Raw genomic sequence first — 57,671 nt, 5'->3', positions numbered from 1 at the left:
GTGCCACGGGCGGCAGTTCATCGACGCTCACCGGGTCCACGATGAACGCGGGTACATCATGCGTCTGCGCGATGGCATGAGCCAGCGGCGCGCCAAGATTGCTCGCATGGTGATAAACGGGCGTGTGCAAGGCAAAATCAACCAAGGCCTGATTGACCGCAATCACACCCGCAGGCACCGGTGTCAGCATGCCCCCACGTCCCGCGGCTGCAACCAACTGGTCGCCCTCTTGCATCTCGCTTGCGATGAAATCCCCCACGCATGTCGCCCGATATTCCAGTTGTGACGCGATATTCGCGAACTGCGCCATCATCGCTTCGTCATGGTCAAGGTTCTGTTCTGCCACCGGACGGATCTGTGACGATGACACCGCATATAGCGCGCATCGCGTCGTGGTGGTGCCGGGGTTGATGGCGAGAATTAAGTTCCGGGCCACGTCTGTTACCCTGCAAAAGAATAGGCGGTTTTGACCGACGTGTAGAATTCAGCGGCGTAGCGGCCCTGCTCACGTGATCCATAGGACGAGCCTTTGCGTCCGCCGAACGGCACATGATAATCCACGCCTGCCGTCGGCAGATTGACCATCACCATACCCGCCTGTGAGTGCGCTCGGAACGCGCGCGCGTGCTTCAGGCTTGAGGTGCAGATGCCAGAGGCCAGCCCGAATTCCGTGTCATTGGCCAAGGCCAGCGCTTCGTCGAAATCCGTGGCCTTGATCACGCTGGCACAGGGACCGAAGATCTCTTCGCGGCTTGATCGCATATCGTTCGTGGCATCCGCGAATATTGCCGGTTTCTGGTAATACCCGTCCTTGGATCCCTCCAGCGTTTCGCCCCCCAGAACGGTTGCGCCTTCGGCGCGGGCGATATCGACATAGGAGAGGTTGTTTTTCAACTGATTGGCCGATGCCACGGGGCCCATCTGCGTTGCCGGATCAAGGGCATCACCCACCGTGAGCGCGCCCGCTGCCTTGGACAGTTTGTCGACAAACTCGTCATAGATCCCTGCTTGCACGATCAGCCGCGATGACGCTGTGCAGCGCTGACCGGTTGAAAAGAACGCACCATTCACACAGGCAGGAACGGCGATGTCCAGATCGGCATCATCCATCACCACCATGGGGTTTTTGCCACCCATTTCGAGTTGAACTTTCTTCATCCCCTTGGCCGCATCGACCAAAAGCTGACGCCCGACAGGAACCGACCCGGTAAACGAGATGGCATTTACATCCGGGTGCGCCACCAGAGCATTCCCGACAACCGAACCGCGCCCCATCACAAGGTTGAACACACCCGCAGGTGCACCCGCCGCATCTATGATCTGCGCGAGCATATGCGCGCTGCCGGGGGTCAGGTCCGCAGGCTTGAACACCACCGTATTGCCGTAGGCCAGAGCTGGCGCGATTTTCCATGCGGGGATAGCAATCGGGAAATTCCACGGTGTGATCAGCCCCACCACGCCAACCGGTTCGCGGGTCACATTCACGTCAATCCCGGGGCGCACGGATGCAATCGCATCGCCTGCCAGCCGAATGGCCTCACCTGCGAAGAACCGGAAAATCTGCGCCGCGCGGACGGTTTCGCCCACAGCCTCGGCCAGGGTCTTGCCCTCTTCGCGGGCCAGCATGCGCCCGATGTCATCCTTCTGCGCGAGGATGGCGATCCCGATGGCATCCAAGAGATCGGCACGCACCTGCGGGCTGGCATGCGCCCATTTTGGCAAGGCGTCCCGCGCGGCGTCAACCGCATCACCCACCTGCGCCGCATCCGCACGCGCATACTGCCCGATCGTATCCGACAGGTCAGACGGGTTGATGTTGTCCGACTGATCTGTGCCGGAAACCCACGCTCCAGCAATCAGGTTCTTATGTTGTGACATGGGTTTCTCCCGTAGAGTTTTCAGGGCATCAGTCGGCTGTCCGACAGCCTGCAATCAGATTTGTATCTGTGTCATCGCGGCTTCGATGGATGTCTCCAGAACATCGAGTGCTTCGTGCACGATGGCATCCGACGTATTCAGCGGCGGCAGCAGGCGAATGACATTGCCACGGGTCCCGCATGGCAAAATGATAAGCCCACGGTGTTCGGCCTGTGTTACAATCGCAGCGGTTAAAGCGGTATCCGGTTCACGGGTTTCGCGGTTTTTGACTAGTTCGAAGGCGATCATAGCACCCAAGCCGCGCACATCGCCAATCGGCTCCATGCCCTGACGTTTGGCAATTGCCGTCAGCCGATCCTTGATGGTCGCGCCGATCTTTGCCGCATTGGCACACAGACCCTCGTCTTCGATGATGTCCAGCATGGCATTCGCCGCCGCAACGGCGAGCGGATTACCGGCATAGGTGCCGCCGATCCCGCCAACGGGCGGCGCGTCCACCACCTCGGCACGACCGGTCACGGCCGAAAGTGGGAACCCCCCCGCGAGACCCTTGGCCATCGTCACGAGGTCTGCCGCAACACCTGCATGTTCAAAGGCAAACATCTTGCCTGTCCGCGCCATACCGGCCTGCACCTCATCCGCGATCAGCAGGATACCGTGATCATCCGCGATCTGGCGCAGTTTGCGCAGGAAGTCGAAATCAGCGATGTTGAAACCACCCTCACCCTGTACCGCCTCGATAACAATCGCGGCCACGCGCTCGGGATCAATGCTCGACTTGAACAGCAGGTCCAACTGGGCAAGGCTCATTTCGGGCGTGATGCCGTGATATTCATTCGGGAAAGCGGCATGGTAGATTTCGGGCGGCATTGCACCGAAGGATTTCTTGTAAGGGGCGACCTTGCCGCACAATGCCATCCCCAAAAGGGTCCGGCCATGAAACGCACCGGAAAACGCGATGACGCCCGACCGACCGGTAAACGCGCGGGCCATTTTGATGGCGTTCTCGACGGCTTCGGCGCCGGTCGTAACCAGCATCGTCTTTTTCTTGAAATCACCGGGGGTCAGACTGTTCAGCCGTTCGGCCAGGCGGATGTAGCTTTCATATGGGGCGACGTGGAAACAGGTATGCGTAAAGACTTCGCATTGCTTGGCCACGGCCTCCATCAATTTCGGGTGGCGGTGACCTGCATTATTCACGGCTATGCCCGCTGCAAAATCAATAAACCGCTTGCCATCCACGTCCCAAAGCTCAGAATTCTGCGCGCGTTCGGCATAGATTCCCCGCGTGCCGACACCGGTAGCAACAGCGTTTTCACGACGGGTTTTAAGGTCTGCAGTGTACGACATGATTCTCTCCTTGGCTCATGATTCAGCGGTATCATTGCTCAATATATCGAGCAAGTATTTCTTTCCTGTTGAGCGAAAGGCATGGTTCAAGCTAAACTCGACATTGGGAGGCTGATATGCAGGATTTTGATGTTGGTGCGCGTTTAAAGGCCATTCGGCAGCAAAACGGCATGTCCCAACGGCAACTAGCCGAAGCTTCAGGCGTGCCGCATGGTCAGATTTCCATGATAGAGACCAACAAAAGCAGCCCTTCCGTTGCATCCCTGCGCAAGATACTGGGCGGACTGAGCCTCGGGATGTCGGAGTTCTTCGAGCCGGATGTCGTGGAGGACGATAAACCGTTCTACACGCCGAGCGAGTTGCGCGACCTGACATCGCGCCTCTATTCAGAAGCCAACGGGTTTGAGGGCACGATCACCCTGAAACAGGTGGGAAACGCGCGCCTGCACGGCCTTCAGATCCTGCATGAAACCTATGAACCGGGCGCGGATACCGGGTCGGATATGCTGGAGCATCCGGCGAGTGAGGGCGGGATCGTGATTGCCGGTGAAATCGAGGTTACTGTCGGCGGCAGAAAAACCGTATTGAAGGCCGGCGATTCATACCTTTTCAATTCGCGTGAGCCGCACCGGTTTCGCAATATCAGCGACAGGCAGGCGATCGTGGTGTCGGCCTGCACGCCGCCCTACCTGTGATGCAACCAGCCCGGTCCGACGTAGAGCCTCTGACGACATACCTGAAACATCAAATATCACGCGACGCGTTGAAATCATTGATTTCAGGCAGCGTTGCGTGATTTAGGTTTTGCGCATGACGCTTTAGCGGAGAGTGTCACGATAACTCACCGCTTTGGCGTCCAGACCGGACCGCTCGTTGGTGCCTGAAAACGAAAAACTGCGCTGCGTCCGTTGTCAGGTTGGCTTCAACCAACGGCGGCTCCATCCAACAGAGTGTTTGGCGCATCCGCTTGGTTCGATCTTGTCGATAGCATCGGTGATCCAAGCGGTCGTGATGTTATCCTGCGCATCCCTCAAACTGATTTCAGCAAAAGCAGCACTGCCCCGCCAGTCGCAATGGACAGCATCAGGAAACGCCCGATTTCACGACTCATGTAACCGCGCAGACGTTTTCCAATGACATAGCCGACGATCAATCCGGGCAGCATCAGCAGCCCAAGAAGTGCCAGATACACCGAAAAAACCCCTGCAATGCTCAGCGCGATCAAAGATGCGATGTAGGAAAAGGTAAAGACCAGCGCCATTGTCGGGCGTGTCTTTTCAATCGGTTCGTTTTGATAAAGGACCACCAAAGGCCCCCCGGGAATGCCGGTGGCCGTCCCCATCACCCCAACGGCCACACCACAGATCACGAGATTGCCAGATGTCATCGGAAGTGCTTTTGCAAAGACGGTGATTGCGACGGCCACGAGGATCATCAGGGCAAAAACGATGCCCAGAATATCGACCGGCAATAGCATGATGACGGCTGCGCCAATCAAAGTGCCGACGAAAATAGTCGGAAGCAGCAATGTCACCTCTTTGCGCACGACGTGGTTTCTGCCGTCGCTCAACATCAACAATGACAGAAACACATTCACGAACAGCATCGGGCCGGGCACAAACTCCAGACTGATCAACGCCAGCAGCGGGGCCGCGATCATGCCAAACCCCATGCCGGTTGACGTCTGAACGAGCGATGCAAGGACGACAACGCCATTGGCAACCAAAAGCGATGAGAGCGGCTGCGTCAGTTCCAAATCTTCTCATCCTTGTGATGCGTGTGCAGGCAGGTTGCCCGCCGAAAAGCAGGGCGCATTATACCCGCTGCGCAATCAACTGAACACCTTTCGCGATTTTCTCAAGCGGAATCGAGGAATAGCCAAGTCTGAAATACTCGGACGGTTGGTTGTCACCCTGAAAAAACGGCGCGCCGGGCTCTATCACAACACCGTCTGCCAGCAAATCTTGAGCAAGCGTTTGGGTATCGGTGCCGTCAGGCGCTTTGACCCAGAGGCTTGTCCCGCCAAACTGCGCGGAGCCCGCCACTTCGAGGTCTGTCCTGGCCAGGGCTTCGACAACCGCTTTGCGGCGTTTGGCAAACTCCCGTCGCATGTCGCGGATCAGCAAGTCGTAGTAGCCTTGTGCAAGGAAGTAGGCGGCTGTGCGTTGAAGATGTCCGGGCGGATGCCGCAGCATCATCGAGCGCAGCTCGCGCGCCTCGGCGATCACCTGTTCAGGCCCCACAAGATACCCCAACCGAAGACCCGGAAACAGGGCTTTGGAAAAACTGCCCGCATAAAGAACGCGCTGGTTCTTATCTATGGCTTTGAGCGCAGGGCTGGGCGGTTCGATAAAGCTCATCTCGAACTCGTAATCATCCTCCACGATTATGAAATCGCGGGCTTGAGCCAATTCAAGCAGCCGTTCACGCCGCGCCAAGGGCATGGTTGCACCTGTGGGCGCATGGTGACTGGGTGTCACAAAGACCGCTTGGACGCCCATCGGTATATTGTCCGGTGGCAGGCCCTCCTGATCCACTTCGACGGTGGTAACGTCGGCTCCGCACCAACTCAGAGCCTGCCGTGTGTCCGGATAACAGGGGTCTTCGCAAACCGCTTTCAGGGGGGCACGGGTCAACAGTTCTATCGCCAGCCAGATGGCATTCTGAGCGCCAACGGTGATCAGAACCTGCTCTTTTTTTGCGGTTATTCCCCGCCGGGGCAGCATCCTGGACAGGATGTAGTCGACCAGCAAAGGGTCGTCCGTCGCCTCATTGCTGGCCATCAGATCAAAATCGCGCGTTCCTATGGCCTGCCTGACGCATTCGCGCCACGCCGTATGTCTGAAAATCTTGCCATCCATTTCTCCGAAGACAAAAGGGTAAGGCATGTTCCGCCAATCCTTCGGCTTGATCACCCGGCGGCGCGTTCGCAGGTTTTCAGACAGGACTTTCTGCCAAAGTGTACTGTTTTCGATATGCGCCGTTGCATCACCAACCGGCAGACGCGGTATCGCATCGGTATCGGCGACCGAATACCCGCTGCGGCTGCGGGCCTCCAGATATCCCTGATCGACCAGTTCCTGAAAAGCCAGTGTGACGGTCATGCGCGCAACGCCAAGGTGATGTGCAAGTTTGCGCGATGACGGCATCAATGACCCCGGCATTGCCCGTTTCGACAGGATCGAGGCGACGACGGCCTCTCTTATCTGGGTCTGCAGAGGCCTTTTTGAAGCGCGGTCCAAAAAGAAAACCTCAGCTGCGATCCTCGGTTTAGCCATGATTCAAAGTGCTTACCAAACTGGTCTAAGTCAATAGAAATACTGGCCCTAACGCAAGGTTAACGAATCCTTCTAGTGAGCCGTCAGCTTGGGGGTGGATGCGAGCATTTGCTGCAAGCAGAGCGCGACTGCGCAAGCAACTTTGGAGGACTCTATGACATTTCTTTCACGGATCACGTCCGGCACAGCGATTGCCCTGACGGCGACCATCATGAGCATCGGCGCGGCTGATGCCAAAAACTTCAAGATCGCCGTGGGCGACAGCGGCGGCAGCAGCCAGGAAGCCACCGGTTTGGCTTTCATCGAAGCCCTTGAGGAGCTTTCGGGCGGCGAGCACACTGCAACGCTGTTTCTGAACGGACAGTTGGGGTCCGAGCAAGACACAGTCAACGACGCGGCCATCGGCTCGCTCGACATGTCGATCCTGGCGATCAACAACGTGACACCGTTCTCGCCAACTGTTGGCGTCTTCTCGCTTCCATACGTGATCCTGAGCCTCGAAGATGCTGAAAAGCTGACCCAGGGCCCGATCGGTCAGGAACTGACAGAAAACACAATCGAAGACGCAGGCGTTCGTATCGTGGCCTGGACCTACACGGGTTTCCGCCGCCTGACCAATTCCAAAAAGCCGGTCACATCCGTTGCCGATCTGCAAGGTCTCGTCATTCGCGTTCCCAAGAACGAAATCATGATCGACACCTACAAGGCCTGGGGCATCAGCCCAACGCCGATGGCATGGTCGGAAACCTTTGCGGGCCTGCAAACCGGCGTTGTCGACGGTCAGGACAACCCCTACACCACCATCAACGCGATGAAGTTCTACGAAGTACAAAAGTACGTCACGAACATCCGCTACATCTTCTCCATCGAACCTCTGATCGTGTCCGAGCAGGTGTTTCAGGAGCTTTCCGCTGAAGATCAGGAAATCATTCTGGAAGCAGGCAAGCGCGCGACGGCCGCGTCTGCACAGTTCCTGCGCGACAAGGAAGCAGAGATCAAGGAACTGCTGGTCGAAAAAGGCATGCAGATCGACGACCCGGTCAACAATGAGCAGGAGTTCATTGATCTGGCGACAGCAGCTGTCTGGCCGAAGTTCTACGACAGCATCGGCGGCATCGAAAAGATGAACGCTGTTCTGGCTGAAATCGGCCGCGAGCCGGTCTCCGAATAAGTCGAACCGCAAACGAACGACAAGCGCTTTCGGGCGCTTGTCTCACCCGGGTGGGAGGGGCAAATGACCAAATTCTGGTACATCATCGACAACATCGAAAGCTACATCTGCCGAACCTTGCTGGCGATATTCGTCTGCCTGTTGTTCTTGCAGGTGATCGTACGCACACTGTTCGATTTTTCATTCTCCTGGGTCGAAGAACTGTCGATCTACATGTTCGTCTGGTTCGTCTTCTTCGGCGCAAGCTACGCCGCCAAGATGGGCGCGCATAACCGCGTCACGTTCCAGTTCAGGTTCCTGCCGCCTCGCGCGATCAAATATATCGAGGCCTTTGCCGATCTCTTCTGGATCTTCTTCAACGTCTATTTCGTCTATCTGGCGATCGACTTCATCTTCAACAAGATGAACCGTTTCCAGTCATCGCAGACCATGGGGTTCCATCTCAGCTGGGTCTACATCGTGCTGCCGATCGCCTTCTCGCTGATGACCATCCGGGTCATTCAGGTGAATTACAAAAAGATCGTTCTGGGCGAGGACCTGCGTGATCCTGACGCCATCGATCTTGAGGAAGTGCGCGCCGAACTCGGTGATGCCGCAGAAAAACCCAGCCCAGACGGGGAGAAAAAATAATGGAAAGCCAAATCATCTTGATCCTCTTCGGCGGCTTCCTGCTGCTGCTCGTCCTCGGTGCGCCGATCACGGTGGCACTCGGTGTCTCCACACTCATCTCGTTCCTCTATCTCGACGAGAACCCGATCAAATTCGTGCAGATCGCCTTTACCTCCGTGGGCTCCTTCCCGCTGATGGCCCTGCCCGCCTTCATTCTGGCCGGGGCACTGATGGAGGCCTCTGGTCTGTCACGACGACTGATCAACGTGGCCGAGAGCTTTGCCGGTCCGTTCACCGGCGGCATGTCTGCAGCCACGGTTTTCGCCTGCCTGTTCTTTGGCGCGATCTCCGGTTCGGGTCCTGCAACGACCGCCGCTGTTGGCATGTTGATGATCCCGGCGATGATCCAGCGCGGATACGGGCGCAGCTATTCTTCAGCGATCACCGCCTCCTCTGGCGGTCTGGGCATCGTGATCCCGCCCTCGATCCCGCTGATCATTTTCGGCATCGCGGCCCTTGGCATGCCCGCACCACCCGAAGCGGTTGAGAAATTCGGCAACTTCCAGACGGTTTCGATCCCGAAACTGTTTATCGCGGGGTTCATGCCTGCCTTCCTGATCGCCGGCAGCCTGCTGCTGATGAACTATATCCTTGCGAAAAAGCACGGCTACAAAGGCTCCGCCGAAGGCTGGTCCGCGCGTCAGATCTGGTGCGAGATGTATCGCGGCTTCTGGGCGCTCATGGCTCCGGTTGTCATCCTCGGCGGCATTTACTCCGGGTTCTTCACGCCAACCGAAGCTGCCATCGTGGCCATCTTCTACACACTGGCCGTGGGTACGTTCATCTATCGCGAGCTGAGCTGGCAGAAGCTGTTCACGGCGCTGGAAACAACCACATGGCTGACGGGGCGCGTGTTGCTGATCATGTTCACAGCCACAGTCTTCGGTCGACTGCTGGTGGAGAACCAGATCCCAGCCGTGATTGCTGACGGTATGCTTTCGGTGACGGATAATATCTATATCATCTGGGCATTGGTCATCCTCTTCCTGCTGTTTGTCGGCATGTTCATGGAAACGCTGGCCACCATCCTGATCCTGGTGCCGGTCATGCTGCCTGTAGCCTACAGTGTGGGGATTGATCCGATCCACTTCGGCGTCGTGATGGTGTGCTGCCTCGGCATCGGGTTCCAGACCCCGCCACTGGGCGAAAACCTCTTCATCGCCTCGGGTATCTCGAACATCTCGATCGAGAAAATCTCCGTGGCAGCATTGCCCTTCGCCTTCGTCAACACAATCGCGATCTTCATCATCGCCTTTGTCCCCGAAATCTCGCTCTGGCTGCCTCGGCTGCTTGGCTACTAGAAACGCGTAAGGTTGGAGCATCCCATGAAACAGACAATCACACATATCCTGTGCGCGACGGACCTGTCCAAGCATTCGGCCTATACCATGTGTCATGCGGCAAGCATTGCTGCATCGACCGGAGCCAAGCTGCACCTTGTCCATGCAGTACAACCCTTGAGTGATGAGACCAGAACCGCCTTGCAGATGTACATGCAAACCACCGGTTCAAGCGAAACGGCCGAAAAGGCCCGCCACGATCATGCCAAGGCGATCATGGCGGAACGTCAAAGGGCCTTCTGGGACCATGTGAGCGAAGAGGACAAGGGTATCCGTGCCCAGGTCGCCTCAATCGAGCTTATCGACGGATACCCCGCAGAGGTGATTTTGCGCCGGGCAAGTGAGCTCAATTGCGATCTCATCGTCCTGGGTGCGCATGAACACGGCTTCTCGCACACTTTCCTGGGCACCGTCGCGAAACGGGTTTTGCGACGGTCCAACATACCAACACTTGTGGTCCCCTACCGGGGCACCGCTGCGCATAACTAGTTAACTCAAAATCTGGAGACTACCATGACCAAAACACTGACAGCTCAGGACTTGTCCGACACCTTTGACGCCTTCAATCGCCATGACGTTGATGGCGTCATGACACATTTCGCCGATGATTGCGTGTTCTACACCGTGGGCGGGGATGAAGCCTATGGCGCCAAAGTCGAAGGCGCAGAAGCGATTGCCAAAGCATTCTCTGCCGTCTGGGCGGGCATGAAGGACGCCCATTGGGATCATCACAGCCACTTTGTGCATGGGGATCGCGCCGTATCCGAATGGACGTTCTCCGGAACTGGCGCGGACGGCATGCGCATCGAAGCACAGGGCGCTGACCTCTTTACCCTGCGCGACGGCAAGATCATCGTGAAACAGGCCCTGCGCAAATCCCGCCCGCCCTTCAAGGCTTAACGTTCATCTCTTTGATGGAGCACTAAAATGCCACATAGACCAAAGCACTGGCCCAAGGCCAGCTACGATCCCAAATACGATCCTATCGTCGACGCGGGTCCCGGTCACAACCGGGACCACGCACCGACCTATTGGATTGGTACGGCGGGGACGCCACCTGAAGATGACGGGCCGGTGTCGGGTGACATCGATGCGGATGTCGTCGTTGTCGGCTCTGGCTATACAGGTCTGTCTACCGCAATCCACCTGGCGAAGGACCACGGCATCAAGGCGCATGTCCTTGAAGCCAACACAGTCGCCTGGGGCTGTTCCACCCGCAATGGCGGGCAGGCACAGATTTCTTCCGGTCGTCTCAAGCGGTCGGAGTGGATCAAGCGGTGGGGCGTGGATGTCGCCAAAGGCATGCACGCCGAGGTCTGTGAAGCCTTCGAACTGTTCAATGATCTGATCGGGTCAGATGACATTGATTGCGACCCGCAAACCGGGGGCCATTTCTATATTGCCCACCGCGAAAAGGTCATGGCGAAGCTGGAAAAGGAATGTGCCGTCCTGAACGACACGTTTGGCTATGGCTCTCGCATTCTGTCGCGCGACGAACTACACGAAAAATACGTGCGGGATCAGGAAGCACACGGTGCCCTTTGGGAACCGGACGGGACCTCGATCCACGCGGCAAAACTGGCCTTCAGCTACGTGCGTCTTGCGCGCAAACTCGGCGCCAAGATCCACACGGCCAGCCCGGTCATGGGGTGGAAGACCGTGAACGGTGTGCATCACCTCACCACGCCCGGTGGCACGGTGCGCGCACGTGCCGTGGCCTTGGCGACAGCGGGCTACACACCGCCGGGGCTGAACGAAAAGACCAAGCACCGGCTCATGCCGATCCTGTCAAACTCCATCGTGACGCGTCCGCTGAGCGATGAGGAAAAGGCGGGATGCGGTTTTCAGGTGAAATCTCCGCTGACTGACACGCGCACCTTGCGGCACTACTACCGCTATCTGCCCGACGGACGGGTCCAGATCGGCAGCCGCAGTGCGATTACAGGTCGAGACGCAGAGAACCCCAGACATCTGGAGCTTCTGCAGAAAGGTCTCTATCGCAAGTTCCCCGTGCTCGAAGGCATTGAACTGGATTACTCCTGGTGGGGATGGGTGGATGTCAGCCATGACATGATGCCACGCATTTTCCAGCCAAACCCGAAGCAAACAATCTTTTATGCGATGGGCTACGGCGGCAACGGGGTGATGTATTCCGCACAGGCCGGCAAGCGCATGGCGCAAATGGTTGCGGGCGAAGGCAAGGACCTCAAACTTCCGATCTTCACCTCGCAACTGCCAAGCCACGGTGTTCTGACACCCTTCCGCAGGTTGGGCCAGCGCATGGCCTACCCCTACTACTACCTTCGCGATGAAATTCTCTGATCTCCCAACGAAAGGACTAAACCGATGAAAATGACAACCGAAGAGGCCTTTGTTAAGGTTCTGCAAATGCACGGTATCGACAATGCCTTTGGCATTATCGGTTCCGCCATGATGCCGATCTCCGATCTGTTCCCTGCTGCAGGGATCAAGTTCTGGGATTGTGCGCACGAAACATCCGGCGGCATGATCGCAGATGGCTACACGCGCGCCTCCGGCAAGATGTCCATGGCCATTGCACAAAACGGCCCCGGCATCACCAACTTCGTAACGCCGATCAAAACGGCCTACTGGAACCACACACCGCTGCTGCTGGTCACGCCACAGGCGGCCAACAAGACCATCGGTCAGGGCGGTTTCCAGGAAATCGAGCAGATGAAACTGTTCGAAGACATGGTCTGCTATCAGGAAGAAGTCCGCGATCCGTCCCGGATGGCCGAAGTTCTGAACCGTGTGATCGAAAAAGCATGGCGCGGTTCCGCTCCGGCGCAGATCAACATTCCACGTGACTACTGGACGCAAGTGATCGACATCGAGCTGCCCCAGATCATCCGTCTGGAGCGCCCGCAAGGTGGCGAGCAAGCGGTCAAGGATGCGGCCAAACTGCTGTCCGAGGCCGAGTTCCCTGTGATCCTCAACGGCGCGGGCGTTGTCCTGTCCGGCGGTATCGACGCCTCCGCCAAACTGGCCGAAGCGCTGGATGCACCGGTGGCCTGCAACTACCAGCACAACGACGCCTTCCCCGGCTCGCACCCGCTGGGCGTTGGCCCGCTGGGCTACAACGGCTCCAAAGCGGCGATGGAAATCATCCAGAAGGCCGATGTTGTTCTGGCCCTCGGCAACCGTCTGAACCCGTTCTCCACACTGCCCGGATACGGCATTGATTACTGGCCCAAAGAGGCCAAGATCATTCAGGTGGACATCAACTCTGACCGCATCGGTCTGACCAAGAAGGTCGACGTGGCCATTCAGGGTGACGCCAAGCGCGTCGCCGAGCAGCTTCTGGAGAACCTCTCCGATGGTGCGGGCGACAAAGGCCGCAAAGAGCGTAAGGAACTGGTTGCACTGACCAAATCCCGCTGGGCGCAGGAACTGTCGTCGATGGATCACGAAGACGATGCGGACGAAGGCATTGACTGGAACGAGCGGGCCCGCAAGGCCAAGCCCGGTCACATGTCCCCCCGTCAGGCGTGGCGCGCAATCATGTCGGCCCTGCCGAAAGACGCGATCATCTCTTCCGACATCGGCAACAACTGCGCGATCGGCAACGCCTATCCATCGTTCGAGAAGGGCCGCAAGTATCTTGCACCGGGTCTGTTTGGCCCCTGCGGTTACGGTCTGCCTGCGATCCTCGGCGCCAAGATCGGTTGCCCCGACGTGCCTGTGGTCGGCTTTGCGGGTGACGGTGCCTTCGGGATCTCGATGAACGAGATGACCGCCTGTGGCCGTGGCGACTGGCCTGCAATCACCATGGTGATCTTCCGCAACTACCAATGGGGTGCGGAAAAACGTAACACCACGCTTTGGTTCGAAGACAACTTCGTTGGAACCGAACTGAACGAAGGTGTGAACTACGCCGAGATCGCCAACGGTTGCGGCCTGAAGGGCGTTCAGTGCACCGGCATGGAAGAACTGACCGACGCGCTGAACACCGCTGTCCGGGAACAGATGAAAGATGGCGTGACCACCTTCATCGAAGTCGTCCTGAACCAGGAACTGGGCGAGCCTTTCCGTCGTGACGCGATGAAAAAGCCCGTCTCCGTTGCCGGGATCAACCGCGACGACATGCGCGAACAGCAGTTCGTCTGAGTGCCAAGAACCGGAGAGAGGCAGTGCCGTGTTGCCTCTCTCAACCTGATATCCAACACTGTTCCCTTCACTTCCGCGCCAGCTTGTGACCCGCGCGCTCAAGGAGTTCTCGTCTGATGACTACCACTTCGGCTTCCACCCCGACTTTCATCAGCCGGATTCCGGGGTTCTTTGCAGATAACGGCCCGGGGTTTTCTGTCTCGGTGGTCATTGCCGTATGCGCGCAATTCCTGTCGGAGCATTACGGCGCACCGGCAATGCTCATGGCCCTGCTGCTTGGGATCGCCTTTCACTTTCTCGCAGAAGAAGGGCGCTGCGTTCAGGGCATCGCCTTTACATCAAAAACCGTGCTGCGCATCGGCGTCGCCCTGCTCGGCGCGCGGATCAGCGTTGAACTGCTGATCGGGCTTGGTCCGAAACTCATCGGGCTGGTGGTCGGCGGCGTCATCCTGACAATTCTCTTCGGCCTGCTGGGTGCAAAATTGCTCGGCCGCGGGTGGCGCTTTGCGCTCCTGACCGGAGGATCGGTGGCGATCTGTGGCGCATCCGCAGCGATGGCGATTGCGGCCGTTCTGCCCAAGAACGAGCACTCGGAACGCAATCTGATCTTCACGGTTCTCAGTGTGACCATCCTGTCCACCGTCGCAATGATTGCCTATCCCATCATCACCGCATGGCTTGAGCTTGATGATTTGGCTGCAGGGGTTTTCCTCGGTGGCACAATCCACGACGTCGCTCAGGTGGTCGGTGCGGGGTTCTCCGTCAGCAATGAAACCGGCGAAACAGCGACCCTTGTCAAACTGATCCGCGTGACCATGCTCGCGCCTGTCGTGCTGGTCTTCGCGCTCATCATCCGCGCCTATGCCGAGGATGATCCACAAGAGGGCGGAAAGCGCCCACCGTTGATGCCATTCTTCGTGATCATGTTTCTGGTTCTGGCCGCGATAAACTCATTTGGCCTCATCCCTGCTTTTGTGCAGGGATTCCTCGCTGATCTGTCAAAATGGGCGCTTTTGGTTTCCATCGCAGCCGTTGGTATGAAAACCTCGCTGAAAACGATCTTCGATGTGGGCGGGCAGGCGATCATTCTCATTGTGGCGCAAACCATCTTCATCGCCGCCTTCATCCTCTATGGCATTACCCATTTCGCCAGCTGACCCGGAAAAGGAAACAAACATGCGCGTAATTGATTTCAAAGACGACGTCACAATCGCCAAACGCCGCCTTGCGGACCTGCCCGACCGCGTGGTTGAGGGCGATCCGCATCATGAAACGCAAATGCGTTTCAAAAGCCCCGACGGGACCATGCTTGCCGGAACATGGACAAGCACGCCCGGCAAATGGATCGCCTTTGCGGATCGCGATGAGTTTTGTGTGCTGCTGTCGGGGCACATCAAGCTGATCGGTGAGGACGGCGTGGAACAGGAGTTCCGCGCAGGTGACAGTTTCCTGATCCCCAACGGATTTCGCGGCTACTGGCATGTCCTTGAAACGACAACGAAGCACTTTGTGATCCGAGACTACACCGCTGATTGAAGCCCGCCCGAAACGCACAGAACCCCCAATTTGTTGGAGCACCAGATGACCCCACTTGAGCAGATGATGGACAAGGCTGTCCGGCTAAACCGCAAAATTGTTCTGAGCGAAGGAGAGGATCCGCGCGTGATCACTGCGGCCATCCAAGCACGCAGACGTCGAATTGCACAGGTGGCCTTGATCGGAAACCGCGACCGCATCGCCTCTCTACTGAATCAGGCGGGGGGCAGTGATCTGGACGGGATCGAGATCCATGAACCGGCAACAAGCCCACATCTGCCCGAGATGACGGAGACCTACTTCAAACTCCGCCAACACAAGGGCGTCACACAGGAAACCGCATCTCAGGCGGTTCTGAACCCGCATGTCTTTGCCGCTCTGATGGTCAAACTAGGGCATGCGCACGGAACGCTTGGGGGTGCCAGCACGGCAACAGCCGAAATTGTGCGCACGGCCATTCAGGTCATCGGCACCGCACCAAATGCCAAGATGATTTCGAGCTTCTTTCTGATGCTGCTGAGCGAGGATCATCATCCCAAACAGGGGATTGTCGTCTTTTCCGATGCCGGTCTGGTGATCGAGCCAAACGCAGAGGAAATGGCCCAGATTGCTGTCGCGTCGGCCAACTCCTACGGACAACTGACAGGCGAAACTCCCAAGGTCGCAATGTTGTCATTCTCGACCAAAGGCAGTGCCGGCGGCGAAAAGGTATCGAAGGTCGTTGAGGCGACCGCGCTGCTGCGATCAATGGATCCTGATCTGATCGTGGATGGAGAATTACAGTTCGATGCTGCCTTTGTGCCGGATGTTGCGGCGACCAAGGCCCCGGACTCCGAATTGAAGGGCGATGCGAATGTCTTCATCTTCCCGAATCTGGATGCCGGGAATATAGCCTACAAAGTTGCGCAGCGGATCGGACGCGCGCGCGCGCTTGGACCGATCTTGCAGGGTCTTGCTCAACCTGCGAATGACCTGTCCCGGGGCTGCACTGCCGAAGATATCGTGGATATGATTGCCGTCACGGCCGTGCAAGGTGGCGCGTAGGCACTGCCTGCACGCAAGCCGTTCTGATGCGCGGGCCAATCGCGGCTATACATCCCAGCAGCCGCGATAAACGCTGCCGATCCGAGGATCGACCGCATGGATGCGCAGATACGGTGCCGTGCTCTGGCCCCGCCACGCCCGGCAGTAGCGGCTGAACAAAGGCCCCAGCGTCCCGCAAGGCGGTCTTCGGCTGGACTGTCGGCGACAGCGTCTGACGAAACACCTGAAACACCAAGTATCACGTAACGCATTGAAACCCTTGATTTCAGGCAGCGCGACGTGATGCAGGTTTTTCGCATGACGCTTCAGTCAGAAAGCCTCAGGATTGAGCGGAAGGACAAGACGGATAAGAGCCCCCGGCGAACGGGTATCCGTCCGCGCCCCGCGGGGCGTGCGACTGCAGATGGTCGGGCAAGGCAATCTGGGACAGGGTGTTCCGCCATGCCGAGTCTGATTGCAACCCACCGTCATCGCACAGTCGAAACGCCTTGATATGGAGCGGTTGCACCGGCAGGTCCCGATCCAGCGAGATCAACGATCCCTGTGCCAGAGCCGTAACAACCATTGACTGCGGCAACCACGCCACGCCGATGCCGCCGACGGCGAATTCATAGGCCGCAAGCGTAAGTGCTGTTTCGGTCTTGGTTACGACTTGTACCTCATTGTCCAGACGCGGCACGATATGTCGGTCAAAAACCTGCCCCAGAAACACATCCGACGGATAGCTTATGACCGGCAGCCGGTCTGAGGAGATATCGTCACGCAGCCCGGGGGCGCATACAGGAATAAGAACATCGTCTCCGAGTTTCAGCGATTCAAACGCACCTTCCAAGAATGGGGTTGGCGTCTCAGGCACCGTATATGTCAGAACAAAATCAACCTCACCAGAAAGCAGAAGGACAAGGCACTCTTCCTGATTGCACGACCGCACTCTGACCGGCGCATCGCCTCGTGCGGTAAGGGCGCGCACGATGTAGGGCGACACGGTCGTTGTGATCGCATGCTGACACGCAAAGCTCAGCGCGCTGCCCGTCTGGCTGTTTGCAGCATGAAGTTTCTGCCTGACCTGACGCAGCCGCGTGCTCAGGTCGCGCAGTTCCGGTGCAAGCGCTTCAACACCGGCCAAAAGCATGACGGGCCTGCGCCGCCGGTCAAACAATTCCGCGCCGATGCTCTCCTCAATCAATCGCACACGCCTTGTGAAAGCGGATTGCGTGACCAGTCGCTTTTGAGCCGCGCGCGCCAACGACCCGGTGTCAAGCACCGCGAGGATGTCGTCGATCCATTCCAGACGCATCTTCTGCCTCCCGCCCCAAACTTGCGAATTTCGCAAGTTACAGGGGGTAATTTGCATTATCAATTCCGCCAATCAAAGTATAAACCTCGGAAAAAGCAAATTAAGGATTCGATAGAATGCATCTGGCCCGTTTCCCCCGCCGATTTCTTGCGCACTTGCCAACACCGCTTGAGCGTCTTGACCGCCTGACCAAAGAACTGGGCGGGCCGGAAATATGGATCAAACGAGATGACTGCACAGGCATGTCCACGGGCGGCAACAAGACCCGCAAGCTGGAATTCCTGATGGCCGAAGCTGAATTGCAAGGCGCTGATATGATCATCACGCAAGGGGCCACGCAATCCAACCATGCCCGTCAAACCGCAGCTTTCGCCGCCAAGATGGGCATGCAGTGTCACATCGTTCTGGAAGACCGCACCGCGTCGAACAACACCAACTACAACAACAATGGCAACGTCTTGCTGGACCATCTGCACGGTGCCACGACCGAAAAACGCCCGGGCGGTGGGGATTTCAACGCGTTGATCGAAGACATGGCTGAGCAGATGCGCGCGGATGGCAAAAAGGTTTACGCCATCCCCGGCGGCGGATCGAACCCGACGGGGGCATTGGGCTATGTGAACTGCGCCTTCGAACTGCTGAATCAGGTCAACAGCAGCGGGATGAAGATCGATCATATCGTCACGGCGACAGGCAGTGCCGGAACGCAGGCGGGTCTGATTGTCGGGCTAAAGGCAATGAATGCGCAGATTCCCCTTTTGGGCATCGGCGTGCGCGCGCCCAAAGCCAAGCAGGAAGAGAACGTCTTCAACCTTGCGTGCAAGACCGCGGACAAGCTGGGGTGCCCCGGTGTAGTCGAGCGGCACGACGTCGTGGCCAACACGGATTATGTCGGCGAAGGTTACGGCATCCCGACCGAGAGCGGGCTTGAGGCGATCCGGATGTTTGCCGAACTTGAGGCGATCCTTCTGGATCCGGTCTACTCGGCCAAGGGTGCCGCCGGGTTCATCGATTTGATCCGCAAGGGACATTTCAAGAAGGGCGAACGCGTTGTCTTCCTGCATACCGGCGGATCCGTAGCGCTGTTCGGATACGATTCTGCCTTTGATTTTTCCGATCGCTGGTCCTGATTGCGCAGACAGATGCCCGGACTTCGCAGGATAGGCATTCTTGGTGGGATGGGAGTCGAGGCGACGCTCGAATTGATGAAACGAGTGCACGCGGCAACCCCGGCTGAAGATGATCAGGACCATGTGCCGATGTTTGTGGACATGAACCCTCAGGTTCCGTCCCGCATCCGTCATGTCATTGAAAAGACCGGTCCCGACCCGGGTCCGGTTCTGGCGCAAATGGCCGCGCGGCTGGAACTGGCCGGGGCACAGGTGCTCGCGATGCCCTGCAACACGGCCCATCTTTACGCGACGCAGATCGAAGATGCCGTCGGGATCTCATTGCTGAACATGCCGAAACTGGCATGTGCGCAGGCCGCGCAGGGTATGAAACGCGGCGGAATCGTGGGTATTCTTGCTTCGCCGGCGACCAACAGCAGCGGTCTTTTCGGGAATTTTTTGGCCAGGCACGAGGTCCAGTCGGCCTTTCCTGAAAATGAGGACGGCATTCTTGCATCAATCCGCAGGATCAAGAAATCCGGCCCGACGCAAACGGACATTACCCTGTTGGAGCGCGAAGCGGCCTCCCTTGTCCGGCGCGGGGCGGAACGGGTGATCATTGGATGCTCCGAATTCTCGCTGGTGAGTGAGCGTATTCGCTGCCCGGTCCCCATTCTCGATACGCTGGACGTGCTTGTGTCAGAGATTGTCAGCTTTTCAGGTGTTCGCACCAAATCACCGGCCTGATCGACAGGGACTGCAAACATTTTCTTCCCCGTCGCCGAACTGGCATGTTTTTCAGGGCACAGGCAACAGTTTTGAAACCACAGTTCGTCTACTCTTCAATACGTCTGGAATATCGTTTTTAATCCATCTTGTTTTAACCAATCCGGTTGCCAGTATCGGGACTGTTCGGAATGATCGGCGCTGCGCCAATTTTCAAATCACTGTTTTGCACAGTCGCCGTTTTGCTATGCTTTACGTCTGTTGGACTTGGCGGCAGCCTACCAATGCTTGATGCGTCGGCGCGGAAAGACTGGACCGCGGTAGGCGTGGTGATTGCGCAAGGAAATGACGGTGGATCAAGTTGCAGCGGAACCCTCGTTGCGCCGGATCTGATCGTCACGGCAGCGCATTGCACCACCCAGAAAGAAGGGCTTCTCGGCAGCCTGCGTTTCTTTGCCGGTCAAGATGGGACCCGGTTTGTCGCGAGCAGCGGGTCAATCGACGTTATCCGGCATCCGGAATGGGCGGCGGCCACGGGTGCGGCCAGATATCAGTTCGATGTGGCGGTTGTCCGACTGAGCCGTCCGATCCCGCGCAATGTGGTAAGCCCGATGCTGCTGATGCCCCACAAGACACCTTTGCCAGAAAGCGGCGCTTTTCTTGGGTATCAGAATCCGACTGCGCCGCGCCTGCATGGCCGCTTTGGGTGCGCCCTGTTTTCGCGGTCGTCCCAGCGGCTTTTCACGTCTGATTGCCCGGTGATCAGGGGGAACTCGGGTGGTGCAATTGCGGTTCGGCTGGAACAAAACTGGTATCTGGCGGGCACCATCGTCGCGCGCCGAGAACCCGAGGGAACCGCACTGGCGGCGCACCTCGACGACTGGCTACGCGGCCATGTCAGTAATGCTTTGGCAAGAGAAGCGCGGCGCACGAGATAAGTGCAAGGCTTGATGACGCCCCGAGGCGTTGCAGTTGTTCATTTCAGGCACCACTGCGTGATCCCGGTTTTTCGCATTGCGTCCCCATTGATTCGGTTGGCTTACGAACGCCTTCGATTGGTAAGAGGGAAACCAACCGATGGTTTCCCCCCAATTTACTTTTGGTACTTGTCATGCGTCTCATCCACGATCGACTGCGTGGCGCGCACCTCACGGTCGGTCTCTATCAACCATGCGATCATGGCTTTGACAGGCGAGGGTTTTATCGGTGTTTTCTGATTTTCAAATGAATTTTCAGGATTGCGATCCATAATCTGGCTCCTTCTAAAAACGAGGCTCCTCATGCGTGAACCTCATCGCAGGCGGAAATATCCCTGCCAGTTCAATATTGCGTAAATGTAACGGTTCGTCTGTGACCCTCATCACATGGGCACATCAAATATGATGCAGATCCGCCATGACCTGCAGGGCATTGCGGTCAATAACCCGCAGCCCCCCCCCGCGACGCGTCAATGACACCGGCACGTTTCCAAAGGGACAGTGTTTTGGATACCGCCTCCCGCGTCGCGCCGACGAATTCTGCCAGTTCAGCCTGAGACAGGTTCAAAAGGCCAAGGTCATCTGATCCATCTATCGTAAGGTAGAGAATTTTACGCGCGAGCCGGGCGGGCATGGGCAGGAATACCTGCTCGTTCAACTGGCTGCTCATCCAACGCAGCCGCACCCCAGCCAGTTGAATAAGATCTATCCCCAACTCTGGCGACTTGCGAATGGCAGCCAGAACATCCGCGTTTTTCACTCCCCGCACGCGGCTGTGCTCAAGCGCGGTGACCGTAGCTGTACGCGTACCGGGGTCAAACAGCGCAATCTCACCAAACAGCGCCCCGGGGCGCATCACATCCAAGGACAGCTTGCGCCCTTCCCGTGATATTATGCTGAATTCCAGACTTCCCGACACAATGGCGTAAAGCGCGTCACCGGTGTCGCCCTGCTCGAACAGCACTTCACCTTCGCTCAGGTCGACTTCAGTCGAAACGGAATTCAACAGATCAGACAGTTTCTGCGAGGCATGGGCCAAAAATCCGGTTTTCGGCAACTCCGGGCTGTCCATCGTACTCCAATCCTTGATTGCTGCGTCTTTACATAGACGTATCTTTTACCTGTGTGATCAGGCGTCCTGTTTAACGTATGAAACCGCCAACACCGATGTCGAAAGTCGCGCCAAGGCTGCCAAGGGCGTTTCTGACATCTTCATTCGCTGGACCATAGACACGAAACACGCTGGGTTCAAACAGGGCAAAGAACCGTTCGGCGAAATGCTCCTCAAAGTTCTTCAGATGCTCCATCACCGCCGCACTATCCGCGTAGCGTTCAACAACCGAACACCGGCGTCTGTCCTCGGACAGATAATATTCATAAATCAGCGCTCCGGGTTCATTTGCCCGCGTCGCCTCAACCATTTCATCCACAAGTTGTTCGACCGCTTCGATATCGTCATCGCGTACATTCATTTCCAGAAGCCACTGGATATGTCTCGTCATCAAAATTCTCCCGCAAGTAGCACAAATGTTAATGTCCAAAACACGGGATTGTCACGGGGTTTTCGCGCAACCTGTGAATTTTCCCTCTGAAGCGATTCCTTTTTGAACTGCTGCACAGGCGGCGGCCCCACAGACCGCGATGACCATTCGGGCCTGCATCTCTGACGGGCGACCTTACGGCATTGAAAAGATACGTGCGACAGGGCCTGCAAAAGAACCCCTTCACCCCTGCAAAGCGGCACCAACGGTCCCTGTGATGGGCAACGGGATGATCCTGCCTTCTTGTCGCGGTGTCGAAACCTGAACTTCGGTAAACTGCTCGGTACGCCCCCTGGACGCACTTTCCATCAGCACGTTGTGCACCTTACCAACCTGCGCGGAAAGATGTCGCTGGACTTGCGCGTCTCCGGCGGCGCGCAAGCGCGATGCCCGTTCCTTGATGATCTGACCATGGACAGCAGGCATGCGCGCCGCAGGTGTGCCTGGTCGCGCGGAGTAGGGAAAAACATGCAGCCACGTCAGATCGCACTCCTCAACCAGCGCCAGGGAGTTATCGAACATCGCCTCCGTTTCGGTCGGAAAACCCACGATGATATCAGCGCCAAACGTCATATCCGGCCGCAAACGCCGGGCATCCTGCGCAAAGCGAATGGCGTCATCCCGCAAGTGCCGCCTTTTCATCCGCTTGAGGATCATGTCATCGCCGTGCTGCAATGACAGGTGCAAATGCGGCATCAACCGATGCTCGGTGGCAATCGCCTGCATCAGGTTTTCGTCAACCTCGATGCTGTCGATTGAACTAATCCGCAAACGCGGCAAATCCGGGACAAGCCTGAGAATTCGCATGACCAGATCACCAAGCTTTGGCTGGGCCGGTAAATCCGCCCCCCAACTGGTCAGGTCCACGCCCGTGAGCACGACCTCGTTGAACCCCTTATCGACCAAACGCTTGATCTGGTCGACAACAACGCCAGCCGGAACCGACCGCGAATTGCCGCGGCCATAGGGGATGATGCAAAAAGTACAGCGATGGTCGCACCCGTTCTGCACCTGCACATAAGCCCGGCTCCGGGTGCCAAAGCCGTCAATCAGATGACCTGCGGTCTCGGTCACGGACATGATGTCATCAACTTGCACCGCTTCGCTTTCGCCGATGAAATCGGCGGCGAGCGCGCCCCAGGTATCGCCCTGCATCTTTTCGGTGTTACCAATGACCGCATTAACTTCGGGCATCGCGGCAAAGGTTTGCGGCTCTGTCTGGGCGGCGCATCCGGTAACGATCAGGCGTGCTGTCGGGTTTTCACGCCGCAGTTTACGGATCGTACTGCGGGCTTTGCGCACGGCTTCGCCCGTCACCGCACAGGTGTTTACCACCACAGCATCCGACAGACCGGCCTCAGCGGCGAGTTCTTTCATTGCTTCGGTCTCATAGGCGTTCAAACGGCAGCCAAGGGTCGTGAATTTGGGTGCGCTCATGCGATGCTCTCCAGAAAGGACCGCGTGAGCGTTCCGGAAAACACATGCTGCGTCGGGCCGGTCATCCAAACACCATCCTCGCGCCAGTCAATCTCCAACCGCCCGCCATCGAGATCGACCTGAACCTTGCGCCCGGTGAGCCCGCGCCGGGCGGCAGCGACGGCCACCGCGCAACTGGAAGACCCCGATGCCAGCGTCATCCCCACACCACGCTCCCAAACCCGCATACGTATGGTGTCAGGCCCTGTGATTGAGGCAAACTGGACATTTGTCCGCTGCGGGAACAACTCATGGTGTTCCAATTCGGCACCAAGCTTTGCGACGTCTGTCTGCATGACGTCATCGACGAAAAAGGTGCAATGCGGATTGCCCATGCCAGTTGCGGTGGGAGTGCCCTCTATCGGAAGCTCAAGCGTGTCCATCTCGCGCGCAAGAGGCACCTCGGTCCAATCAAGCTGCGGCGCACCCATATTGACCGAGGTCTGACCATTTGCCGCACGGCATGCGGCAAGCACCCCCCGGTCCGTCGATAAGGTCATATCCGAAGCCCCGGTTTGCGCCATGATGTAATCGGCAATGCAGCGCGTCGCATTCCCACAGGCCGACGAAACAGAGCCATCCGCATTGAAGAACGCGAGGTGCACCCCGGTTTTTGTGTTTGTTATCAAGGCAAGTTGGTCAAATCCAACACCGGTGTGCCTGTGTCCGAGAGCCTGCGCAAAACGAGGTGTGATGTCCATCGAACGCCTGCGCGCATCCAAAACGACAAAGTCGTTTCCCAGCCCGTGCATCTTCATGAAGGGCAGACCGCTATCGTCTTTCTCATACATTGCGGCCATATAAGCCGACGCTCCCGAACTATCCAGTAGAACCTTTGAAAAACACTGATTTAAGGGCTTGACCCGCCCGCCCCACCTTTCTAAGAACACCGCCTAGTGGGCCGTTAGCTCAGTTGGTAGAGCAACTGACTTTTAATCAGTGGGTCGCAGGTTCGAATCCTGCACGGCTCACCACTTCAACCGATTGTGTGAGCACTCACGCGAGTCTTCCACAATTGCCAGATTTTTTGCCACAAACGTCAAGGAAATCTTCCACAACAACCTTTTGGGGCTTTCCGGTGCAGTTGGTTGTGATGAAGCCGAAGCAACACTTGTCAGGAACTGATCGGCATATGTTCCAGTTTCGACAGTTAGCGCGCCAAATGGTGGCCCAATGCGCAAGCCTAGACACCAATTAGACAAGGCGCGAGGCGTTCGAAAAACTGAATGACCAGAGATCGCCAGAAGAGCCTTTGAACATAACCCGCTCAGCCTCCGCGTTGCCGTGCACGTGAAAGACTGTCTTGGCCAAATACAGGCCGACAGCGATGGGTTACATAGGGTAGCTCGCCTCGATCGCAGATCATGACACCCGGACAAAGGCGCATTGCGACGCCTGGAAGCGGAAGCCGCCCACCCCATCTACCCTCCGCCCTCTAACATCCAGGCGATCAGTGCCTACCTATTATTCTCGACGTCCCCTTCAACCTCACCAATAAATTCCGTCAGCGATACGCCAAGTTCCCGACAGATTGCATCCATCACAGTCAGGGTGGGTTGTCGCCGACACGTTTCCAGGAACGAGATGTAGCTCATAGATAGATCCGTTCGGAACGCGAGTTCCTCCTGCGAGAGGTTCGCGGCCTTACGTCTCTCGCGGAGAACCCGCGCGTAAGCCTCCATCAAGGCTTGGTTTTTCCGTTCCATCCCAACTCTGTCGGGGAACGGAGAAAATATCTCTAATGACTATAGTAACAATTTACTATAGTCATAGCGGAAACGAGGGATTTCAGGCAGATGATGCGCAGCGAACTTGTCGGGAGCGTCATCATTCAGGCACGGCAACAGAGGCCGTCGCCAGCAGGGTGAGGCCATATGGGGGCAAGACTGCATACGGTTACGCTGACAGGGTTCAAAGGCGGTGTCGGTCGTACAACCGGTGCTGCCGCGCTCGCTCATGGGCTGGCTGCAATTGGGCATAGTGTTGCGCTGATTGACGCCGGTCACGCTGTGCCTTTGCAAGAAGAAGTGTTGTCGAAGAACCGGGGCCGCGGGTCTTCGCCAGACGAGACCCTTCTTCAAAGATGGGCGACCAGGCTGGCGAGCGGGTGCCAGTCTGGCTCTCAGGTTCAGTACATCCGTACTTCAACAGCCGCATATCTTGAATCCGTACTAGGACAGTTACGGCGAGAGGCATGGCACTTTGCAGTTGTCGACACACCCGCCCACCAGACACCTTCGGTATTCCAAGCAATGGGCCAATCATCACTGTTGCTTGTACCAGCTCGTGACGCAGCAGACGCATGCGCGGTAAGTAGAGACCTGCCAGAAGAATTTTTGGATGGCTACCATACGTTGCGATGCCTCGTCGCGGGCTCAAGTAACCCGAGTTCGGTTCGCCAGGCGTTTGCGCCCCTGCCTGTGCTGAAAACAGAACTACCGTACCAACCCGATCTTTGTGCATCAGTGATATCGTCAAGCACTCCCGCAGCTGCACCAATATCAAATGAAGAATGGCATACCGGTTGCTTGAGCTTAGCACGCGAAGCTGTCGAGCTTGTAGAGCGAAGGAATGAATGTTCCACCCGGCCCAATCTCGGGCTAATGGCGACATGAACGGCAGCTGTGGTCGGCTTCTAGTTCTTCGCGGTGTGGTCACAACCGCAAGGCAACAGATGCAATCTTTCCGCATCGACCGCCAAAGCGGCTACGGGCGGATCAATGTGACGCCAGAACTGTGGCTCCGCGATGAGGAGGGCAAAGAGCACCGGTTTCAAGGCGACATGTTCGAAACCGCCCGGCCGGGACATGAGGTAGCAGTCATATCACGACCAGGTTCCGGGAAACCCCTCGCCTTCGCCAACTTCACGACCGGCGTGGTCCACGATGGCGACGCGCTGACGATCAGCACATCTGTCGGCTCGACTATCATCAGCACACTTGGCCTCAGCGTTCTGCTCGCCCTGCCCGGCGCGTTGGTCTGGGCAGCGCTCCTCGACACCATCGGCCTCGGGGATCAAGCCCTCACTGCCACTGGATTCCAAGTCTACGCGATCGTTCTCATTGGGTGCGTCTACGTAGGTTTAAGGATCTGGTCTAAGAGCTACGGCAAGCGAACAAAAGCATTGCGGGACGAGATCGACCGCTTGCTCGCGAGCGAGATAGCTTCTGCCACCCGCACCTGAACAGAAATCTAAAGCCGACCCACCTGGCCCGGCGAACGCACGACGATCTGAGACTGACATGACCAATTGGTACACGGCGGACTTACACTTCGGACATGATAACATCATAAAGCATTGCAACCGTCCATTCGAGTCCGCCTCGCACATGGACACGATGCTGCTTGCTAATCTCTCGGCAAGGGTGGGGCCGGAGGATACGCTATGGGTCGTCGGCGACTTCGCCTTTGGACCGAGGGCAAAGGACGCGAAATGGCTCAACAACCTCTTCAACCGGCTGCCCGGAAGGGAACGGCACCTGGTCGTCGGAAACCACGATGGCCAGGCGACCCAAAGCCTGCCCTGGACGTCAGTCTCTCACACGGCCGAGGTCGCCGATGGTAACGGCGCGCCTTCCGTCCTCAACCACTATCCGATGATCACCTGGCACCGCGCCAGACGCGGCGCGCTCCACCTTTTCGGCCACGTTCATAACCAGTGGATGGGAAGCAAAAATGCGGTGAACGTTGGAACCGACGTCTGGGGCTATGTGCCCGTTACGATCCGAGACATCGCGCAGCGTGCGAAAAGCCTGCCACAGAACAGGCACTGGCAGGACGTCGAACGCGGCGTGGAGCTTTGAGATGATCGAAGAAATGCAAAAGACCAACGTCACTGAGCTGTGTCCCAACCCGGAAACGCTTCTGGAAGAGGCCGAGCAGAAAATTATCCTAATCACACGCCACTCCCAATGAATTAATAGCTCCTACAACCCACTACGTCTCTGTCTATGTTTAGTGAGAAAGACCTTGAAGGGACAAAGCTATGCAAGAGGCTTCAAAAGAACAACTGTTAATAGAGCAGGCCGGTTCCGCTTATATGATTAAATGGCTATTGAAACTCCGTGAATTTCGATCTTTAGGAGACTCCCACAGCTTCCTCAATTGTTTTGCGAATGAAAGTCCGGCCCGACCCTGAAGCATTCTGGAATTCGGTAGAAGAAAAATCAATGTCTTTGGCCGGGTCCAAAACAGCTTGGAAGTATCCAGAACTGATGTCTCTCTTATCAAATGCCTCAGATGCAAGTTTTCTAAGTATATCAAAAATAGCCTGCACACCCACCGTGCGAAAGATATAGGAGCCTTCTTGTGCGTTTTTCCAAAAGACCTCCTCAGCGGCTTTGAGATAGTTCAGCACCATCTTAAATATTACTGCGTCGTTGCCCTCAATGTAAGCGCTTCGAAGTGGCGATTTGTCCTTTGGGCCTTTCAAAAGTACTTCTCTGGTATGAGCATCTCCTTCACGCATCAGATTGGCATCTCGCTTCGGATTACTTGAGTACAACCTCAGGATTCCGTCCACAGCGACGGCGGTAGATATCTTCCACGCTGCGTCAGCTGCAATCTGCTCAAGCCTTGTGTCCCTTTTCGGCGCAACTGTTATACGGCCTCGAAGCGGTGAACCTGAGTCTGTAGCCAGCTTTCGAGCAAAGAAAACGGCGAGCTTGTCCGGTGTCCAATACTCTTCTGGTTCGTCAGAAACGTTGTAACCAAAAAGTTCGTAGGTAAGACTGCGGTCCACTCGTTTTTGAGTTGAGTTAATGGTGGCAAAGATTTGCGCCTGTAAAGCTTTGGGGAGATCGATAAATATCGAGCAAATCAAGTTCATGCTCTGCAAGGCTTCTTGACTAGCCTTCGCGAACGAGAACAGTCGGTGCTGTCCATCAATTACCGCTGCAAGTTTGGCTTCAGATGGAATCGTTAGCTTGTGGCATCCGTTGTCTGTTGTCTGCACGGTCCAGGCGCTTGAAATTCCATCGTTAGTCTCGCCTTCTTCCTTCGCAATGTCTTCATTCTCAGTTTGGTCGAAACCAGTCTCTCGGTCATAGTTCGCTGCTACGATGATTGAGTTTGGAAATGCCGAATCAACACGATTAATGTAAGCAGCAATTTCTGATAATCGTTTGTCTTGTATCACCCGCTGAGTACCTTCGAGTGTGTAACCTACACCATCTGGATTAAGTGACGCACTCATCCTGTCGCTGGCGCAAACACGTAACAGCAATTCAGCTGGAAGTACGGCAACATAAAAACTTCCTAGTCGCTGATCGACCCGAAGAGTGGGTACCGTGAAAGGGAACTCAATATTCATCAGTCTACCTTAAAATCGTTCAGGTTGCCTTTGACAGATCGTGTTGTGCTGCCGCCCGCGGCAGCGTCAATCGGGGCGTTTTGATAGGTAAGCTCGTCGCCGTTTGTGAACCACCAAAACCAAACCGCAAAAATCCCGAACCAGATCGCAGCCCCTAATGACCAGCCAGGATGAACCGGGAAAAACACCGTGATTAAAACGACGCCGAAAAACGAAAGAAAACATGCAAGCAAAGAGAAGGAAACGAGAACTTTGTCTGAGTTTCCAGTCGAAGTCAAAATGAGCTGCAGCGATGCTGAACCAATTAAAGCTGGAAAAAACGTGGACAACGCGGTGAGAAGTCCTGACCTGTCCGCTGATTGTCCAAGCTGACTCTTGATAACTTCGACCCAGATGCCAAGGCCCCCTAGGCATATGATCGCTAGTACGACGTAGAAAACAAACGGCACGTTCTTGAACGGTTGCCAGGTACGACGCCAAATCTCACGACCTAGGTACTGCCAATCACCTAGGGGTTTGTTTGTCATTTTTTCGCTACTCAATGGCTTCCCCTCGTTAAATATTGCGGCTTGGGATCAAGCTAGCATTAGATGCGACAAAATCTCGAAGTGCTCCTTATTCACGACTTCGACACCTTCCCGATCCATGCATTCCGTTTTTTCTTTCAAAAATTCGCAAGCTCTGTGATGTCATCAAGTATTGTCTGATCTCCTTCTTCCCTGTGGATTAGGGAAAGAAGACCTTCCCGCCAGTCTTGTTTGCCGTCGGAAATTTCTCGCTTCATGATCTCAAGGCCACCATTGGCATACTCTTCAAAGCACAAGACACGTTCGGCTTCGTTCGAAGGAGCCAGCATCTTTGGATCGCTGTTTTCCTCGATTGCAATCATGCTCATTATGGTTCTGTCAAAATCACCCCTGAACACCTCAAGATCGATGGGTTCTGAACTCTTTTGAAACGGCTTTCGGTTTCCGCGCCGGAATCCTAATGCAGCCGCAAAAACAAGAGTGTCCTTGAAGGTCGGAAAAATGCCTTCGTCCCGAAGCTCGCTGAGCATTTCTTCGAACTCGGCGGGGCGTCTTACTCTAGTGGCCAAGATAGCCCTCCTCGATTTTTGTGAACTCAGGACCATCAGTGCGTTTCACGTAGTCGGTGTCTTCTTCGCGCCCTTTGGACTTCGGCGCGTGGTAGACCAAGCTATACTCCTTGCCGATGAACGGTCGACACTTTTCATCGACTTCCTTGCTCCACTGAGAGTTTGAAGCAAAGACAATCACTTGGTCTGCGAGATCAGGAATGTGCTGCGCAATCTTTTCCCGATATTCGCGGTCCAAAGCGCCGAACGGCGAGTCCATAATCAAGGGATAAACACCGCCCTTGAAAAAGGTTGTTTTTGCCTTGTTGCGTTCCTTTGCGAGATTAACCAAACTCGCAATGAAGCTCAGGCTGATAACCTGGTTCTCCCCCGTCGACTTCTCAGAAACGGGTTGCTTTCCGACCCCCGGGACGTCTTTGAAGATTCTCAAGGTGTAGTCGCGATCAATCTCTGCGTAGAAATCTTTACGGAGGATGCTCTGGAAAGTGTCATTTACCTTTGTAGACAAATGATGGCGTGTCTCCTCGGCCAAGGCCTCATGCAGGTTGTCCACCAGACTCTTACAAGCTTCGGCGAACTCAAGTTTCTGCCTTGCCAAGTCTTCTTTTTGGGACTTCGATTGGACCTTCTCAATCTCTTTTTTAACCTTGGCTAGGTCGTCATTCAGAAGTTCAATCGCATCTTTTGCTTTGGCGATTTTAAGGCGTTCTTCCGCTTGGAGTTTTGTCAGCTCATTCCGGCGCTCTTCCAGACGTTTAACGTCTTCAATGTCAGAAGACCCTAAACTGCTGCTGATCTCGTCGAGCTCTTCAGTGATCGCTTTTAGTCGCTTGTTGTAGTCGCTCTCTTCTGCCGACCAAGTTGACAGCTGTGCATACAGTCTGGTCCTCTCACGAGGCATTGCTCTTAGGTTGCTCACGACGTCTGTGAACGCGGCCTCAAGATCCTCTCCAGTCGCTTGGTCACGGTATCCTTCAATCGCGGCTCGTGCTTTCGTGCCCTCTTGAAGTTCAGTTCCACAAATGCACTTCGCGTCGTGTAATAGGTCGTCAATGAACGTCCGCCTAATCTTATAAGGCAACTCACCCCTCTTGCGACAGTCTTCTAGAACAGTTGAGACAGATGCTACAGTATCGCTCAGAAAGGCCAGTGCGCCCGATTGCGATACCAGATCCATCCTCTCTTGGCTCAGCTTTTCAAGGACGCCTTCGATTCTACCTCTCTCGGCTTCCAGACTTCGCCTTTGCTCGGCCTTTGCCTTTACATCGGCTATTCGCTCATAAGAGGCATTGATGGCGTCTAGTTCTGTTTGGAAGCCCTTGCTGGATTTTGCCGCCGTATCCCGCTCTAGTTTCCGTTGATCTATCTCTGAGCTAATCCTCGACTCTTTTTCAAGTAGATCGCGATAGTCAGCTGAAGCCGTCTCACTTGCTTCCTTCCGAAGATCCTTGATCACCAAACGACCAAGATGATCGCTTGCCCGGTCTATGATCTCCAAGCCCATCAAGGTCTTGATAGCATCTCGGATTTCGCCAGAAGCAGACACGTTAGCCAGTTTTTCGATGCGCTCGCCGTTGAAGAAGAAATACGAGTGCATCTGCTCAGGTATCAATTGGTTGATCCGGTTGGCAGGGTTCTTTGCTGTCTCATACTTCCCCCGTTCATCGATCCAGGACAGGGTTGGAACAGATTTCCCAATTGGTTCGGCTTCCAGCGCTTCTCCTGTACGCTTGAACTCCTGCTTTCGGTGCACAGTGTAGGTGGAGCCTTCGTGCTCAAACTCAAGTTCTAGGCTTAGCTCAGTCACCGCTCCAGGAGAGATTTCAGACAAAGCAAGTTCGTTGAGGATTGTCTGCTCGCCAGTATCGAAATCTGTCTTACCGTATAGAACCCATTTGAATGCGTTTAAAAGAGAAGTTTTACCAGATCCGTTTTCACCATGAATGACGGTAATTCTCGATGTATCGTCTGAGAGGAACTCTAACTCACAATCACCATAAAACTGGCGGAAGTTCTTTATCTTGAGGCGAAGTATTCTCACCGTTTTACCTCACGCTCGATGAGTTGCTTGATCCGCGCAGCAATCTCTTTCTCAACACTGCTGACGGCCCCAAGGTTTCGATAACTCTGATACTCATGCTCAATGGATAGAATCTCATTGACGACTTTACGGGCCTTCGGAGACGCAGCTTCAAGAACTTGTTTTGGAGACTTGTTGTTCTCACTCATTCGTAACGCCTTTTCTAGTAACTTCTGAATCATATGCGCTAGTGGTCAAGGAGGTTAAGGCACTTCTTGATTTCTGTGATCGTCGAGAGCGCTTCACCGTGGTTTTCTGCAAGCGTCGCAAATTCATTGAACCTAGACAGTTCGCGTTTCATCAGGGACCGCTCTACGTTAGATGGAGCCTGGTCTGATAATTGTTCAAGATCTGGCACAACGATGAAATCATAGATGTAAGCACGGTTTTTCCCTTTGGACCGCCGAAGTACTCTGCCCCGTCGTTGGACAAATTCTTTTGGGTTTGCAGACGAAGCCAAGATGTACGCAGTCCGTGTCATTGGTACGTCAACACCTTCGTCCAGGCATCGGATAGCCAGCAGTGCCTGTATGTCACCCGCCGCGAACTGCTTCAATAATCTGGACCTTTCGTCGTTGTTCTCTTCCGAAGTGAACGGGCTCGCTCTTAGTCCGAGTTCACCGCCTACCCTGGCAAGTGCAGTGTCGATGTATCGATGCCCATCTTCTTTGCTGTCGCCGCAATATATCAGAGTATGAGAGACCTCTCCCTGCTGCTTGAGAAGCTTGATCAGCTCCGGCAGCTTGTTTCGCGCTTTTCCGATCAGGCGTGCCCGTTTGATCAACAAACGGTTTAGCTGTTCGCCTTTGTCGCTTTCCAGCTTGGCTGCTTGGCCAAAAAGTCTGCCGATTCGTACGGAGAGCTCCGCATACTCGTCTTGTTCGTCTTCATCCAAGTGCACGAGGATCGGATAGTAAAGATATCGGCAAAGGTGACCGCCGCTGATCGCCTTGTCCAAGCCGTAGTCCAAAACGATCTCTCCGAAATACCTTTTGAGAGCGTCGGTGCCTTCCTCATCCCCGTAGCGATCAGGCGTCGCCGTCAGTCCAAGTCTAAAGGCTGCACGCTCCGGAAGGGCCTGTAGGTTGGACGGCGCACCCAAATTATGCGCCTCATCGCCAACGAATAGGATGTTTCCATCAAAGGAACCCAGGACCGACTGGAACGGTTTATCTGCCATAGACGCATTGACCGCGATGAGCATCACGTGCTGCGTTGCCTTTGATCGCAGTTCATTCAGGCGCCTCTGGCACTCCTCCATCCAGCGGTTGACGCCGCCGTAGCACAAAATGGGTTCGAAGCCGAACTCTTCGGCTTCCCCGGCCCACTGTTCTGCGAGATGTTGATATGGAACCGTAACGACGATGCAAAGCTGGCCGTTCTTTTGAGCGACAAAATCATTCAGCCGCGTCACAGCAGTTAACGCAGTCACGGTCTTGCCGGTTCCCGTTGCCATGTGGAGAACTCCGCGGCCATTGTTCTTGAACCATTTACGGATTCCCTCTTCTTGGTAGCCCCGCAGACGCCCGTTAGTCAGAAAGTGTTCGGGCACACGGGGAGAGCTTGGTTTTTCAGGCGGGAACAAATCGTAGTGTCGGGAGCTATCCCTGGCCGCGCTGACAAACCGCTCAAGATCTGCTGAAGAAGGGTCAAACAGTGCTAGGTTTGGATCCAGTCCTCTCCACATTCTGTCGAAGGACGCAGCGATGTGGTTGTTCCGTTCCTGGCTTTCGCTTGATTTCCAATCACAAAAGACGCTGAAAGCTTCCCAATTGGTGCCGGCTCCACCGGTCAAATTATAAGATCCTTGGAAGCCGACTCGGTTTCCAAACTCATCCGTGAAGATGCCCTGTTTCGCATGCAGGATTCCGGACAGCCTGTTCTTCGGAATGCCTACTTTGAAGGTCAATACGCCATCATGAAGAAGCCATCCGAGTGCCTCACGCGTATACTGCGAAAGGTGCTCGTAGAGGTCTTCATATGACCGAGAAATGAGTTCTCGGATACGCTCATTTGAAAACTGACCGTCAACCTGTAGGCTCTCGAAGTCTTCCAAAGAGATTTCGGGAGAAATCACCCATCTGGCTTTGCCACCGTTGAGTGCAAAAGTTGCCATTCCATGGGCTGCATCGCGCATCCACGCGCTGCTAAAGTATCCGACAGCAATGTCATATTGCTGCGCATGCTCAAGAACCGGATTGAAAAAATCTGCCACCGGTTCATGCTCGCTGGTGGTGACATAAAAAGGGAGTTTCAGGGTCTCAAAGGACATCAATTTATACCAAAGTCCCCGAGTATCATCCCGAGCATTTCTTCACCTTCGTCCGGCTCTTCTTGCTTATTTGCAAACAGGTGGTCGAGCCGGGTCAGGTCAGGCGCATCACGCGATACGAGAGCATCTCGCACCGCTTCAACGCCCGGCACCCCCATTTCTCCAACCTCAATAACACGATCACGAATGGCTACGTATTTTGCCACCGCTTCGGGCAGCTCAGTCACTGAAACGATCTTTTCATCCACATCGAAGATTGCGCGGTTTTTCAAGAAGCTCAGTAGCGGTCTCGTCTGAATCTCACCCCAAATGGGGCTCAAGAGCTCTGATAAAGCAAATGCGGTTCTGGGGCCATTCGCCAAAGCGATAGCGCAAGCCAAAATTAGGTCTGTTTGGCGTTCGTCTGGACCGATGGCTCTGCCTACTAAATCAAAGCGACCACGGCCGACCGAAACCGCCTCGGGTGAATTCTCCAAACCAACTGATATCGACGTTGTAAGAACATCTCTTCGGCCTTCGAGCTCCTGGACGATCTCTACCAACGTCATTGATCGCTGCGCTTCTATGAGTACGGCCAAGACTTCTTCGCCCAGGCCGCGGAACTCCGACTTGTTTTCATCAGTTGCGAGCCCGATCATCAGGCCTCGCTTAGTCACGAAACGCTCGTCATCCTGTACTATACCGAGGAGCATGTATGGTCCGAATGCTATCCCAAAGCGCTCTGTCTCGCCTTGAAACAAGTCGGAGAACAAAACTTTGGCGCTTATGAAGCCACCCACTCTTTTCAGGTGGGAAAGCGTGCGGTCTCGGACTTCTTCAAGATCACCATCTGTCAGGCTCAAGTTCTCGTAGAGGTCGTATGTTCCTCGTTCAACGATCAGGGCTTCTTCCATTCCAGAGAGTGTACTTCCGATATGATGAATGCTCTCATCTTTTGCGAAGACTTCGTGCATTCGGGCTCGGATTTCGTCGCAATGCATCGCGCGGCCCGCTTCGCGAAGTATCAGAATACACCGTACCGTGCCAGGCAAACGGGAAGCAGCTCTAACGAAGTCACCCTCGATTGAAGCCTCGAAGCGTGCTGACAACTCACCCATGATCTCCGAAAGTGGGTAGTCGGGCAGCGCTGCGGCAATTTCTGTCAAACGGATCGGCAGTTTTTGCTCGCGTATCGCGGATACGATCCGCTGCCGCAATGAGCCAGATAAGTCTTCCGGCTCATGGCTCGTTAAGAGCAGGTCTTGTTCTTGGATCCAACCTGCCTCAGTTCTAACGCTTTCAGCGTCGAGGAACGATCTCATGTCGCCGTAAGCCAGATCGACGGCAAGAAGCTCTTGCGCAGTGAGCAGCTTACTTACAGCACTTATCTGTTCGTCAGAGACAATTTTCCGGTTCTTGAAGAGCTTTTCCAACGACCCTTCTTGCTCCAGCGCGCCGATCAAGACTTTCTTTGTGCGTTTCGTCTCGAGCTTTTGCTTTGCTTTCTTCTCAATCTGGCGAATACGCTCGCGCGTCACGTCATAGTCGGAAGCGACTTGTTCGAGAGTTTCGGTTTGCCCTCTATTTATGCCGTATCGCCGCTGAAGGATGTCTTGCTGCCGATCGTTGAGGGTCGAGATACATCCCTCAATGATTTCGGTTACTGTCAATTCCTCGATCGAAGCACTTTCAGAGGCTTTGATGTCTTCAGGCTTGATACTTCCAAGTTCAGTTATGCTCGTGAGGGATGCTTGCGAAACAAATTCGCCTAGCAGCAAACGTCTAATGTCGAGTGCAATCTCGCTACGCATACCGCAATGAGAGAGACGCGCTTCAATTATCTTGGTTACGATCTCGTCCAGCTGTTCGATGCTTTTTCGTCCGCAACCTGGCAGCGAACGAATGCGCGATGCGGTTTCATTATATGTCTTCAAGAAATCCGCAAAACTCTTCCGCTGCTCTACTTGGTCCACTTTAAGAAGGTTTGTGAGTCTTGTAGGCGGTGACCACTCAAAAAGTTCATCAGGATACACCATTCCAGAGAGGAAGACTTCAGCGGCCGTAAGTGCTCGTTGGAAGTCGCCGTCTTCGCTTGAGACCCGGTGCTGCTCACCTTGAGGATTAGTTTTGCTCGGTACAAAACTGCGCATGATTAGGTCAAGTTCATCTGCCGACTTGCGCCCGAGGTTTGGCAGTTTCAAGAAAGCTTGCCGGGCGTGTGCTGGCGCTTTCATGTACTCGCTTACGGTGGTGACCGGCAGACGATGCGAGTGTGCAGAGATCGCATTCAAGAGGCGAACGGAGCAATCGGCTTCACGTACGACATCGACGATGCTGTCAGCAGCGTCCTGCCGGTCCTGATCAACTTTGCGCGCGAACTTCCTGACAAGGTCATCAAGTTCCGTTGCGGTCTTTTCGCCAAAGTTTTCGAGCTGCCGAAACGCTTCTCGCGCTGCGTCAGGCGCTCGCATGTAGGCTGTGACCGTTTTTGCAGGCAGGTCACGTTCTGCATTGCGAAGCACATTGACGAGACGCGTCGATGCGAAACTCCGTACGGCCAAGTCCAACAGCAGTTCTTCTTCAGGAGCATTTTGAGAAGTGGGCCGATCCGACGGAGTTGGTCGATTATGATAGGCGTAGGTCGTTTGTTCTTTCGAAGGTATGTCCTTATGCGGCTCATCGACTGCCAAGCCCAGCTTGATGACCGTCAAGTCGTCATCCGAAGTCGCACCGGTTGAAGCACCGTGGTCTAGGTCAATAGCTTTATGTGCCGCTTCAAGCTCGGTAGTTTCAGATCGATCTAGTGTCGGGGAAGGACTTTCCAACACAAGTACGGTTGGTGGCTTGGGACCGCCTCCTTTTTCTGCTCCGACAATAATGGTTGCAGGTTCGGATGATGCAGGGCTTGAGACGTGATTGGCATCGGAAACAGCGAAGGGGTTTTGTGTGCCAGTTGCGGCGGCGGGCGCCTCTGGCACAGTCGACACTGTTTCCCTGCTCACAAGAGCTTTGAGTTTCTTGCCCAGTCTTGACAGCATGTTGCCTACTTGGCGCCCCCTAACGTACTAAGAACAAGGTAAAATATCCCTTTGATGCTCGTCCAATCTATCAAGTGCCGTGGTCAAATGCCACTTGTTCCGCAGTTCACCGAGCTCTTTTGTGTGCGTTGGGTTATTGCGCGCTTCTCAACTACTGACTGCAATCGCGGGAACGCTCTCCAGGTCATCTCTAAGATCAAATTCCGGAGCCAACACTGCGAGGCCACCCAATTTCAACACACGATGTGAGATCTCTAAGCTTTCGGGCGCAATCAATAGCTCAACAGGATTCTGGAGCGACCACAGAATTCGATCGGTCGTCAGCTCTTCTTTTTTTGTGATCCAACGCGTGGAAACGACACGGCCACTCTGATCCGTGTAGTCGACTTTTGCTCCAATCGTGATTGCCTTGCGGCCGACCTCGCCCATCACTGGTACTCCCTCAAATTGCCACCCATCAAGTAAGTCGTTATTGGTGAGAACCAGCGGTTGAATATGATGGACTTCCTCCGCTAACTGTTTTCCTGCAACTGAGACCAACCAGTTTTTGTTGGACTTTATGAACTCTGCAGCGGCAGTCGCTTGGCGGCAGCCCCATTCGATTGTTTGGCGGCTGCGCCAATGATCGTAGCAAGTTATATTGGAGCCGATCAGTGCCTTTACTTCAACTACAAGAAGTAGGTCATTCTTCTTTAGTAGGAGGTCGACCTCTGTCGCAGTCTGACCTCCCAAGCGCAGTCGCTTGTTCCGACCAATCAACTGCCAATCTGAGTCTTCGAACGTTTTTGCTAAGAACTCCTCCCAAACATGGCCATAGGCATCCCCAACTTTTCCGCCCGAAAGCAATGCCTCTCTAACCTTGAGATTCCATAATCCTGGATCGCCATTGAGTAGCCAAAGTGTGTCATCTTCTCGGACGCTCAGGAATGGCCGACGTACAAGGTCGTGGTGGCTCTTTGTAGGAAGAGTGCTTGAGAGCGCTTTGATAGTTTCAGCTACCTGTTTTCCACCAGCACTCGAAACAGCCGACTCAATCAGACTTGAGGGAATTGGAACGGATGATCGTCGACGGAAAGATCTGGGAAAGGCCTTCTGTACGGCATCAGCCGCCATGCTAAACCAAGTCAGACACATCGAAGTAAGATAGTATGTTGCATGATCCTGCTTTCCGGCGCGTGCCGATGCAACCACCAGAAGATCATCTTCTTCTTCCACTTGAGCAAGTCTGGAAGAGCTTTGACGTAGCAGGGATTCCATGTCGATCTGGCTAGGATTTTCGTTCACAAAACCAGCGTAGAATTCTAAGGCTTCTGTTAGTACCGAGGTTTCGGAGGCCTTCAACATTTCACGCACATACCGCTCATTGCGCGGTAGATACATAACGCCAATGAGATTGCGTCGAATAGCGAGGTTCAGCATCAAGCTTCGCTTTTTATCGGCGTATTCTAGGTGTGCATCTATTGGTGAGCCGGTCTGAAGTTTCGAAACTACAAGATCACCATATGAAACAGAGTCCATAATCCAATCCAAGCTATTCACTTCAGAGGCGAGTTGAACAGCCTTGTAGAACCGTCGTATTGAGGACAAGCGCGTACTCGGTGAGAGATTCCGGGCGCTAGGGTCGACGACTTTTCTGGAAGCGTCGTTGAGTGCTCTGAGTGCCGCGAAAAGTACGTCATTTGCGATACCGTTCCGGTCGTGAATGCTCTTCTCGTAATCCGCTACGGTTTGGTTTTCTTTGGGAGCACTGATAGTGAGCTTAGAGAAAAAGCGGTCTAGTGCTTTGTCGAATATTTGCAGAAGTTCTTCGATCGAGACCTTCGGAAAGTTGTTGAAACAGCTTTTGAGCCGCGCCTCTGAGTATTCCTTAGATTTTTGCCATGGTCCAATGAATGACAAATAGTTGGAGTACTCTTCGAGTTCTCCCGGGCTGAGAACTGTGGAAGCCACCGTCCTTACAATTTCGACTACAAGTTCATGTTCTACTGCGTAGTTTTTAACAAGCAGTTTTTGTTCGCGAATTGCCTTAAGGAGGCTAAGTGTCGGTTGCGTTGCCAACGTGCGTTGGAAGCGTTGACTGTCACCCTCAGCAAGTGCTGAGCGCAGTTGTTTGACTGTCTTGTAAGTCTGCTTTCGCTCAGCATCCATGGAAGTTCGTAGCCTTTATTGCTATCCTACCTGTACCTCTCGAAATTGTGGCGGATCGGCTGGTTTCTAAGCTGTTTTTAGAAGCAGGAGTTCTGATGAGGCTTGTAAAAAGAGTCTGATGACTTTGGATATGTCTTTTTTGCTGGTTTGCCGGCCTAGACCTAGTCGGAAAGCATTTCGCGCCCTTGGAGTGTCGCCGAACATGGCGAGCAGAACGTGAGAGGTTTCGACATGTTCTGTGGCGCAGGCGCTCGATGCAGAAAAGCAGACGTCGTTTCTTAGCTTTTGCATCAGCGCTTGTGGGACAACTCCGTCGATCGTGAGGGACATCGTGTTTGGCAACCTCGCTGCAGTGTTTCCATTGACCTGCGCCGCTAAGGTCTCTTTGAGTTCGATTTCAAGCTGATCTCGCAGGGCCCCAATCCGATCCCGGTCATGGTCTATGTTTTTTGAGATGAGCTCAAATGCATGTCCAAGGCCGGCAATGCCAGGCGTGTTCAGGGTCCCTGCCCTCAAACCCTTCTCCTGCCCGCCACCAAACATCACTGGGGCTAGGTTGACCCGCGGTTTTCGGATCGACCGGTAAAGGGCCCCAACCCCTTTCGGGCCATAGGCCTTGTGGCCAGAGAAACTCGCCAGATGGATGGGCGCGTTCTTGAGATCAAGTGGCACAAAAGCCGAAGCTTGCGAGAAGTCCGTGTGAAATAGCGCCCCAGCCTCTTCGGCAAGCTGGCCTGCTTCCAAGATGGGTTGCAAAACGCCCGTCTCATTGTTGGCAGCCATGATGGACAAGAATCCGGTCTCATCCGTCAAAGACAGGGCCAGCTCATCGAGGGAAATCTGGCCACCTTCATCTACCCCCAATCGCGTTACCCGTGCGCCTTGGGATTCGAGATGGTCGAAACAGGCCAGAACAGATGGGTGCTCGATCTTGCTGGTGATCAGATGTGTGCGCCCCGCCTCCTTGAGCCGAGGGAACGCTCCAAGGATCGCAAGATTGTTGGCTTCCGTGGACCCGGCTGTAAAGACGAGCTCGGTTTCCTTGCAATTGAGATGGCCCGCAATCTGCGCGCGCGCAGTATCGACAACCCGAGCAGCCCCTGAACCTTGGCTATGCTCAACACTTGATGGGTTCGCATATACGTCCCGACTGACACGTATGACCGTCTCCAAAACTTCCGGATCAATCGGAGTAGAAGCGTTGTGGTCAAGGTAAATCGGTGCCGACATCGCTTCACGCACTCCCCGCGATCAGTTCGGCCGCATCCGCCGGGGATTTAAGCCGGACCGAGAGTTGCCGCACACCACGATCAATGTGCAATCGCAAGCGCGCCAGCAAATCACTGTCGTCGGTTTCGATCTCCTCAGCTCCAAACTCGACATATTTCAGAAGGTCGATGAAGAGAGGCTGGAAGTCCCCAAAGAGCGTATAGGCATTGAATTCTTGACCCTCGCCAGCGTCATCGGCGGCGCCGGATATGGGCCCGGCTTCAAAGGATGACAACATGGCCATGCGGCAAACGAGGTTGGGTGTCAGCCCAGATCTTTGTGAAATGATCCGCACCTGGCCGGTCGCCGTCGATGAGATCCGAAACTTATTAATGTGCATCGGTTGTCTCCAGAACCTGTGCTTCCGCTTCGGTACTCAACACCGTGATCTTCGTGCGTTGTCCACCACCCACAGTTCCAATCTCAAAACGTCGGCTCACATAAGGTTTGATGATTTTCGACAAATCCGGGGTCAACTCGGTATCGGTGCACAGCATGACGACCTGCGCCGAGCTGCGCGGTACGTAATTTGCCATCAAGTTTGTCCGGTGTTTCCGGTCCAAACGCGACAACGGCGTGTCGATGATCATCGGTAATTCGCGCCCACTTGTTCGGCCGAGCGCCCAAAGCATTGAGATCGCAAAGAGTTGCCGCTCGCCAGCGGAGAGTTCGGATGGGGTAATCTCTCTGCCATCTCTGCCCATAAGTTTAAGCTGAAAACTGTTGGGGTCGACGATCACGTCATGCACCAGCGACTTCCGCGTGACGAGACCGCTGAAAGCCTCAATGAAATGCTTGGAAAGCGAGGCGAGGCGCAGCTGAACAATCCGCTCCTCATACTCATTGAGCGCGGCCTGCGCTCGCGTCGCCAGGTCACGTTTCTCTTCGGCCTTTGCAAGCGCGAAGACGGCGTCCTGGGACTTGCGCAACTCGCGCTCTAGGCGTTCGATCAGTGCACGAGCCTGTGTCGCCTCACCTTGCTTGCGATTAAGCTCAGTTTCGATGGCGCCGAGTTCGAACTCTGCTTTCTTCAACTCCTCAAATGCACCGGAGGCAGCACCGGGGCGGAAGTTCTTCAACTGATCCTTCAAGGTCGTACGTTGCTTTTGCAGCTCGGCCAGTTGCGCAGCCAATGTGGCGACCTTTACCCGTTCGTCCGCAATCTGAGAAAGTTTCGCCAAAACCCAGTCTGGTTCCGTGCTCAGAGCCATTCTGGGCCCGGTGCTTTGGCGGTTCCGGGCGAAGTCTTTGAGCTGCGCAAAATGCGCCTTCGTCCAGGTCTCGTCGCTTTTGCCTACGGCCGCCTGAAAACTCGAGACAAAGGCTTCGATTGCTGTCGCGCTTTGCTGTCCGCGCGCTTTCTCCAGGTCTGCTGAAAATCGTTCAAGAAGATTTGGAGCCAGGGCAAATGGCGCGACGCCGTTTACACGCGTCTTTAACGCGTTGGTTTGTTTGGTCAGTTCGGCTTCGACCCGCTTTAGCTCCTCTGACAGGGTGTCACGGCTGAGCGCGATGCTGCCCCCCTCTTGTTCAAAGACTTTTTGTGAAACCTCGCTTCGGCGCGCAAGCTGGGTGCGCTTTGCTGATAGCGATCCAATCTCCTCTTCAGCCAAGACCAGATCAGACTTTGCGACCTCTAGGTCGCGCCGGAGACCTTCTAGGCCGGTGTCACCATCCCGGTCCATGCTGCGTGATTTGTAGAGGGCGAGATCGCCCCGAAGCTGATCGAGAATATCGATTCCTAGCAAGGATTTGATTGCATCTGTCAGCCCAGTGCTTTCCTGATCGTCAGCAATATCTTGGATCTTCTCTCCATCGAAAAAGAAAAGCTGCGACACCCCAGCTGGAATGATGTCTTCAAGATAGTGGTTCCAATCCTCGCTTGGGATATCCTCCACCGGAGCGCCATTGCGTTCAAACTCAAGGCTTTCAATGACGCTGGCACCGCGGGCCGCCCAAGATCGACGCACGGTGTAGAGGTCCTCGTTACCAAGGTGTTGGCTCGTGAAGGCCAGTTCGACAGAGGCGATGCGGTCCTTGGCGAAGTTGTTGATCCGTTTAAGGAGATGCCGCTCATACTCGGCCTGCCCAACACGCGCGCCGAGGGCGCGTTTGCCGTAGAGCGCCAAACGTACAGATTCCAGGAACGTTGTCTTCCCGGCACCATTATGGCCAACAACCAAAACCACAGGTTTTTGCCCGTCTGGCTCGGGTGCAAGATCAAAGCGGTGTTCACCGCCATAAAGACCAAAATTAGTGAGACAAAGAGACTGTAAAATCATGACTCAGTCTCAAACAGAGGGTCAGACGAAGATGCCTTGCGCTCTTTCAATCGCGCTTTGCGCTCGTTCAGGACTGTTCCTTCGTCTCGCCACTCTTGCTCAAGGATCGAAGCGATCTTTCGGTGAATAAGGGTCCTCCGCTTCAGACCCCGCACAGAACGCTCTGCTTCCAGGAGCTGGGCCAAGAGACGTGACGGCAAGTCATGCGCGGCGCAGACATCCGCCAAGACCTTGGCGTCATCGGCTTGGAATTCAAATCCGTCGGTCGCATCGGCTGGGAGTTCCTTGCCCGTCACAGCTTTGAGGGTCTCTGAAACAGCGTCGCCCCAGTCACCCTGTTCGCTCCGCCAGATCCGACGGATTTCCCGGAGTTCTTCGACCTGAATAAGGTCGGTCTTCTCGCCGGGTGGCGCATTGGCATTTACCCGCTCTTGCGCCTCCAGAAGTTTTCTCAAGAGCTCTTTGCGGTATTCGAAAAGATAGGGCCCCGGAATGGATGTCTCTGCATCGCCCACAAAGGTCACAGAGCCGTCCCGTCTGCGAAAATCTCGAAACTCTCGTTTCCGCTCGGGGTTTTGTGTTTCAGCCAGCTCGTCACGGAGATCAAGCAAAGGCTCAAGCCATTCCTCGCCATTCTCAACAAGCGCTTCCATGGCCTTGTCCTTTGTCACAACCGTGCACACCCAGCAGCCAAAGCGGGAATTCCCGCAGCTTTCAGTTTGCTTATCGACTACAAGTGGGCACTCGCCAGCTTGCGCGTTTCGATACATCGCAAGCAAATCGCGGTTGTCCGATCCCCAAGGTGACTGATTTTGCAGCAAGAAAGCCCAAACATCATCCACACTGAAGGTCTCGATCGGCGTGAAGACGAAAGCGCCGGGTAAGGTCGAATGGCGAGACAAAGCCGTACCATCGATCTTGTGCAGCGACATCACCTGCGCGCGTGTCGCGCTTTCCGAGGACCGTACGCCCAGAACCATGACCACCTCGCCATATTCGGCAACGCGGTTCTTGATGAAGGCATTGGCCGGATCGATCTTCAGCCGCTCCGTGCACCAGCGAAAGCGCTTTGACGGTGCAGGATATCCGCGGCCAATCAGGTTCACCCAGAAGCTATCTGAAATCTCCGGAACCACCTTTTGTGCGGTGATGGGCATGTTCTGGTCTGCCGCTGCCGCGTTGATGGCTGCCAAGGTATCGTCGATGTAGTTTACGATCACGGGCGTTTCGACAAGCGTGTCGGAACTGAGGACGAAGATTGGCTTGCGTCTCGCGTCTTCCGGAAGCGCACGAATGGCACTCCAGATTAGCTGCAAGGCACAGGTTGAATCCTTTCCGCCGCTATACCCGATCACCCATGGCCGGTCGTCTGCCGCGTAAACCGCGCGGATATTTTCCTGCAGAGCGACAAGATCGAGCCCTGCCCGCTTTGTTTGGTCGGTTTCATTCTTTGATGTCATGCGACGACTTTCTCCTCAGCCAATGACGCCAGGTAGTCGTCTTCATTCGCTTGTTCTTTTTCATTGAGCGGCAAGCCTACAGCCGCAACTAGGACGTTGGCCGCCAGATGTACAGATTTCACACTGCCATCCATTCCGCGCGCGCCCATGACGCGAGGACGCCAGAGCTGGGCATTGCGCTTGCTCCAATTGATCTCCGCGAGCGGAGCCAGGGTTTCGGCCCATCCATCCGGCTTTGCTGTAATCAGTCTTGCCCCTAAGACTCCAAAAGCCTGCAGCATCACGCCATGCGCATGAACCGTTTCTTTTCGCAGGTCGCCTGCTGTCGTCGCGCCACGCATCAGTTTCTGCCAGTCTGGGATGACCTCAGAAACCTGACGCCAATATGCGATCACGGTGCTTTCAGTGTTTTCACCGAACCGATCCGCATCTTGCCCAGCGAGCCACTTGTTGGCTTGATTCAGGCTGGACAAGGTAAAGAGGTTTTTGGCCCGGTTCGAAAGAGATGTTTTTTCGAGCTCGGTGAATTCTTGGAAAAACGGAATGTCCTCTAACACGCGCGTGCTCAGACGTGCCAAAGGATTTCTGCGGTCATAGAGGACGTTCAACGACCCGGATGGGCGTACGGCATTCTTGTTGAGGTCTGCGAACATTTGCTGGCAGCGCTCCAGCCCCTCATCGAGGAAAAGCACAACCGAGATGGTTTCGTTTTCGAGCTTGGGTCGCGTCTTGAGGGCTTCTTCGATTGCGGCGCGACGATGCTGACCGTCGTTTAGGATGATGCGGGCTGTCATCGAAAGCCGTAGCTCGCCTACATTACGGAACTGAAGACCGTCGCTGGCTGGGGAAAACTCAAGATCACCATCCACAGATGCGCAGAGAGATGAGAGCGTATATTCTTCGAAGTTTTCCGAGAGGTAGGATGCGATTTGCGGAACGCGGACATTTGACAATACGCGTTGAGCGCGCAGGTCTGCTGGCAATTCCTGACTGTCGAATTCGAAAATCTTTGGAACCATCTTAAGAGGGACCATGATCACATAATACTCGGTTCCAGCCTGGACGCCGCGTATGGCTGCAAAATTATAGAAGTTACCGCTCATAAAACCCCTGCCATTGAGCGGGAAGTCTATGGAAGTCTAGATGGAAGTCAACGCCTGCGGCGCGATTTGAGCGGCTTTGTACTGTCGAATTGCTCTCCACAAGAATCTAACAGAATTCGACACTGAGAACGAGCACCTTCGATACATCCATCAGTGACTTCTCTTCGGTCCATCCACGCCGTTGTGCTGATCATGCTCTTGGCAGCGTTAGCAAGGGGGATGACGATTGGCACTGTCCGGCTCGCGGATGCCATGCAGTCACGCCGAACATAGTCGCTTGAACACCGATCGACGGCTCAATGCCATGATCCGTCTAATCTAGGAGAGGGATTTTACCGTTACGAATCAGACGCTTGACTGATTCGCTTGGTCGTGCTGAGATGTGCTTGGAGGACGTTCTTCTCCAAAAGTGATCGATAACGGTAGTCTACCGGGGGGCTTCATAAGTGCCATTGCACCCAACAGATTCTCTTCGCCACGAAGCCATAAAGAGAGGGCTTCGAGAACTAGGGATCTCTTTCGGCGCTTTAGCTCGGGAGCTTGATGTGAGCAAAACCTCAGTCGTCACAGTGTCGCAAGGCCATAGACGTTCCCACCGTATCCAGGAGGCGATAGCGAACAAGCTAGGCACTCGCCCTGAAGATCTATTTCCCGACCGATACCAGAGGAGTGCATAAATGACTTAACAACCACTCAAAGCAGAAAGACCCAGCGTTGGAGCGCCGGGCCTTCCCAAAAAGCGGGCCATAAAACCCTTAGATCACCATCTTGATCCCGCTTTCAGCAACAAAAGTCAAGCATCCTGCAAGCTTCGTAGCTGGTGGGGTGCTTCACTGCACCATTGCAAGCGGAGAAAGCATGCGCATTAGTCAAACGACGTTGTCAGTCTGCACGACACAGGGTTTGGAACTACCAAGCCCACCACGTGGATGCCGCCCAATAACGCTACGCTCCTATACGAGCGTTCGCGGTCATCTCGTAGCCACCCTAAAGGGAGCCACAAGGCTCATCGGATTTGAAAGTCGATTGGAGTGGGATGCTGCCTTGCTGTTTCTCGCCCACCCTAAAGTCGTCGACCTCGTAGAGCAGCCGTTCAGGGTCGGCTACGAGAATCGGCAAGGCAAACCCCGGCATCATGTATTCGACTACTTGGTAGAGACTTCCGACGGCACCCGCATCGCAGTCGCGGTAAAACCGGCAGAGCGCGCCCGAAAAATCGGCCTAGTTGAAGACCTGAGTATCATTGCCAAGCAAGTTCCCGACGAACTCGCAGATCAAGTCAGCCTCTTTACCGACGAGCATTACGAGCCGTGGCAGGCATGGAACGCACATCATCTTCACGCGTGCCGCAAGACAGCCGACCCGCACGCCGATTGCATATTAGCCCGTACAGTCGAACAACTTCACGGGGCAGTATCGCTTGGCGACTTGGTGGTAATGACCGGTTTGGGCGGGCGTGGCTACAAGGCTGCAATACGTGGAATATTTTCAGGCGTGCTCGCCCAAATGACTGCTGGTCGCATTGGACCAAAATCCACAGTCATGCGTGGAGGTGCTTAATGCAAAAGCCGCGCTTCACCCGTTTCGATCTGATCGCGATCGACGATCAAGAGTACCGGTTTCATTCGCAAAACCACGACTCTGTACTGTTCGAAAGGCTTGATGTTTCAGGAGCTATCGAGAGCTTTAGCTACGACCAGATTCTGACGCTAAAGTCCAGTCGCTCTTGGAGCTACCAAAGAGACTACTTTCGCAATCCAAACACCTCCTCTGAAGCAGGTAGAACCCTGTCGCGGCTTGCATCCCTCAAAACGAGCGTATTAGCCAAGGTCACCTTTCGCGAAAATTACTGCCAGGTCGTCCGAGAATTACACTCTGCGGGAGTGCTGAAACTCCGCGAAGATAGCCTCGAGCCAAACCGACCCATGATCCAGATCGAAGTGAATGAGCGCGAAACCGCACGACAGACTATAGGTAAAAAACTTCGAGGAGGGGACGAGCTCCCAAACCGAAAGCTACCATGCAGTCGGACAATACTGGAGCACTATCGAGAGTGGCGCGATGCCGGGTATTCCATCGAAGCGCTAATCCCAAAAACTTCAACCGGCAAGGTAGATCGGAAGTACATCGACATCGAAAAGGAGGAGTTCCTTCGAAAGTGCGTGGCACATCATGCATCCGCAGGCAAACGCCTGCCGATGGCGCGTACGATAGAGCATACATTCGAAAAATTTGACGAAGAAAATGAGCGTAGAGAAAGCCTCGGCCTTCGACCGTTGGGAACCGTCAGCAGAAGCACAATCGTCAGACGGATTCAAGCCATGGATCCGTTTTATGTGACATTCCAGAGAGAGGGCGCAGAGGCGGCCAGACGACAATTCTCTAGTTCGAGTGGCGGCCTGCAAACGCTAGCGCCGATGGAACGCATTGAAATCGACGATTGGTACTGCGACGTGCGAAGCTTGCTGGCCGATCTGTCGATGACCACGGCAATACCCGCAAACCTCCTGGAACAAATTCCCAAAGGTAATCGATGGGTTTGCTGTGCTATAGACACCGCAACTAGATGTATTCTCGGTCTACGTATTGCAAAGGCACCATCCGCTGCTGAAGCACTCCGATTGCTATCGATGGTGGTCTCTGACAAATCGGACATTGCCCGGCAGCTCGGTTGCGAAAAGAACTGGCCGCAACATGGCGGAATCTGCGATATCGCAACGGATTCTCATAGCGGCTTTCAGTCAGACGTCTTTCGTGCCGCCATCTCCACTCTACATGGAACAAAACTTACGCTTCCATTGGGTAAGTCCGAACTTCGTAGTTCAATTGAGCGCGTCTTCGGCTCGATGGTAACGGGTGTTATTCCTTTCCTACCTGGGCGAACAGGATCAAACCCGCAGGACCGTGGAGATTATGACAGCGACAAACATGCCGTCCTCGACGACAATGATCTTCTTTACATCCTCATCCACTGGGTCGTCGATCACTATCACTATGCGCCACATAGAGGCTTGGGCGGTGATTGCCCGGCAGGCCGCTGGGAAAAACTCACCAAAGAACGATTTGTGCCAGAATGCCCAGATGCCTTTGAAAAGAGAACGGCACTTGGAGTCCCACTTGAAAGGACTTTGCAGAAGCGTGGCCTAGAAATCTGCGGCAACTTTTATCGATCAGATGAGACAGTCTGTCATTTCAAGGAAACACTCAGCCCAACGTTGAATATCCGATTGGATCCTGACGACATTGGGGCCGTATCAGTCGAAATTAACAATAGGTGGTTTGAGGCTCGTTGCGAGCACGGTGATCTTGATGGTGTGTCGCTTGAAGAGTGGAAAGCCGAACATGAGCTCATTCTTCAGCGCTACAAGGACGTTGAGCTTCTGAATCGCAAGACCCGCCGAAGCGCAATTGCGGCAATCAAAGCCCGGTGCGATCAAGCTATCGCGAAGCGGCTAATTCCAGGTTCCACCACAGACAATACTGCCGGGATCGACGCCGTTCAGAACCAATTATTTCACGGCAGGTCTTATGAACCATTGCCTGAAACGGTCAGCTTCAACGGTGCTGGTGGTCCCTTTGGAACGCCCATTTCTCCTGATCCAAGCACTGTCCCCGCCGCCGAACAGACTACAGAACTAACGATCGAAGATGAGTCGAAAACTTCGGAGGATGACGCAATCGATTGGCCGGATGGACCATCAAGCAGTGGCTGGAACCTTGAGGATGAATAGTACTGAAAATCCCGCTGTAGATTTTGCCGCAGTCTCAAGAATCATCTCAGATCTGGAGGCTAGGTTTGTCTCTCATGACCGTTTTCACGATCTTCGAATGCAATTCGACAGACTATTGTACCGCAGGCGCGCTGACATCGAGGCAGGCTATCAATCCGACAGCTATGGCATTGTCGTTACGGGCAACGCTGGGTCTGGAAAGTCCACTGCCTTTTTGAGGCTATTCGGCCACCATCCGGATCTTATGCAGCTTCAGGAACGGGTGGTCGAGGCACATGTGGTGAGCTTGCAAGTACCATCGCCGGCGACTTTGAAATCGGTCGGCATGAGTTGCCTGCATGCTCTTGGATACCCATTATCGCGAGATCGGACTGCGATGATAGTTTGGCAGTTGGTGCAACACCATCTTCAAGCGCGACGCGTGTTGTTTATCCATCTTGATGAGGCCCAGGACCTCTTTGTCCGTAGGGGTGGGAATGAAATGCAGGCCGTGATCAACACTCTGAAATCGGTCATGCAGAACAGCTCATGGCCAGTTGGTGTGATCCTGAGTGGAACCGAAGAGCTGAAAGAATTGGTGAACGTTGATAAACAGCTCTCACGCCGACTGTATCCAATCGAGTTCCAACAGATTTCATGGACGAGTCATGGGCGAGATGTCCGCGATATCTTGAAGGGCTATTCGGCTGCAGCAGGTCTGCAACCCGCAGGACAAATTTGCGAACCAACTTTTGTTCGACGCTTGATTCATTCAGCCTCGCACGAGTTGGGACTTGTGATCAAACTGATCATTGGGGCGATTGAAGAAGCTCTGTTTCGTGGCGGCAAGGATCTGGACTGGCTGGATTTTCGTTTGGCGTTCCAGAGGAAGTCCGGCTGCGTCGACGGCCTCAATCCGTTTGTGACAGACAACTGGAAAGCAATTGACCCGTTGGTGCTCCTTCCAACAGAAAAACTAGCCGGTCCAGCTTGATGCGTCTCGCTCTTACTTTACCAATTTCAAGAGCTGAAACCCCGACGTCGTGGTTGTCACGGTTGGCCCATCTGAACGGTTCGTTGCACGCCAATAACTTCCTGAAGGATTTAGGCTTCCGTTGGAGACCAATGACAAGAGGCAACTACGATCAGATCTCCGAGCTCGCATACTTGACCGATCAAGACAGCGACGAGCTTCTGCGTTTCGCTTTACGGAGAGGGTACGGCAAAACCCGGATAATAGGCTCCGAGCCAATCTTATCACGGTTGTTGTCCTTCGAAATCATGAAGGTTTGCCCCGTGTGTATTCTGAATTTTCATTCTAGCGATGGGTACATGCTTCAAGGCCCGCCCATCTACTGGCAACTTGCCCCGATTAAAACATGTGAAATCCATAACTGCGCTCTGGTGACGATACCAGCGCCAGTCAAATCCCGATGCAAGTTCGATGTTGCAGGACGCGTTCGAGATCACCGATGCAGTCTAGCGGTCGACGCCTCGCCTACCAAACGAAAAGCTAGCGAATATGAACACTACATCATCAGTCGCCTTTGTGGAGATCAGCGCAATGCCCCTACCTGGCTTGATGACTTGGATCTAGCAGTCATAGCGAAGACCTGCGAGCACCTCGGACCAATAGCATTTGGCGGCAGCGGGCCGAGCGAAATGCAATGTGCCGAACCTGCAAACCTTCAATGGCGACATGAGGCGCGGTTGTTCTTAGCAATCCGAGACAACCCGCGTTCTTTAAAGAGTGTGTTGCACGACATCCGGCAAAGACCGAAGCGTGGAGGGGAGGGATTCCGAAGAGAGTTTGGACGGTTTGCAGTTTGGGTTGGTACTCTGGTTGATAGGCAAGGCGTAACCTCGCTGCTGAAATGCGTTAGGGATTTTATCGAGGAGGCCTATCCGGTCGCGACCGGTCAAGTTGTGCTCGGGCGACGTTGCAAACAACGCAAGCTTCATTCCGTAATGTCTGTGTCTCACCAGTACGGCATTGATCACATTCGCGTTCGCCGGCTCTTCAACACCATCAGAGAACAGAATGGTCTGCAACGCCTACCACCACCGGATCAAAACAATTGCGTGTCCGCGAAACTCTACGGTCCCTGGTTGGCAAGGTACGCAGAATCATGGAATGAGAAGCAGGCTGGGGCAGTCCTTGGCATGAAGTGGTATAGGCTTGATGAACTCGTTGAAGCTGACCTTCTCCAAGTGTTTTTCGAGCTTCCGGGCATGGCGCGAAGGTTTGAACGCGGAGCTGTGGTACAACTGACTGAACGTGTCTTTGAAAATTCCGTCCGCGTTGATCATCCTTCGAAAGAGCAGTTCTTGATTTCTGAGCTTCCCAATCGATGCGCTTGTACTACTGTCGACATCATACTTGCAGCATTGGACCGCAAGTTGCCATTTGTCGGTCGCCATCCCAAGAAACCAGGATTGTCTGCTCTGATTGCTCGCCAGCGAGACGTCCTGGACGCTCTTGAGGGCCCACCATTGGAAGGCTTAACTCAAGCAGAAGCTTTCAAAAGATGGCGTATCAATACCAGTACGATGGCCTGTCTCGTGCGAGAGGGCATTATTGAAGTCACACATGTGAAACACCCTCGTAATAGAAGGCCAATGAAGATCGTTTCCTTTGAGGAGGTCGACCGTTTTGAGTCAAGTTTTTTGACTCTGGGATGCATCGCTGCGCAAACTGGAACGCACCCGTTGCGTGTTTTGCACGATCTTAGAAGATACAAGGTTCAGCCCATCAGTCTTCCGACGGGTGTAAGCTGCATCTACGTCCGCTCGGAAGCCGAGCATTATCTTGACGCGTACGCAAAACTGTGAGCTGACGGCAAGACCCGCAAAACTCTGACTACCAAGCGATCGTGATCGGTCATTGGACCCCACTGCAAGGACTTTGGCAGTATTACGTTTCTTAATTCATGTGTACTGGCTGGCTCAGCGTTGAGGAAAGTCCTATTGACGATTGTGGCGACACTAGTGACTCTTTTAGTAGCCAAAGCTATTTGGGAACAGTGGGTTAGGCTATCCATTGTGGAAAACCTGCATGACTCCCCACAGATTGATCGGAAACGAAAAACCACTGAGCAATGGCTTAGCGGTTTTCGCGTTTTTGATACATTTTTGATACGCCGGTCACAGTCTCGGTATCGTTTGTAGGATCAACGGACTGCACGATAGCAGTAATTGCCTTAGATACCTGCAATTCAAAGTATGACGGTCCGAATAAGCATTGCCACCGTCGCCAGCGCCACGACGCTGGCGATCCACAATCCAATAAACCAGACCCATTTGCGAAGCAGAGGACGTGTCATCAGTGATACCCCTCTGACGGGTCCATTTTGCCCCGAAACACCCAGTAGGCGTAAGCCGTGTAGGCGAGGATGATCGGGATCAAGATGACAGCACCGACCAATGCAAACGCAAGGCTGCTGTCAGGGGCTGCGGCCTGCCAGATCGTCAGAGATGGCGGCACCATCATTGGAAAGAAGCTGATCCCAATTCCGATGAAGCTGACAACAAAGAAGCCAAGCGCGGACAGGAATGGGCGCACATCATTTTGGTCGTTGAGGCCTGTAAAGAATGACCACGAGAGGGCAGCCATCAGCACAGGCACAATCATGGACCAGAGGCTTCCAGGAAGATTGAACCAGCGCTCGAAATACACTGGGTCCTGAAATGGCGTGAGGATGCTGACGACACCGATCACCCCGAGCGTTGCGGCTCCAAGCCACCAGGCATAACCGCGCATTTGAACCCGCAGATCGCCTTCGGTTTTCAGCACCAGCCAAGTTGCACCGAGCAGCGCGTAACCAACAACAACCGCAAGACCAGTGAGCACCGAAAACGGTGTAAGCCAGTCGAACCATCCCCCTGAATAGTTACGGCCCTCAATCTCAATGCCCTGCACCAATGCACCGAGGGCGATCCCTTGACAAAATGCGGCGACGAGTGATCCACCGAAGAAGGCCGCATCCCACAGCCCCTTCCTTTCAGTCCGCCAGCGGTATTCAAAAGACACACCTCGAAATACCAAAGCCAGCAGCATCAAAGTAATCGGCATGTAAAGCGCAGGCATGACGATGGCGTAGGCCAGAGGGAAGACCGCAAAGAGGCCACCGCCCCCCAGCACCAGCCAAGTTTCGTTGCCGTCCCAAACGGGGGCGACAGAATTCATCATCAGATCTCTGTCCCGTTCAGATTTTCCGAACGGGAACAGGATACCGATACCAAGATCGAAACCGTCAAGGACCACATAGGTCAAGACGGCGAAGGCAATCAGCCCAGCCCAGATGAATGCAAGATCAAAAACCATTGCGTATGCTCCTTATTCGCCGGGGATAAAGTCGGGGTCGACTTGTGGGGCCGGGGTGATCCCTGCAGTGCGGATCGGTCCATCGCGCAGGCCAAGTTTTGGCGTCGCGGGCGGCTTGTTCATCATCCGCAGGATGTAGACGGTGCCCGCGCCAAAGACGGCAAAATACACGATGATAAAGGCCACAAGCGATGTAGCGACTGCGGGCGCATCGACGGGCGCGAGGCTGTCTGAGGTCCGCAAGAAGCCGTAGACCGTATAGGGCTGACGCCCCACCTCCGTGGTGATCCACCCTGCAAGAACGGCCACAAATCCGGTTGGCCCCATGAGAATGCTGGCACGAAGTAACCAGGGTGCGTCAAACAGCGTGCCACGCCAGCGCGACCATGCCGACCAAACCCCAAGACCCAGCATCACGAACCCAAGCCCGACCATCACACGGAAAGACCAGAATACAATGCCCACGGGCGGCTGGTCTTCGTCGGGGACCGTGTCGAGCCCCATCACAGGCTTATCAAGCGGTTTTTCAAAGATGAGGTTGCCGAGACCGGGAATGCTAAGCGTGTAGTCAAGGCGTTGTTCCGCATCATTTGGAATGCCAAACAGGTAGAGCGGTGCCCAACCTTCGGGGTGGCTTTCGTAGTGGCCCTCCATCGCCATGATCTTGACCGGTTGAAGCTCAAGCGTATTGAGCCCGTGCTCATGGCCAGCAAAGATCTGGATCGGCGTAACAATGAAGGCCATCCACATCGCCATGGAGAACATGCGCCGCGCGTGCTGATCGGTCTTATCGCGGAGCAGATGCACGGCTCCGACAGCGCCGACAACAAGCGCAGTGGTCAGGAAGGCCGCAAGGACCATGTGGGCCAGGCGATAGGGGAAAGACGGGTTGAAAACGATCTGCCACCAGTCTTCCGGCACGAATTGACCGACCTCGTTGATCGAAAATCCTGCAGGCGTCTGCATCCAGCTGTTCACCGACAAGATCCAAGTCGCTGACATCAGCGTGCCAAAAGCCACCATGGCCGTGGCAAACATATGCAGTTTCTCGCCCACCCGTTCGCGCCCAAAGAGCATGATCCCGAGGAACCCTGCTTCAAGAAAGAAGGCGGACAGAACTTCATAAGCCATCAGTGGACCAACAACGGGTCCGGCCAAATCCGAGAACACCGACCAGTTGGTGCCAAACTGATACGACATCACGATGCCCGACACGACGCCCATGCCAAAAGCCACGGCGAAGATCTTTTTCCAGTAGTTGAAGAGCGTCAGATACGTCTCGTCCCGTGTCCGCATCCACAATGCTTTCAGCACAGCGAGGTAGCTGGCCAGACCGATCGAAAAGGCGGGGAAGATGATATGGAACGACACCGTAAACGCGAATTGGATACGTGCGAGCATCTCTGCGCTAAAGACGTCAAGCATGGTAAACTCTCAATCCTGCAAAGTGACGGACTATGGCAGTGCCCCGCCATAGCCCGTGTTTTTCATATTGTTCAGAACGACATGATCCGTGTGTTGGGTGCCAGCATCCGCGCGGCCATCTCGGGTGGCGCGGCGGCTGTTATCCCATCCAGCAACGCTGTCGGTTCAACGCCTTTGTTTGGCAGGTAGATCGCACATACTTCGACTGTGGCCCCACTTTGCATGATGTTTTGCATCAATCTCTGTGGGCTCATATCGCGCGGCGCTTGTGGTGCCGTGGCAGAGGCCGGTGCCTCCTTCAGCGCAAGGTCACCAGCTGGTCCGCAAAGTAAGATATGCGCGTTTGATCCCTGCTGCATGGACTGCATGGTGAGCACCATACTCATCAATTGCGTTTGAGGCTCCCCAGAAGCCAGTATCGTCACGAGGTTCGGGGTATCTTCGGCCTGCGCGACAGAGCTGAGGCCAAGTGCAGTTGTTAGTGCGAGTAGAAACGTCTTCATGGGTGTTCTCTCCGATATGTTGAGGGTCAAAACCGATTAGGCTTCGGCGTTCAGGTCCACAGTGCGCAGATACGGGCGGATTTCCTCGAAGCCTTGCGGAAACTTGGCTGTCGCCTCTGCATTCGACACAGATGGCGGGATGATCGCGCGGCCTCCGGGCCGCCAATCGGCAGGAAGCGCGACGCCCTTCGCATCACCCGTCTGCAACGCATCGATCACACGCAGGATTTCATCAAAGTTGCGCCCGACACTCATCGGGTAGGTCATCGACAAACGCAGCTTTTTGTCAGGGTCGATGATGAAGACGGACCGAACGGCGGCAGTTTCAGATTCACCGGGATGGAGCATTTCATAAAGCTTTGCGATCTCACAATCCGGGTCTGCAACAATGGGGAACCGCAATGTTGTGTTCTGGGTGTCGTTCACATCCTCGATCCATTTAAGGTGCTCACTCACGCCATCGGTGCTGATGCCAATCGGTTTTACACCGCGTTTGGCAAAGTCTTCGGCCAGTTGTGCTGTGCGCCCCATTTCGGTGGTGCAAACGGGCGTAAAATCTGCCGGGTGGCTGAAAAAGAATGCCCAGTCATCCCCGATCCAGTCGTGAAACTAGATGGGGCCGGTTGTGGTGTCTGCCTTGAAGTTAGGAACAATGTCGCCAAGCAGAAGTGTCATCTTGCTCTCCTTTGATTGTCTGAGCCTGAACTAGGAGCCGCTCCGCCGGAGTTCAGTGACAATGTCACTCAACTTGCAAAAAGATATACTTACAATATAAGTTTGTGGTAAGTAGATGCTATGAAACTGACGTCTTATACGAATTTCGCCCTGCGGTCCTTGCAGCTGGCCGCACTCAAATCTCCGGAATTGATCCGGGTTGATGATGTCGTCCGCGTCCACGGGTTGGCCCGGCCGCATATCGTCAAGATCGTGCATGAACTGGGTGTTGCAGGCTATGTCGTCACGCAACGGGGCCGTAATGGCGGCTTCCGCTTGGGCAAGCCCGCAAAAGAGATCGTGATCGGCGACGTCGTGCGTTTGACAGAAGGTCCGCTGGACCTTGTCGAGTGTTTCAACCCCGAAAAAAACACCTGCCCGTTGATCGGTATCTGCAAGCTGTCCCGCGCCCTGCAAAAAGCGACGCGTGCATTCATGGATGTTCTGGATGATCTGACGCTTGCCGATATTGCGGCGAACCGGGATGATCTGCTGGCGCGCATTGCCCCGCTTGAGGAGGGCATCGTCGCACCGATGCGAAATGCGCGATGATCGCTGATTGGACCGAGCGGTTCCAGGGCACGGCGGCCTTGCCACGTGCTGTGCGAGACCGTCTGTCGAAGGTTGCGCGCAAAATCGAATTGCCCGCAGGCGCGCAAGTCTTTGGACCGACGAACATTCCCGACAGCCTTTTCTTTTTGTACGATGGCCGCATCCGTGTATCGCAAAGCTCGGATACGGGCCGGGATATCGTGCTCTATCGCGTGGATGCGGGTGAAAGTTGCGTTTTGACGACCGCCTGCATGTTGGCCGAAGAGGCCTACAATGCGGAAGGCATCGCGGAGACTGATATCACCGCCATCGTTCTGCCGAAGCTGGCTTTTGACAGGCTGGTGGCCGAAGAGGAAGCATTTCGAAAGTTCGTCTTTGCCGCTTATTCCAGGCGGTTGATCGACCTGCTGCGCGTTGTGGATGACGTCGCCTTCGGACATATGGATGTGCGTCTGGCAGAGCGGCTCCTGACCTTGGCGGGTGATTTCAAGGAAGTCGCGGCCACGCACCAGCAACTGGCCAGCGAGTTGGGCACCGCGCGCGAAGTCATCAGCCGAATCCTGCAGGATTTCCAGAAGCGTGAGATGATCGCACAATCGCGTGGCCGCATTGCGTTGCTGGACAAACCGGCGCTGAAAGCACTCGCCGCCTCAGCCTGATATTCAGCTTTTTGCAGGTTAAGTGACAATGTCACTGAAGCAGGTAAATCAAAGTTATATCTGTTCTCCAAGTTATCAGATTGGAGAACACGATGACCAGCAATGTCGGAACCATTGACCGCATCCTTCGCGCAGCCCTTGGCGTTGGGTTGCTCTACCTTGCCTTTTTCAGCGGGCTGCCCGCTTTTGACGGGGCGCTTCTGAAGTATGGCGCAGCGATTGTCGG

At 54.9% G+C, this 57,671-nt stretch carries 52 protein-coding genes, 1 tRNA gene and 2 pseudogenes (2 of these 55 cut by a window edge); 26 read left to right on the top strand and 29 right to left on the bottom strand.

From position 1 onward, the window contains the following. The 3 genes in view from buk to gabT are tightly spaced (at most 54 nt apart) and all read right to left on the bottom strand, a layout consistent with a single transcriptional unit that may run on beyond the window. On the bottom strand, positions 1 to 436 hold the 5' portion of the coding sequence (gene buk / locus RD1_RS03870) for a butyrate kinase (RefSeq protein WP_011567136.1). The gene continues 665 nt to the left of window position 1, outside the view; the window shows 436 of its 1,101 coding nt (coding positions 1-436); its start codon is at positions 434 to 436; the stop codon falls past the left edge of the window. A gap of 5 nt (positions 437 to 441) precedes the next feature. After that, positions 442 to 1,878 (bottom strand): aldehyde dehydrogenase family protein, encoded by a 1,437-nt coding sequence (locus RD1_RS03865; RefSeq protein ID WP_011567135.1) that lies wholly within the window; start codon positions 1,876 to 1,878, stop codon positions 442 to 444. 54 nt (positions 1,879 to 1,932) lie between these two features. After that, positions 1,933 to 3,228 carry a 4-aminobutyrate--2-oxoglutarate transaminase gene (gene gabT, locus RD1_RS03860; RefSeq protein WP_011567134.1) on the bottom strand — a complete coding sequence of 432 codons (1,296 nt, stop codon included), beginning with the start codon at positions 3,226 to 3,228 and terminating at the stop codon, positions 1,933 to 1,935. Positions 3,229 to 3,344: 116 nt separating this feature from the next. Here gabT and RD1_RS03855 point away from each other — a divergent pair, with 116 nt between their 5' ends. Beyond that, a complete protein-coding gene (locus tag RD1_RS03855; RefSeq protein ID WP_011567133.1) occupies positions 3,345 to 3,923 on the top strand; it encodes a cupin domain-containing protein in 579 nt (192 codons plus the stop codon). A 335-nt stretch (positions 3,924 to 4,258) separates the two neighbouring features. Here the strand turns inward: RD1_RS03855 and RD1_RS03850 are convergent, their stop codons facing one another. Together RD1_RS03850 and RD1_RS03845 are read right to left on the bottom strand one after the other, a co-directional pair. After that, positions 4,259 to 4,984 (bottom strand): sulfite exporter TauE/SafE family protein, encoded by a 726-nt coding sequence (locus tag RD1_RS03850; RefSeq protein ID WP_011567131.1) that lies wholly within the window; start codon positions 4,982 to 4,984, stop codon positions 4,259 to 4,261. Positions 4,985 to 5,042: 58 nt separating this feature from the next. Then, positions 5,043 to 6,506 carry a PLP-dependent aminotransferase family protein gene (locus RD1_RS03845; RefSeq protein ID WP_011567130.1) on the bottom strand — a complete coding sequence of 488 codons (1,464 nt, stop codon included), beginning with the start codon at positions 6,504 to 6,506 and terminating at the stop codon, positions 5,043 to 5,045. Between the two features lie 154 nt (positions 6,507 to 6,660). Between RD1_RS03845 and RD1_RS03840 the strand changes: the two genes are divergently transcribed. From RD1_RS03840 to pta, 10 genes are all read left to right on the top strand, one after another. Continuing rightward, positions 6,661 to 7,677 carry a TRAP transporter substrate-binding protein gene (locus tag RD1_RS03840; protein ID WP_011567129.1) on the top strand — a complete coding sequence of 339 codons (1,017 nt, stop codon included), beginning with the start codon at positions 6,661 to 6,663 and terminating at the stop codon, positions 7,675 to 7,677. 63 nt (positions 7,678 to 7,740) lie between these two features. Next, positions 7,741 to 8,307 (top strand): TRAP transporter small permease, encoded by a 567-nt coding sequence (locus RD1_RS03835; protein ID WP_011567128.1) that lies wholly within the window; start codon positions 7,741 to 7,743, stop codon positions 8,305 to 8,307. Continuing rightward, positions 8,307 to 9,647: a TRAP transporter large permease gene (locus RD1_RS03830; protein WP_011567127.1), complete on the top strand. Its 1,341-nt coding sequence runs from the start codon at positions 8,307 to 8,309 to the stop codon at positions 9,645 to 9,647. Before RD1_RS03835 ends, RD1_RS03830 begins: the two co-directional genes overlap by 1 nt. A gap of 24 nt (positions 9,648 to 9,671) precedes the next feature. Then, the gene (locus RD1_RS03825) at positions 9,672 to 10,175 is read left to right on the top strand and encodes a universal stress protein (RefSeq protein ID WP_011567126.1); all 504 of its coding nucleotides are present in this window, start codon (positions 9,672 to 9,674) and stop codon (positions 10,173 to 10,175) included. 24 nt (positions 10,176 to 10,199) lie between these two features. Beyond that, complete coding sequence (locus RD1_RS03820; protein WP_011567125.1) at positions 10,200 to 10,586, top strand: nuclear transport factor 2 family protein; 387 nt, start codon at positions 10,200 to 10,202, stop codon at positions 10,584 to 10,586. A gap of 27 nt (positions 10,587 to 10,613) precedes the next feature. Beyond that, on the top strand, positions 10,614 to 12,008 hold the full coding sequence (locus RD1_RS03815) for an NAD(P)/FAD-dependent oxidoreductase (protein ID WP_011567124.1): 1,395 nt from the start codon (positions 10,614 to 10,616) through the stop codon (positions 12,006 to 12,008). Between the two features lie 24 nt (positions 12,009 to 12,032). After that, complete coding sequence (gene xsc / locus RD1_RS03810; protein WP_011567123.1) at positions 12,033 to 13,814, top strand: sulfoacetaldehyde acetyltransferase; 1,782 nt, start codon at positions 12,033 to 12,035, stop codon at positions 13,812 to 13,814. 116 nt (positions 13,815 to 13,930) lie between these two features. Next, a complete protein-coding gene (locus RD1_RS03805) occupies positions 13,931 to 14,971 on the top strand; it encodes a YeiH family protein (RefSeq protein WP_011567122.1) in 1,041 nt (346 codons plus the stop codon). A gap of 19 nt (positions 14,972 to 14,990) precedes the next feature. Beyond that, positions 14,991 to 15,350 (top strand): cupin domain-containing protein, encoded by a 360-nt coding sequence (locus tag RD1_RS03800; protein WP_011567121.1) that lies wholly within the window; start codon positions 14,991 to 14,993, stop codon positions 15,348 to 15,350. Positions 15,351 to 15,395: 45 nt separating this feature from the next. Next, a complete protein-coding gene (gene pta / locus RD1_RS03795) occupies positions 15,396 to 16,394 on the top strand; it encodes a phosphate acetyltransferase (RefSeq protein WP_011567120.1) in 999 nt (332 codons plus the stop codon). A gap of 319 nt (positions 16,395 to 16,713) precedes the next feature. Here pta and RD1_RS03790 read toward each other — a convergent pair whose 3' ends face one another. Continuing rightward, positions 16,714 to 17,691 (bottom strand): LysR substrate-binding domain-containing protein, encoded by a 978-nt coding sequence (locus RD1_RS03790; RefSeq protein WP_011567119.1) that lies wholly within the window; start codon positions 17,689 to 17,691, stop codon positions 16,714 to 16,716. Positions 17,692 to 17,807: 116 nt separating this feature from the next. On the opposite strand from RD1_RS03790, the gene RD1_RS03785 reads away from it, so the two are divergent. From RD1_RS03785 to RD1_RS03775, 3 genes are all read left to right on the top strand, one after another. Continuing rightward, positions 17,808 to 18,821, top strand: a complete 1,014-nt coding sequence (locus RD1_RS03785) for a D-cysteine desulfhydrase (protein WP_011567118.1) — start codon at positions 17,808 to 17,810, stop codon at positions 18,819 to 18,821. 75 nt (positions 18,822 to 18,896) lie between these two features. Next, positions 18,897 to 19,547 (top strand): aspartate/glutamate racemase family protein, encoded by a 651-nt coding sequence (locus RD1_RS03780; RefSeq protein ID WP_245897189.1) that lies wholly within the window; start codon positions 18,897 to 18,899, stop codon positions 19,545 to 19,547. A 263-nt stretch (positions 19,548 to 19,810) separates the two neighbouring features. Next, entirely contained in the window at positions 19,811 to 20,464 is a 654-nt protein-coding gene (locus tag RD1_RS03775; protein WP_245897187.1) for a trypsin-like serine peptidase, read from the top strand. A gap of 155 nt (positions 20,465 to 20,619) precedes the next feature. Here RD1_RS03775 and RD1_RS21120 read toward each other — a convergent pair whose 3' ends face one another. From RD1_RS21120 to dapF, 5 genes and pseudogenes are all read right to left on the bottom strand, one after another. Beyond that, positions 20,620 to 20,775, bottom strand: a complete 156-nt coding sequence (locus RD1_RS21120) for a hypothetical protein (protein ID WP_171959984.1) — start codon at positions 20,773 to 20,775, stop codon at positions 20,620 to 20,622. A 124-nt stretch (positions 20,776 to 20,899) separates the two neighbouring features. Continuing rightward, positions 20,900 to 21,575 (bottom strand): annotated as a pseudogene (locus RD1_RS03770) (Crp/Fnr family transcriptional regulator). 70 nt (positions 21,576 to 21,645) lie between these two features. Then, a complete protein-coding gene (locus tag RD1_RS03765) occupies positions 21,646 to 22,005 on the bottom strand; it encodes a putative quinol monooxygenase (protein WP_011567114.1) in 360 nt (119 codons plus the stop codon). Between the two features lie 222 nt (positions 22,006 to 22,227). Further along, positions 22,228 to 23,481 carry a tRNA (N(6)-L-threonylcarbamoyladenosine(37)-C(2))-methylthiotransferase MtaB gene (gene mtaB, locus RD1_RS03760; protein ID WP_011567113.1) on the bottom strand — a complete coding sequence of 418 codons (1,254 nt, stop codon included), beginning with the start codon at positions 23,479 to 23,481 and terminating at the stop codon, positions 22,228 to 22,230. Continuing rightward, complete coding sequence (dapF, locus tag RD1_RS03755; RefSeq protein WP_074958603.1) at positions 23,478 to 24,311, bottom strand: diaminopimelate epimerase; 834 nt, start codon at positions 24,309 to 24,311, stop codon at positions 23,478 to 23,480. Before dapF ends, mtaB begins: the two co-directional genes overlap by 4 nt. 107 nt (positions 24,312 to 24,418) lie before the next feature. Here dapF and RD1_RS03750 point away from each other — a divergent pair. Next, a tRNA-Lys gene (locus RD1_RS03750) sits at positions 24,419 to 24,494 on the top strand. A 483-nt stretch (positions 24,495 to 24,977) separates the two neighbouring features. Here the strand turns inward: RD1_RS03750 and RD1_RS03745 are convergent. Beyond that, positions 24,978 to 25,202, bottom strand: coding sequence for a helix-turn-helix domain-containing protein (locus RD1_RS03745; protein WP_245897354.1), 225 nt, complete (start codon positions 25,200 to 25,202; stop codon positions 24,978 to 24,980). A 192-nt stretch (positions 25,203 to 25,394) separates the two neighbouring features. Between RD1_RS03745 and RD1_RS21440 the strand changes: the two genes are divergently transcribed. The 3 genes from RD1_RS21440 to RD1_RS03735 are packed head-to-tail and all read left to right on the top strand — an operon-like array spanning position 25,395 to position 27,323. Continuing rightward, a complete protein-coding gene (locus RD1_RS21440; RefSeq protein ID WP_074958600.1) occupies positions 25,395 to 26,135 on the top strand; it encodes a cellulose synthase operon protein YhjQ/BcsQ in 741 nt (246 codons plus the stop codon). A 59-nt stretch (positions 26,136 to 26,194) separates the two neighbouring features. Further along, the gene (locus RD1_RS03740) at positions 26,195 to 26,704 is read left to right on the top strand and encodes a hypothetical protein (protein ID WP_105880315.1); all 510 of its coding nucleotides are present in this window, start codon (positions 26,195 to 26,197) and stop codon (positions 26,702 to 26,704) included. 58 nt (positions 26,705 to 26,762) lie between these two features. Then, positions 26,763 to 27,323, top strand: coding sequence for a metallophosphoesterase (locus tag RD1_RS03735; protein WP_044032929.1), 561 nt, complete (start codon positions 26,763 to 26,765; stop codon positions 27,321 to 27,323). A gap of 275 nt (positions 27,324 to 27,598) precedes the next feature. Here RD1_RS03735 and RD1_RS03730 read toward each other — a convergent pair whose 3' ends face one another. The 13 genes from RD1_RS03730 to dndB form a co-directional block, all read right to left on the bottom strand. Then, the gene (locus RD1_RS03730) at positions 27,599 to 28,831 is read right to left on the bottom strand and encodes a DNA phosphorothioation-associated DGQHR protein 1 (protein ID WP_011567108.1); all 1,233 of its coding nucleotides are present in this window, start codon (positions 28,829 to 28,831) and stop codon (positions 27,599 to 27,601) included. Next, a complete protein-coding gene (locus tag RD1_RS03725; protein ID WP_146120768.1) occupies positions 28,831 to 29,373 on the bottom strand; it encodes a hypothetical protein in 543 nt (180 codons plus the stop codon). The genes RD1_RS03730 and RD1_RS03725 overlap by 1 nt, the downstream gene beginning before the upstream one ends. 122 nt (positions 29,374 to 29,495) lie before the next feature. Then, positions 29,496 to 29,927, bottom strand: a complete 432-nt coding sequence (locus RD1_RS03720; protein WP_044032927.1) for a DNA phosphorothioation-associated protein 4 — start codon at positions 29,925 to 29,927, stop codon at positions 29,496 to 29,498. Beyond that, positions 29,917 to 31,968, bottom strand: a complete 2,052-nt coding sequence (locus RD1_RS03715) for an AAA family ATPase (RefSeq protein WP_011567106.1) — start codon at positions 31,966 to 31,968, stop codon at positions 29,917 to 29,919. The genes RD1_RS03720 and RD1_RS03715 overlap by 11 nt, the downstream gene beginning before the upstream one ends. Continuing rightward, positions 31,965 to 32,156: a hypothetical protein gene (locus RD1_RS03710; RefSeq protein WP_143090244.1), complete on the bottom strand. Its 192-nt coding sequence runs from the start codon at positions 32,154 to 32,156 to the stop codon at positions 31,965 to 31,967. The genes RD1_RS03715 and RD1_RS03710 overlap by 4 nt, the downstream gene beginning before the upstream one ends. Before the next feature lie 38 nt (positions 32,157 to 32,194). Beyond that, positions 32,195 to 34,279, bottom strand: coding sequence for a DNA phosphorothioation system restriction enzyme (locus RD1_RS03705; protein ID WP_011567105.1), 2,085 nt, complete (start codon positions 34,277 to 34,279; stop codon positions 32,195 to 32,197). Further along, positions 34,279 to 37,296, bottom strand: coding sequence for a sigma factor-like helix-turn-helix DNA-binding protein (locus RD1_RS03700; RefSeq protein WP_011567104.1), 3,018 nt, complete (start codon positions 37,294 to 37,296; stop codon positions 34,279 to 34,281). Before RD1_RS03700 ends, RD1_RS03705 begins: the two co-directional genes overlap by 1 nt. 147 nt (positions 37,297 to 37,443) lie before the next feature. Next, complete coding sequence (locus RD1_RS03690) at positions 37,444 to 39,444, bottom strand: hypothetical protein (RefSeq protein ID WP_011567103.1); 2,001 nt, start codon at positions 39,442 to 39,444, stop codon at positions 37,444 to 37,446. A 66-nt stretch (positions 39,445 to 39,510) separates the two neighbouring features. Further along, positions 39,511 to 40,674, bottom strand: a complete 1,164-nt coding sequence (locus RD1_RS03685) for a cysteine desulfurase family protein (RefSeq protein WP_011567102.1) — start codon at positions 40,672 to 40,674, stop codon at positions 39,511 to 39,513. Positions 40,675 to 40,678: 4 nt separating this feature from the next. After that, positions 40,679 to 41,053 carry a DNA sulfur modification protein DndE gene (gene dndE / locus RD1_RS03680; protein ID WP_011567101.1) on the bottom strand — a complete coding sequence of 125 codons (375 nt, stop codon included), beginning with the start codon at positions 41,051 to 41,053 and terminating at the stop codon, positions 40,679 to 40,681. Next, entirely contained in the window at positions 41,043 to 42,995 is a 1,953-nt protein-coding gene (gene dndD, locus RD1_RS03675; protein ID WP_011567100.1) for a DNA sulfur modification protein DndD, read from the bottom strand. Before dndD ends, dndE begins: the two co-directional genes overlap by 11 nt. Then, entirely contained in the window at positions 42,992 to 44,455 is a 1,464-nt protein-coding gene (dndC, locus tag RD1_RS03670) for a DNA phosphorothioation system sulfurtransferase DndC (protein ID WP_011567099.1), read from the bottom strand. Before dndC ends, dndD begins: the two co-directional genes overlap by 4 nt. Beyond that, the gene (gene dndB, locus RD1_RS03665) at positions 44,452 to 45,558 is read right to left on the bottom strand and encodes a DNA sulfur modification protein DndB (RefSeq protein ID WP_011567098.1); all 1,107 of its coding nucleotides are present in this window, start codon (positions 45,556 to 45,558) and stop codon (positions 44,452 to 44,454) included. Before dndB ends, dndC begins: the two co-directional genes overlap by 4 nt. Positions 45,559 to 46,004: 446 nt before the next feature. Between dndB and RD1_RS20635 the strand changes: the two genes are divergently transcribed. From RD1_RS20635 to RD1_RS03645, 5 genes are all read left to right on the top strand, one after another. Then, the gene (locus RD1_RS20635; RefSeq protein ID WP_085978942.1) at positions 46,005 to 46,235 is read left to right on the top strand and encodes a helix-turn-helix domain-containing protein; all 231 of its coding nucleotides are present in this window, start codon (positions 46,005 to 46,007) and stop codon (positions 46,233 to 46,235) included. Positions 46,236 to 46,602: 367 nt separating this feature from the next. Beyond that, complete coding sequence (locus RD1_RS20915; RefSeq protein ID WP_171959983.1) at positions 46,603 to 47,118, top strand: TnsA endonuclease N-terminal domain-containing protein; 516 nt, start codon at positions 46,603 to 46,605, stop codon at positions 47,116 to 47,118. Beyond that, positions 47,118 to 49,289, top strand: coding sequence for a Mu transposase C-terminal domain-containing protein (locus RD1_RS03655; protein WP_011567097.1), 2,172 nt, complete (start codon positions 47,118 to 47,120; stop codon positions 49,287 to 49,289). The genes RD1_RS20915 and RD1_RS03655 overlap by 1 nt, the downstream gene beginning before the upstream one ends. Next, positions 49,282 to 50,262: an ATP-binding protein gene (locus tag RD1_RS03650; protein WP_011567096.1), complete on the top strand. Its 981-nt coding sequence runs from the start codon at positions 49,282 to 49,284 to the stop codon at positions 50,260 to 50,262. The genes RD1_RS03655 and RD1_RS03650 overlap by 8 nt, the downstream gene beginning before the upstream one ends. A 62-nt stretch (positions 50,263 to 50,324) precedes the next feature. Next, positions 50,325 to 52,100 (top strand): TniQ family protein, encoded by a 1,776-nt coding sequence (locus RD1_RS03645; RefSeq protein ID WP_245897185.1) that lies wholly within the window; start codon positions 50,325 to 50,327, stop codon positions 52,098 to 52,100. 490 nt (positions 52,101 to 52,590) lie between these two features. On the opposite strand, the gene cydB is transcribed toward RD1_RS03645, so the two are convergent. From cydB to RD1_RS03625, 4 genes and pseudogenes are all read right to left on the bottom strand, one after another. Further along, positions 52,591 to 53,592 carry a cytochrome d ubiquinol oxidase subunit II gene (cydB, locus tag RD1_RS03640; RefSeq protein ID WP_011567094.1) on the bottom strand — a complete coding sequence of 334 codons (1,002 nt, stop codon included), beginning with the start codon at positions 53,590 to 53,592 and terminating at the stop codon, positions 52,591 to 52,593. A 12-nt stretch (positions 53,593 to 53,604) separates the two neighbouring features. Then, positions 53,605 to 55,017 carry a cytochrome ubiquinol oxidase subunit I gene (locus RD1_RS03635; RefSeq protein ID WP_011567093.1) on the bottom strand — a complete coding sequence of 471 codons (1,413 nt, stop codon included), beginning with the start codon at positions 55,015 to 55,017 and terminating at the stop codon, positions 53,605 to 53,607. Between the two features lie 71 nt (positions 55,018 to 55,088). Further along, a complete protein-coding gene (locus tag RD1_RS03630) occupies positions 55,089 to 55,520 on the bottom strand; it encodes a hypothetical protein (RefSeq protein ID WP_011567092.1) in 432 nt (143 codons plus the stop codon). A gap of 26 nt (positions 55,521 to 55,546) precedes the next feature. Further along, positions 55,547 to 56,195: pseudogene (locus RD1_RS03625) on the bottom strand (peroxiredoxin). A gap of 120 nt (positions 56,196 to 56,315) precedes the next feature. On the opposite strand from RD1_RS03625, the gene RD1_RS03620 reads away from it, so the two are divergent. From RD1_RS03620 to RD1_RS03610, 3 genes are all read left to right on the top strand, one after another. Then, a complete protein-coding gene (locus RD1_RS03620; protein WP_011567091.1) occupies positions 56,316 to 56,786 on the top strand; it encodes an Rrf2 family transcriptional regulator in 471 nt (156 codons plus the stop codon). After that, a complete protein-coding gene (locus RD1_RS03615) occupies positions 56,783 to 57,445 on the top strand; it encodes a Crp/Fnr family transcriptional regulator (RefSeq protein ID WP_011567090.1) in 663 nt (220 codons plus the stop codon). The genes RD1_RS03620 and RD1_RS03615 overlap by 4 nt, the downstream gene beginning before the upstream one ends. A 92-nt stretch (positions 57,446 to 57,537) precedes the next feature. Next, on the top strand, positions 57,538 to 57,671 hold the 5' portion of the coding sequence (locus RD1_RS03610; protein WP_011567089.1) for a YgaP family membrane protein. 79 nt of this gene lie beyond the right edge of the window; only the first 134 of its 213 coding nucleotides appear in the window; it begins with the start codon at positions 57,538 to 57,540; the stop codon falls past the right edge of the window.

This window comes from Roseobacter denitrificans OCh 114, from assembly GCF_000014045.1.
Taxonomy (GTDB): Bacteria; Pseudomonadota; Alphaproteobacteria; order Rhodobacterales; family Rhodobacteraceae; genus Roseobacter; species Roseobacter denitrificans.
The sequence above is the reverse complement of the archived record's forward strand: the minus strand, read 5'-3'. Positions and strand labels throughout refer to the sequence as shown.

Coding starts and splice junctions, on each gene's coding strand:
- RD1_RS03865 (WP_011567135.1), bottom strand. CDS start 1,878: ATGTCACAACATAAGAACCTGATTGCTGGAGCGTGGGTTTCCGGCACA.
- gabT (WP_011567134.1), bottom strand. CDS start 3,228: ATGTCGTACACTGCAGACCTTAAAACCCGTCGTGAAAACGCTGTTGCT.
- RD1_RS03855 (WP_011567133.1), top strand. CDS start 3,345: ATGCAGGATTTTGATGTTGGTGCGCGTTTAAAGGCCATTCGGCAGCAA.
- RD1_RS03845 (WP_011567130.1), bottom strand. CDS start 6,506: ATGGCTAAACCGAGGATCGCAGCTGAGGTTTTCTTTTTGGACCGCGCT.
- RD1_RS03840 (WP_011567129.1), top strand. CDS start 6,661: ATGACATTTCTTTCACGGATCACGTCCGGCACAGCGATTGCCCTGACG.
- RD1_RS03835 (WP_011567128.1), top strand. CDS start 7,741: ATGACCAAATTCTGGTACATCATCGACAACATCGAAAGCTACATCTGC.
- RD1_RS03830 (WP_011567127.1), top strand. CDS start 8,307: ATGGAAAGCCAAATCATCTTGATCCTCTTCGGCGGCTTCCTGCTGCTG.
- RD1_RS03825 (WP_011567126.1), top strand. CDS start 9,672: ATGAAACAGACAATCACACATATCCTGTGCGCGACGGACCTGTCCAAG.
- RD1_RS03820 (WP_011567125.1), top strand. CDS start 10,200: ATGACCAAAACACTGACAGCTCAGGACTTGTCCGACACCTTTGACGCC.
- RD1_RS03815 (WP_011567124.1), top strand. CDS start 10,614: ATGCCACATAGACCAAAGCACTGGCCCAAGGCCAGCTACGATCCCAAA.
- xsc (WP_011567123.1), top strand. CDS start 12,033: ATGAAAATGACAACCGAAGAGGCCTTTGTTAAGGTTCTGCAAATGCAC.
- RD1_RS03805 (WP_011567122.1), top strand. CDS start 13,931: ATGACTACCACTTCGGCTTCCACCCCGACTTTCATCAGCCGGATTCCG.
- RD1_RS03800 (WP_011567121.1), top strand. CDS start 14,991: ATGCGCGTAATTGATTTCAAAGACGACGTCACAATCGCCAAACGCCGC.
- pta (WP_011567120.1), top strand. CDS start 15,396: ATGACCCCACTTGAGCAGATGATGGACAAGGCTGTCCGGCTAAACCGC.
- RD1_RS03790 (WP_011567119.1), bottom strand. CDS start 17,691: ATGCGTCTGGAATGGATCGACGACATCCTCGCGGTGCTTGACACCGGG.
- RD1_RS03785 (WP_011567118.1), top strand. CDS start 17,808: ATGCATCTGGCCCGTTTCCCCCGCCGATTTCTTGCGCACTTGCCAACA.
- RD1_RS03780 (WP_245897189.1), top strand. CDS start 18,897: ATGAAACGAGTGCACGCGGCAACCCCGGCTGAAGATGATCAGGACCAT.
- RD1_RS03775 (WP_245897187.1), top strand. CDS start 19,811: ATGCTTGATGCGTCGGCGCGGAAAGACTGGACCGCGGTAGGCGTGGTG.
- RD1_RS21120 (WP_171959984.1), bottom strand. CDS start 20,775: ATGGATCGCAATCCTGAAAATTCATTTGAAAATCAGAAAACACCGATA.
- RD1_RS03765 (WP_011567114.1), bottom strand. CDS start 22,005: ATGACGAGACATATCCAGTGGCTTCTGGAAATGAATGTACGCGATGAC.
- mtaB (WP_011567113.1), bottom strand. CDS start 23,481: ATGAGCGCACCCAAATTCACGACCCTTGGCTGCCGTTTGAACGCCTAT.
- dapF (WP_074958603.1), bottom strand. CDS start 24,311: ATGTATGAGAAAGACGATAGCGGTCTGCCCTTCATGAAGATGCACGGG.
- RD1_RS03745 (WP_245897354.1), bottom strand. CDS start 25,202: ATGGAGGCTTACGCGCGGGTTCTCCGCGAGAGACGTAAGGCCGCGAAC.
- RD1_RS21440 (WP_074958600.1), top strand. CDS start 25,395: ATGGGGGCAAGACTGCATACGGTTACGCTGACAGGGTTCAAAGGCGGT.
- RD1_RS03740 (WP_105880315.1), top strand. CDS start 26,195: ATGCAATCTTTCCGCATCGACCGCCAAAGCGGCTACGGGCGGATCAAT.
- RD1_RS03735 (WP_044032929.1), top strand. CDS start 26,763: ATGACCAATTGGTACACGGCGGACTTACACTTCGGACATGATAACATC.
- RD1_RS03730 (WP_011567108.1), bottom strand. CDS start 28,831: ATGAATATTGAGTTCCCTTTCACGGTACCCACTCTTCGGGTCGATCAG.
- RD1_RS03710 (WP_143090244.1), bottom strand. CDS start 32,156: ATGAGTGAGAACAACAAGTCTCCAAAACAAGTTCTTGAAGCTGCGTCT.
- RD1_RS03705 (WP_011567105.1), bottom strand. CDS start 34,279: ATGTCCTTTGAGACCCTGAAACTCCCTTTTTATGTCACCACCAGCGAG.
- RD1_RS03700 (WP_011567104.1), bottom strand. CDS start 37,296: ATGCTGTCAAGACTGGGCAAGAAACTCAAAGCTCTTGTGAGCAGGGAA.
- RD1_RS03690 (WP_011567103.1), bottom strand. CDS start 39,444: ATGGATGCTGAGCGAAAGCAGACTTACAAGACAGTCAAACAACTGCGC.
- RD1_RS03685 (WP_011567102.1), bottom strand. CDS start 40,674: ATGTCGGCACCGATTTACCTTGACCACAACGCTTCTACTCCGATTGAT.
- dndE (WP_011567101.1), bottom strand. CDS start 41,053: ATGCACATTAATAAGTTTCGGATCTCATCGACGGCGACCGGCCAGGTG.
- dndD (WP_011567100.1), bottom strand. CDS start 42,995: ATGATTTTACAGTCTCTTTGTCTCACTAATTTTGGTCTTTATGGCGGT.
- dndC (WP_011567099.1), bottom strand. CDS start 44,455: ATGACATCAAAGAATGAAACCGACCAAACAAAGCGGGCAGGGCTCGAT.
- dndB (WP_011567098.1), bottom strand. CDS start 45,558: ATGAGCGGTAACTTCTATAATTTTGCAGCCATACGCGGCGTCCAGGCT.
- RD1_RS03655 (WP_011567097.1), top strand. CDS start 47,118: ATGCAAAAGCCGCGCTTCACCCGTTTCGATCTGATCGCGATCGACGAT.
- RD1_RS03650 (WP_011567096.1), top strand. CDS start 49,282: ATGAATAGTACTGAAAATCCCGCTGTAGATTTTGCCGCAGTCTCAAGA.
- cydB (WP_011567094.1), bottom strand. CDS start 53,592: ATGGTTTTTGATCTTGCATTCATCTGGGCTGGGCTGATTGCCTTCGCC.
- RD1_RS03635 (WP_011567093.1), bottom strand. CDS start 55,017: ATGCTTGACGTCTTTAGCGCAGAGATGCTCGCACGTATCCAATTCGCG.
- RD1_RS03630 (WP_011567092.1), bottom strand. CDS start 55,520: ATGAAGACGTTTCTACTCGCACTAACAACTGCACTTGGCCTCAGCTCT.
- RD1_RS03620 (WP_011567091.1), top strand. CDS start 56,316: ATGAAACTGACGTCTTATACGAATTTCGCCCTGCGGTCCTTGCAGCTG.
- RD1_RS03615 (WP_011567090.1), top strand. CDS start 56,783: ATGATCGCTGATTGGACCGAGCGGTTCCAGGGCACGGCGGCCTTGCCA.